Annotated in this window: 56 protein-coding genes and 1 pseudogene (2 of these 57 running past the window's edge); 38 read left to right on the forward strand and 19 right to left on the reverse strand. The window is 36.4% G+C overall.

Features of this window, described 5'->3' with window-relative positions; translation table 11 throughout:
• Positions 1–373: the beginning of an alpha/beta hydrolase gene (locus MKX29_RS14765; protein WP_224938819.1), read on the reverse strand. The gene continues 404 nt to the left of window position 1, outside the view; 373 of the gene's 777 nt are visible here — the first part of the coding sequence; it begins with the start codon at positions 371–373; its stop codon lies beyond the left edge, outside the window.
• Positions 374–478: 105 nt separating this feature from the next.
• On the opposite strand from MKX29_RS14765, the gene MKX29_RS14770 reads away from it, so the two are divergent.
• The 5 genes and pseudogenes from MKX29_RS14770 (at position 479) to MKX29_RS14790 (ending at position 3,050) form a co-directional block, all read left to right on the forward strand.
• A complete protein-coding gene (locus MKX29_RS14770; RefSeq protein WP_224938818.1) occupies positions 479–916 on the forward strand; it encodes a hypothetical protein in 438 nt (145 codons plus the stop codon).
• Positions 917–1,003: 87 nt separating this feature from the next.
• Positions 1,004–1,708: pseudogene (locus MKX29_RS14775) on the forward strand (ABC transporter ATP-binding protein).
• An 11-nt stretch (positions 1,709–1,719) separates the two neighbouring features.
• Positions 1,720–2,076 (forward strand): ABC transporter permease, encoded by a 357-nt coding sequence (locus MKX29_RS14780; RefSeq protein ID WP_341106282.1) that lies wholly within the window; start codon positions 1,720–1,722, stop codon positions 2,074–2,076.
• Positions 2,034–2,303, forward strand: a complete 270-nt coding sequence (locus MKX29_RS14785) for a multidrug ABC transporter permease (RefSeq protein ID WP_341108279.1) — start codon at positions 2,034–2,036, stop codon at positions 2,301–2,303. Before MKX29_RS14780 ends, MKX29_RS14785 begins: the two co-directional genes overlap by 43 nt.
• Before the next feature lie 9 nt (positions 2,304–2,312).
• The gene (locus tag MKX29_RS14790) at positions 2,313–3,050 is read left to right on the forward strand and encodes a MerR family transcriptional regulator (protein ID WP_224938815.1); all 738 of its coding nucleotides are present in this window, start codon (positions 2,313–2,315) and stop codon (positions 3,048–3,050) included.
• Here the strand turns inward: MKX29_RS14790 and MKX29_RS14795 are convergent.
• Positions 3,047–3,403, reverse strand: a complete 357-nt coding sequence (locus tag MKX29_RS14795; protein ID WP_341106284.1) for a hypothetical protein — start codon at positions 3,401–3,403, stop codon at positions 3,047–3,049. The two genes, MKX29_RS14790 and MKX29_RS14795, sit on opposite strands and share 4 nt — an antisense overlap.
• 88 nt (positions 3,404–3,491) lie before the next feature.
• Here MKX29_RS14795 and MKX29_RS14800 point away from each other — a divergent pair, with 88 nt between their 5' ends.
• Positions 3,492–3,674 (forward strand): sporulation protein Cse60, encoded by a 183-nt coding sequence (locus MKX29_RS14800; RefSeq protein ID WP_095372184.1) that lies wholly within the window; start codon positions 3,492–3,494, stop codon positions 3,672–3,674.
• Between the two features lie 13 nt (positions 3,675–3,687).
• On the opposite strand, the gene MKX29_RS14805 is transcribed toward MKX29_RS14800, so the two are convergent.
• On the reverse strand, positions 3,688–4,968 hold the full coding sequence (locus MKX29_RS14805; RefSeq protein WP_341108281.1) for a BaiN/RdsA family NAD(P)/FAD-dependent oxidoreductase: 1,281 nt from the start codon (positions 4,966–4,968) through the stop codon (positions 3,688–3,690).
• Between the two features lie 242 nt (positions 4,969–5,210).
• On the opposite strand from MKX29_RS14805, the gene MKX29_RS14810 reads away from it, so the two are divergent.
• Positions 5,211–6,827 carry a putative polysaccharide biosynthesis protein gene (locus MKX29_RS14810; protein ID WP_224938813.1) on the forward strand — a complete coding sequence of 539 codons (1,617 nt, stop codon included), beginning with the start codon at positions 5,211–5,213 and terminating at the stop codon, positions 6,825–6,827.
• A gap of 176 nt (positions 6,828–7,003) precedes the next feature.
• Here the strand turns inward: MKX29_RS14810 and MKX29_RS14815 are convergent, their stop codons facing one another.
• Genes MKX29_RS14815 through MKX29_RS14830 form a run of 4 tightly spaced genes read right to left on the reverse strand, consistent with a single transcriptional unit; the run spans position 7,004 to position 10,581 of the window.
• Complete coding sequence (locus MKX29_RS14815; protein ID WP_224938812.1) at positions 7,004–7,279, reverse strand: hypothetical protein; 276 nt, start codon at positions 7,277–7,279, stop codon at positions 7,004–7,006.
• A gap of 17 nt (positions 7,280–7,296) precedes the next feature.
• The gene (locus tag MKX29_RS14820; RefSeq protein WP_341106287.1) at positions 7,297–8,655 is read right to left on the reverse strand and encodes a CitMHS family transporter; all 1,359 of its coding nucleotides are present in this window, start codon (positions 8,653–8,655) and stop codon (positions 7,297–7,299) included.
• 47 nt (positions 8,656–8,702) lie between these two features.
• Positions 8,703–9,902 (reverse strand): CaiB/BaiF CoA transferase family protein, encoded by a 1,200-nt coding sequence (locus MKX29_RS14825; RefSeq protein WP_224938811.1) that lies wholly within the window; start codon positions 9,900–9,902, stop codon positions 8,703–8,705.
• Between the two features lie 34 nt (positions 9,903–9,936).
• A complete protein-coding gene (locus MKX29_RS14830; protein WP_095372189.1) occupies positions 9,937–10,581 on the reverse strand; it encodes a GntR family transcriptional regulator in 645 nt (214 codons plus the stop codon).
• Positions 10,582–10,810: 229 nt separating this feature from the next.
• Here MKX29_RS14830 and MKX29_RS14835 point away from each other — a divergent pair, with 229 nt between their 5' ends.
• Positions 10,811–12,601 carry a cation:proton antiporter gene (locus MKX29_RS14835; RefSeq protein WP_341108283.1) on the forward strand — a complete coding sequence of 597 codons (1,791 nt, stop codon included), beginning with the start codon at positions 10,811–10,813 and terminating at the stop codon, positions 12,599–12,601.
• A 386-nt stretch (positions 12,602–12,987) separates the two neighbouring features.
• Here the strand turns inward: MKX29_RS14835 and MKX29_RS14840 are convergent, their stop codons facing one another.
• Complete coding sequence (locus MKX29_RS14840; RefSeq protein ID WP_224938810.1) at positions 12,988–13,185, reverse strand: hypothetical protein; 198 nt, start codon at positions 13,183–13,185, stop codon at positions 12,988–12,990.
• A gap of 96 nt (positions 13,186–13,281) precedes the next feature.
• Between MKX29_RS14840 and MKX29_RS14845 the strand changes: the two genes are divergently transcribed.
• Entirely contained in the window at positions 13,282–14,010 is a 729-nt protein-coding gene (locus tag MKX29_RS14845) for a pseudouridine synthase (RefSeq protein WP_341106290.1), read from the forward strand.
• A 69-nt stretch (positions 14,011–14,079) separates the two neighbouring features.
• Here MKX29_RS14845 and MKX29_RS14850 read toward each other — a convergent pair whose 3' ends face one another.
• Positions 14,080–14,301 (reverse strand): DeoR family transcriptional regulator, encoded by a 222-nt coding sequence (locus MKX29_RS14850; protein WP_095372193.1) that lies wholly within the window; start codon positions 14,299–14,301, stop codon positions 14,080–14,082.
• 406 nt (positions 14,302–14,707) lie between these two features.
• Between MKX29_RS14850 and MKX29_RS14855 the strand changes: the two genes are divergently transcribed.
• From MKX29_RS14855 to ytvI, 5 genes are all read left to right on the forward strand, one after another.
• Entirely contained in the window at positions 14,708–15,664 is a 957-nt protein-coding gene (locus MKX29_RS14855; RefSeq protein WP_341106292.1) for an ABC transporter ATP-binding protein, read from the forward strand.
• Positions 15,657–17,171 (forward strand): osmoprotectant update ABC transporter permease/substrate-binding subunit OpuFB, encoded by a 1,515-nt coding sequence (gene opuFB, locus MKX29_RS14860; protein WP_341106296.1) that lies wholly within the window; start codon positions 15,657–15,659, stop codon positions 17,169–17,171. The genes MKX29_RS14855 and opuFB overlap by 8 nt, the downstream gene beginning before the upstream one ends.
• A gap of 230 nt (positions 17,172–17,401) precedes the next feature.
• Entirely contained in the window at positions 17,402–18,817 is a 1,416-nt protein-coding gene (gene pepV, locus MKX29_RS14865; protein WP_341106298.1) for a dipeptidase PepV, read from the forward strand.
• Positions 18,818–18,908: 91 nt separating this feature from the next.
• Entirely contained in the window at positions 18,909–19,775 is an 867-nt protein-coding gene (dat, locus tag MKX29_RS14870) for a D-amino-acid transaminase (protein WP_251162527.1), read from the forward strand.
• A gap of 433 nt (positions 19,776–20,208) precedes the next feature.
• The gene (gene ytvI / locus MKX29_RS14875) at positions 20,209–21,339 is read left to right on the forward strand and encodes a sporulation integral membrane protein YtvI (RefSeq protein WP_224938804.1); all 1,131 of its coding nucleotides are present in this window, start codon (positions 20,209–20,211) and stop codon (positions 21,337–21,339) included.
• Between the two features lie 42 nt (positions 21,340–21,381).
• On the opposite strand, the gene MKX29_RS14880 is transcribed toward ytvI, so the two are convergent.
• Genes MKX29_RS14880 through MKX29_RS14890 form a run of 3 tightly spaced genes read right to left on the reverse strand, consistent with a single transcriptional unit; the run spans position 21,382 to position 22,859 of the window.
• Positions 21,382–21,855, reverse strand: a complete 474-nt coding sequence (locus tag MKX29_RS14880) for a GNAT family N-acetyltransferase (protein ID WP_341108285.1) — start codon at positions 21,853–21,855, stop codon at positions 21,382–21,384.
• Positions 21,836–22,327 (reverse strand): DinB family protein, encoded by a 492-nt coding sequence (locus tag MKX29_RS14885; protein WP_341106300.1) that lies wholly within the window; start codon positions 22,325–22,327, stop codon positions 21,836–21,838. Before MKX29_RS14885 ends, MKX29_RS14880 begins: the two co-directional genes overlap by 20 nt.
• Before the next feature lie 22 nt (positions 22,328–22,349).
• The gene (locus tag MKX29_RS14890; protein WP_341106302.1) at positions 22,350–22,859 is read right to left on the reverse strand and encodes a GNAT family N-acetyltransferase; all 510 of its coding nucleotides are present in this window, start codon (positions 22,857–22,859) and stop codon (positions 22,350–22,352) included.
• 247 nt (positions 22,860–23,106) lie between these two features.
• Here MKX29_RS14890 and MKX29_RS14895 point away from each other — a divergent pair, with 247 nt between their 5' ends.
• The 4 genes from MKX29_RS14895 (at position 23,107) to MKX29_RS14910 (ending at position 29,257) form a co-directional block, all read left to right on the forward strand.
• Entirely contained in the window at positions 23,107–25,044 is a 1,938-nt protein-coding gene (locus MKX29_RS14895) for an FUSC family protein (RefSeq protein WP_341106304.1), read from the forward strand.
• 209 nt (positions 25,045–25,253) lie between these two features.
• Positions 25,254–27,296: a catalase gene (locus tag MKX29_RS14900; RefSeq protein ID WP_224938800.1), complete on the forward strand. Its 2,043-nt coding sequence runs from the start codon at positions 25,254–25,256 to the stop codon at positions 27,294–27,296.
• Positions 27,297–27,742: 446 nt separating this feature from the next.
• Positions 27,743–27,976 carry a hypothetical protein gene (locus tag MKX29_RS14905; protein WP_224938799.1) on the forward strand — a complete coding sequence of 78 codons (234 nt, stop codon included), beginning with the start codon at positions 27,743–27,745 and terminating at the stop codon, positions 27,974–27,976.
• Positions 27,977–28,000: 24 nt separating this feature from the next.
• Positions 28,001–29,257, forward strand: coding sequence for an MFS transporter (locus MKX29_RS14910; protein WP_341106307.1), 1,257 nt, complete (start codon positions 28,001–28,003; stop codon positions 29,255–29,257).
• Positions 29,258–29,335: 78 nt separating this feature from the next.
• Here MKX29_RS14910 and MKX29_RS14915 read toward each other — a convergent pair whose 3' ends face one another.
• Positions 29,336–30,208, reverse strand: a complete 873-nt coding sequence (locus tag MKX29_RS14915; protein WP_095372205.1) for a TetR/AcrR family transcriptional regulator — start codon at positions 30,206–30,208, stop codon at positions 29,336–29,338.
• Between the two features lie 154 nt (positions 30,209–30,362).
• Between MKX29_RS14915 and MKX29_RS14920 the strand changes: the two genes are divergently transcribed.
• Entirely contained in the window at positions 30,363–31,883 is a 1,521-nt protein-coding gene (locus MKX29_RS14920; RefSeq protein WP_341106311.1) for an MDR family MFS transporter, read from the forward strand.
• 385 nt (positions 31,884–32,268) lie between these two features.
• On the opposite strand, the gene cysK is transcribed toward MKX29_RS14920, so the two are convergent.
• Positions 32,269–33,198 (reverse strand): cysteine synthase A, encoded by a 930-nt coding sequence (cysK, locus tag MKX29_RS14925; protein ID WP_224938796.1) that lies wholly within the window; start codon positions 33,196–33,198, stop codon positions 32,269–32,271.
• A gap of 184 nt (positions 33,199–33,382) precedes the next feature.
• On the opposite strand from cysK, the gene thpR reads away from it, so the two are divergent.
• The 5 genes from thpR (at position 33,383) to MKX29_RS14950 (ending at position 38,646) form a co-directional block, all read left to right on the forward strand.
• Positions 33,383–33,940 (forward strand): RNA 2',3'-cyclic phosphodiesterase, encoded by a 558-nt coding sequence (gene thpR / locus MKX29_RS14930; RefSeq protein ID WP_341106314.1) that lies wholly within the window; start codon positions 33,383–33,385, stop codon positions 33,938–33,940.
• A gap of 12 nt (positions 33,941–33,952) precedes the next feature.
• Entirely contained in the window at positions 33,953–34,900 is a 948-nt protein-coding gene (locus tag MKX29_RS14935) for an NERD domain-containing protein (RefSeq protein ID WP_341106316.1), read from the forward strand.
• Between the two features lie 234 nt (positions 34,901–35,134).
• Complete coding sequence (locus MKX29_RS14940) at positions 35,135–35,266, forward strand: hypothetical protein (protein ID WP_285852073.1); 132 nt, start codon at positions 35,135–35,137, stop codon at positions 35,264–35,266.
• 315 nt (positions 35,267–35,581) lie between these two features.
• Positions 35,582–37,708: a type I pullulanase gene (gene pulA / locus MKX29_RS14945; protein ID WP_341106321.1), complete on the forward strand. Its 2,127-nt coding sequence runs from the start codon at positions 35,582–35,584 to the stop codon at positions 37,706–37,708.
• 146 nt (positions 37,709–37,854) lie between these two features.
• Positions 37,855–38,646: a phosphotransferase family protein gene (locus tag MKX29_RS14950; RefSeq protein ID WP_095372211.1), complete on the forward strand. Its 792-nt coding sequence runs from the start codon at positions 37,855–37,857 to the stop codon at positions 38,644–38,646.
• Here the strand turns inward: MKX29_RS14950 and MKX29_RS14955 are convergent.
• Positions 38,634–38,912: a YtzH-like family protein gene (locus MKX29_RS14955; RefSeq protein WP_224938792.1), complete on the reverse strand. Its 279-nt coding sequence runs from the start codon at positions 38,910–38,912 to the stop codon at positions 38,634–38,636. The genes MKX29_RS14950 and MKX29_RS14955 overlap by 13 nt on opposite strands.
• Before the next feature lie 217 nt (positions 38,913–39,129).
• Between MKX29_RS14955 and trmB the strand changes: the two genes are divergently transcribed.
• Positions 39,130–39,768, forward strand: coding sequence for a tRNA (guanosine(46)-N7)-methyltransferase TrmB (gene trmB, locus MKX29_RS14960; protein WP_341106324.1), 639 nt, complete (start codon positions 39,130–39,132; stop codon positions 39,766–39,768).
• A 418-nt stretch (positions 39,769–40,186) separates the two neighbouring features.
• Positions 40,187–41,029 carry a YtnP family quorum-quenching lactonase gene (locus MKX29_RS14965; RefSeq protein WP_224938790.1) on the forward strand — a complete coding sequence of 281 codons (843 nt, stop codon included), beginning with the start codon at positions 40,187–40,189 and terminating at the stop codon, positions 41,027–41,029.
• Positions 41,030–41,095: 66 nt separating this feature from the next.
• Here the strand turns inward: MKX29_RS14965 and MKX29_RS14970 are convergent, their stop codons facing one another.
• Positions 41,096–41,407, reverse strand: coding sequence for a PepSY domain-containing protein (locus tag MKX29_RS14970; RefSeq protein WP_224938789.1), 312 nt, complete (start codon positions 41,405–41,407; stop codon positions 41,096–41,098).
• Between the two features lie 201 nt (positions 41,408–41,608).
• On the opposite strand from MKX29_RS14970, the gene MKX29_RS14975 reads away from it, so the two are divergent.
• Positions 41,609–42,682: a M42 family metallopeptidase gene (locus MKX29_RS14975; protein ID WP_341106326.1), complete on the forward strand. Its 1,074-nt coding sequence runs from the start codon at positions 41,609–41,611 to the stop codon at positions 42,680–42,682.
• Positions 42,683–42,794: 112 nt separating this feature from the next.
• Positions 42,795–43,307 (forward strand): DUF84 family protein, encoded by a 513-nt coding sequence (locus tag MKX29_RS14980; protein ID WP_341106328.1) that lies wholly within the window; start codon positions 42,795–42,797, stop codon positions 43,305–43,307.
• Between the two features lie 139 nt (positions 43,308–43,446).
• Here MKX29_RS14980 and MKX29_RS14985 read toward each other — a convergent pair whose 3' ends face one another.
• Positions 43,447–43,893: a YtoQ family protein gene (locus MKX29_RS14985; protein WP_224938786.1), complete on the reverse strand. Its 447-nt coding sequence runs from the start codon at positions 43,891–43,893 to the stop codon at positions 43,447–43,449.
• Between the two features lie 477 nt (positions 43,894–44,370).
• Here MKX29_RS14985 and MKX29_RS14990 point away from each other — a divergent pair, with 477 nt between their 5' ends.
• From MKX29_RS14990 to MKX29_RS15020, 7 genes are all read left to right on the forward strand, one after another.
• Complete coding sequence (locus MKX29_RS14990; protein WP_251162536.1) at positions 44,371–45,402, forward strand: PTS transporter subunit IIC; 1,032 nt, start codon at positions 44,371–44,373, stop codon at positions 45,400–45,402.
• On the forward strand, positions 45,402–45,713 hold the full coding sequence (locus MKX29_RS14995; RefSeq protein WP_341106331.1) for a thioredoxin family protein: 312 nt from the start codon (positions 45,402–45,404) through the stop codon (positions 45,711–45,713). Before MKX29_RS14990 ends, MKX29_RS14995 begins: the two co-directional genes overlap by 1 nt.
• Before the next feature lie 352 nt (positions 45,714–46,065).
• Positions 46,066–46,875: a DUF1444 domain-containing protein gene (locus MKX29_RS15000; RefSeq protein WP_224938783.1), complete on the forward strand. Its 810-nt coding sequence runs from the start codon at positions 46,066–46,068 to the stop codon at positions 46,873–46,875.
• A 163-nt stretch (positions 46,876–47,038) separates the two neighbouring features.
• On the forward strand, positions 47,039–49,618 hold the full coding sequence (locus tag MKX29_RS15005; protein WP_341106332.1) for a DNA translocase FtsK: 2,580 nt from the start codon (positions 47,039–47,041) through the stop codon (positions 49,616–49,618).
• A gap of 29 nt (positions 49,619–49,647) precedes the next feature.
• Positions 49,648–50,322, forward strand: coding sequence for a hypothetical protein (locus tag MKX29_RS15010; protein ID WP_341106334.1), 675 nt, complete (start codon positions 49,648–49,650; stop codon positions 50,320–50,322).
• Between the two features lie 277 nt (positions 50,323–50,599).
• Positions 50,600–51,895 (forward strand): UDP-N-acetylmuramate--L-alanine ligase, encoded by a 1,296-nt coding sequence (gene murC / locus MKX29_RS15015; protein WP_224938780.1) that lies wholly within the window; start codon positions 50,600–50,602, stop codon positions 51,893–51,895.
• 366 nt (positions 51,896–52,261) lie between these two features.
• Positions 52,262–52,675, forward strand: coding sequence for an acyl-CoA thioesterase (locus tag MKX29_RS15020; RefSeq protein WP_224938779.1), 414 nt, complete (start codon positions 52,262–52,264; stop codon positions 52,673–52,675).
• A gap of 146 nt (positions 52,676–52,821) precedes the next feature.
• Here MKX29_RS15020 and MKX29_RS15025 read toward each other — a convergent pair whose 3' ends face one another.
• Entirely contained in the window at positions 52,822–53,937 is a 1,116-nt protein-coding gene (locus MKX29_RS15025) for an aminopeptidase (RefSeq protein ID WP_095372225.1), read from the reverse strand.
• A 317-nt stretch (positions 53,938–54,254) separates the two neighbouring features.
• Between MKX29_RS15025 and MKX29_RS15030 the strand changes: the two genes are divergently transcribed.
• From MKX29_RS15030 to ytxJ, 3 genes are all read left to right on the forward strand, one after another.
• A complete protein-coding gene (locus MKX29_RS15030; protein WP_224938777.1) occupies positions 54,255–54,740 on the forward strand; it encodes a DUF948 domain-containing protein in 486 nt (161 codons plus the stop codon).
• 23 nt (positions 54,741–54,763) lie between these two features.
• Positions 54,764–55,246, forward strand: a complete 483-nt coding sequence (locus MKX29_RS15035) for a YtxH domain-containing protein (RefSeq protein ID WP_224938776.1) — start codon at positions 54,764–54,766, stop codon at positions 55,244–55,246.
• A 129-nt stretch (positions 55,247–55,375) separates the two neighbouring features.
• The gene (ytxJ, locus tag MKX29_RS15040; RefSeq protein WP_341106341.1) at positions 55,376–55,702 is read left to right on the forward strand and encodes a bacillithiol system redox-active protein YtxJ; all 327 of its coding nucleotides are present in this window, start codon (positions 55,376–55,378) and stop codon (positions 55,700–55,702) included.
• A 31-nt stretch (positions 55,703–55,733) separates the two neighbouring features.
• Here the strand turns inward: ytxJ and MKX29_RS15045 are convergent, their stop codons facing one another.
• Positions 55,734–57,671, reverse strand: partial view of a cell division protein FtsA gene (locus tag MKX29_RS15045; RefSeq protein WP_341106343.1) — the 3' portion only. It continues 297 nt past the right edge of the window; 1,938 of the gene's 2,235 nt are visible here — the last part of the coding sequence; its start codon lies beyond the right edge, outside the window — the gene reads right to left on this strand; it ends in the stop codon at positions 55,734–55,736.

Consider the following 57,671-nt stretch of genomic DNA (forward strand, 5'->3'; position numbering starts at 1 on the left):
TGATGGGAAGCTGAATGTATTCGCTGGGCCTTTCATTTATTGGATAGTAACCACCATCTAATAAGGTAAGACTTAATACTTCCTTTGGATATGTACCGTAATATTTTTGAATAATCCATGCACCAATAGAGTTCCCGATAAAATGGGCTTCACTTATTTCCAGTTGATTTAATACATGATGAATGCCTTTTAGATAATTAGTAAGAGACATATCAACTTCACCGTTGTGTCCAGGCAAATCAAATGAAATGATACGATGGCCACTTAACACACTGCCAAGAGAGGAGAAAATTTCCTTTCTTTCACCAAGAGGTGGAAGAGCGATTATCGCTTCCTTGCTTACGCTTGCGCCACCATAAATTGCATATTGCATATTTACACCACCTGTTAACAATTTACTCTATTATAGGTATAATATTATAAAAATTCAATTTATTTACTTCAGACGATTGTTCAAATAGATGCGAAAGGAGAAAGAATGAGTAAAAAAATCATCCCTTTTTTATCGGTAATTGTCCTATTATTTTTGTCCATGGGTGTATATCAATTTTATCTTTCTCAAGAAAAGCTGGGTTTTAATGAGGTCGTACTGGTATCGGAGGAAAACCTACATTCCATCATTATAGCTACTAGTGAAACAACAGAAACTGTATCTTTAAATAAGGACGATCATGATAAGCAACTAAAAGAAATTCGCTCACTTTTGGCAGATATTGAATTAAAAAGGTATCATCGCACAGCATCTAAAGAACTGTATAGAATTGGTTTTGTAACGAAAACAGCTGGAAAAAGTGTTAGCGTATATGATGAAGTAATCGCCATTCACTACAAAAACAAAAAACCTACTTTTTATAGAGTTCTAAATAAAGAACCACTCACACAAATCATCGATATCCTATTATCAGAAAATAAATAAAAGAGTTTTATAAACCCTCCAATATACCACCACCCTTCATTTCTTTTGCTATGATGTGAATCTATTCTTAGAAAAGGGTGTGAGTTGATGGTTCTGAAGGTAAAAGAATTGTCCGTTAGTTATGGAGAGAAAACGGTAGTTGATAAGATTAGTTTCTCCCTTCAAAAAGGGGAGGTACTGGGAATACTAGGAGAAAATGGCGCAGGAAAGACATCGTTGGTAGAAGCTGTGCTAGGAATTAGGCCTGCTGTTTATAAGGAAGTCGCTATATTAGGACAATCTCCAATTCATAATAGAAAGCAAGTATTTGAGAAAGTGGGTGTGCAATTTCAGGAATCGCATTTTCCAGATAAAATGACCGTTTCTGAAGCATGTCAGCAATGGAGTGTGTTATACAAGGCAACCGCGCCATCTTAATTTTTATTGACCAAATTTGGCCTACAAGATAAGGAGAAATCATTAGTTAAATCATTGTCAGGCGGTGAAAAGCAAAGATTAGCGGTGTTATTAGCATTGTTACCCAACCCAGAATTAGTCTTTCTAGACGAATTGACTACGGGTTTAGATACGAAAGCAAGAAAAAAATTGTGGCAAACGCTAAGAAATTATAAGCGCGAGGGATTATCTATTGTCCTTACCTCTCACTATATGGATGAAGTAGAAGCACTCTGCGACCGCGTTATGATTTTAAAGGGCGGACATATCATATGCGAAGGAACGATAGCAGAAGTGATCAATTATTCAGGACAAGCTTCGTTGGAAGCTGCCTATTTAACTTTAACAGATGAATAGGGGGAAGGATGATGACATTCTATACTTTAACAAAAATAGAAGCGAAACTCGTTTGGAGAGGTTTAGATATACTGATCTTCGGTATCATTTTTCCAATCATTGTTGCCTTATTATTTGGTTATATTATGAATAATGAACTGTTTACCCAAGGAAATACAATGTTCCTCCATTCTTATCCAGCGGTTGTAACTATTAGTATATTAGCTACAGGTGTAATGGGACTGCCCCTTACCATTGCTGATTACCGTCATCGCCATATTTTAAAAAGGTTTCAGGTGACCCCAGCTTCGCCTTTAACTTTGCTTTTTGCTTACTCATTGGGAGTATTGTTCCAGATCAAAAAGCAGCGAATCTATGGGGGTCGTTAGCCTATTTCGGCATGCTTCTTTTTTCAGGTGCTACTATACCTTTTGAGATTTTCCCGCAAATTTTACAGAATGTCTTTGCATTCCTTCCTTTATCACAAGGTATTCAGTTGCTTAAGGAAGTAAGTTTAGGCGGAGTTCTAAGCGACATGATTTTTCCCATAGTCACAATGATGGCTTGTGTATTCATTAGTGGATTCCTTTCGATTAAATATTTTAGATGGAAGTAGTGAGATATCTTGGTTTATTCAACTAAAGAAATCGCTGATAGTATGGGCGTTCATCCTAATACGGTGAGAGTTTACGAGGAATGGGGATATCTTTCCCCTGCTCCTCGTGCTGATAATGGATACAGACAATATGATGACATACATCTTTTTCAATTGAAAATAGCGAGGTTCGCTTTTCGTTGTGAAATCATTCAAGGCAGTATTCGTAAAAGTGCAAGAGAGATTGTGCTCCTTAGCGGTCAGAAGCAATTTCTCAAAGCTTACGAGCAGGCTGAAGAACATTTACTGCATTTAAACAAGGAATATGAAAGAGCGGTTGAAGCAGCTGATATTGCAGAGAGTTGGTTATATTCAACTAAGGAAATTCAAAGTGAAGGATTGTCAAGACAACAAGTAGCTGAAAAAATTCAACTTCATCCAGAGCTAATAAGAAATTGGGAAAGAAACGGATTAATTACTATTCCTCGTAATGAAAAGGGGTATCGTGTTTTTACAGAAAAGGAAATAAATATGCTAAAGGTGATTCGAGTATTAAGGATGGCTCATTATTCTTATGCATCTATTTTACGCCTAGTCCAACAAGCAAAAATGGCTCATCCAATTCATATCAAAGAGGTATTGAACCTACCAGAAAATCAGGAGGATATTGTATATGTTACGGATCGCTTATTAATGTCTTTAAAAGAAGCAATCGCAGATACAAAAACCATCCTTACCATGTTAAGAGAAAAAAATGACGGAGATTAATCAATCTTTTCTACGTCTACGATATTTATTCTTCCAGGATAAGACTCTAAAATGCTTGTATACCAAATGCGAACTTGATCGCCTGAATCGAATGAATGGTAATCAAGCAAAAATGTCGGTCCGTTCGGTATATAGTCAGGTTGATAGGTCGTGTTAGATGATGCCTCTTCATTTATCTGGACAGTGGGCCGTTTTTCTTCGTCGATAAAGTAAATCCTGCCTCTTTCTTTTATCAAAATGGCGTCGATAAAACCAGCCCCATTGTTTTTAGTAATTGAATTACTGATATCTCCAATTACCCACAAGCCATAAAGACAAATGGTAGTTAAAAGTATTCGTTTAACGGCGCTCATTTCATCACCACCTACCTATGTATATATTATGAATTTTCTGTTAATAATAAATAAAAATACTCATTCCCATGAAGGGAGTTTTCATCAAATGATCAAGGTAAAGTTATTTGACCAAGAGCATGAAAAAGATTTAGAGGTTGCGATGAACCGTTTTTTAGAAAAGGTGGAAGAACAAAAGCTTGTTGATATTAAGTATAATATTGCTGCAATGCAAGAAGAAGATGAGGAGCAAATTTATTGTTTTTCGGCGATGGTCATTTATAGAGCGTAACTACTTTTACTTATCAAGTAGTTACGCTTTTACATATAGCCGCATTACTGCCAGCTAAACGTCCAGTTACAAGGGCTGAGGTAATATTGTAGCCACCGGTATAGCCATGAATATCAAGAATTTCTCCGCAAAAATATAACCCAGCCATTTTTTTTGACGCCATTGTTTGTGGTTCAATTTCTTTAACAGAAACGCCGCCACCAGTTACAAAGGCCTTCTCTAATGGTAATGTCCCATCGATTTCAACACGGAAATCATGTAGACGGCTAACGAATAAACGTAGCAGTTCATTCGTGATACTCACTGCTTGTGCCGTTGGATCAATACCTACTTCTTCTAAATGAAAGAGAAGATATCTCTCAGGAACGATCCCTTTTAGCAAGTTTTTGATACTCTTTTTTGGCTCTGATTTTTTTAGTGATATGATCTCTTGGAAGGTTTTCTCGCCATTTTGCCCAGGTAAGGCATTGATGCGTACGCTTACCTTTTTTAGCTTCCATTTTTTCATGGCTTTGACAACGAATTGACTACATCTTAAAATCGCTGGACCACTCAGCCCGAAATGGGTGAATATCATATCCATTTGATGTGTAATCAACGGCTTGTCTTTAGGGTTCAATACACTTACTTCTACATCGCGTAAAGAGAGTCCTTGTAACGCTTTGTTCTTAATAAATAATTCACTTGACGTTAAGGGGACTTCTGTCGGGAATAAGTCTGTAATCGTATGTCCAGCTTTCTCTGCCCAACCGTAGCCATCTCCTGTAGATCCTGTATGAGGAACAGATTTGCCTCCCACTGCTAGCACAACTGCTTTTGCATGAAACTGTTCACCGGAATGTAATTTGACTGTATGGCTTTTCTCCGGTTGGAATTGAATATCAGCAACAGGGCTATTTGTTTTTATCGTTACTTTCAATTCGTCTAGTCGTATAAGTAGTGCATCGACAACGGATTGTGCTTTATTACTTACTGGGAACATTCTACCGTGGTCTTCCTCTTTTAAGGCGATACCAAGCTTCTCAAAAAAAAGGATAATATCTTCATTACTAAAAATGGAGAAGGCGCTATGAAGAAAGCGACCGTTACCAGGAATATGTTTAATGATTTCATCGATTGGGAGCCGATTAGTCACGTTACAACGACCACCACCTGAAATCGCCAGTTTTCTACCTAATTTATTTCCTTTATCAATAAGTAAAACTTTTGCTTTATTCTCTGCAGCACCAATGGCAGCCATTAGTCCAGACGGTCCACCGCCAATGACAATGACATCATATTGTGTTTGTTTCATTTTCTTCACCAACTTTTTCTCTTTCATTGAAAATAGCATACCTTTGCTATTATAAAGCAAAAGATAAAACATCTAAACATCTTCTTAAAAAATCATCAAGAATGAAAAGGGTCTTCTGAGATAAAAATATGTCTATTATTGTCGTAACATATGGTAGAATGAGAAGTTGTATAGTTTAATTTTGCGAATGATAGAAAACACCACGCTTTTGGTAGCGCTTGGACAATAGAGGAAGGGATTATATGTCGTCTAAGCTTTTACGAGGAACATTTATTTTAACTCTTGGTACATTCATATCTAAGTTTCTTGGATTATTTTATGTGATTCCATTTTATCAAATCGTTGGAAACGAAGGAACAATCCTTTATAACTATTCTTATGTACCGTACACAATCTTTATTAGTGTGGCGACTGCGGGTGTACCGCTTGCCGTCTCAAAGTTTATTTCAAAGTATAACGCATTAGAGGAGTATGCTGTAGGTAGGAAGCTATTCAAATCCGGTTTAATTATTATGCTTTGTAGCGGAATTGTCTGTTTCTTAATCATGTATATGGGAGCGCCTACTCTAGCAAAGATTTTTGTGGACCCAGAAGATGTAGCAATGCTACAAGATATTGTCTCCGTTATTCGAGCGGTCAGCTTTGCCTTAATCATTATCCCGTTTATGAGCTTAATTCGCGGATTCTTCCAAGGTCATCAATCCATGGGACCTTCTGCCGTATCTCAGGTCGTTGAACAAATTGTACGAATTGCCTTTCTACTTGCTGGGGCATTTGTCGTCCTTTATGTAATGGATGGCGATTTAGTTACAGCAGTTAGTGTAGCTACTTTTGCAGCCTTCATAGGTGGTATCGGTAGTTTAGCTGTTTTGTTTATTTATTGGTACAAAAGAAAGCCTTATTTAGATCAACTATTGGCTAAAGATAAAGGTACAATGGATATCTCTCTTACAGATATGTATAAGGAAATCATTCTTTATTCGATTCCGTTTGTCCTTGTCGCATTGGTTAATCCGTTATTCCAAATGATTGATTTATCAACGTTTAATAAAGCGATGCAATCGATAGGATACTCTGGTAAAGAAGCAGGAGAAGCCCTTTCCGTATTGAACTATCAAACGCATAAATTAGTGATGATTCCTGTCACTTTAGCAACGGCGTTTTCATTAACACTGGTACCAACCATTACGAATTCCTTTATGAAAAATGATCGTTTGACGATGAATCGTCAATTGAATCAAACGTTTCAAGTGATCTTGTTTTTAATATTACCGGCGGTTGTTGGCCTTGCATTATTAGCCGAACCAGTATACACATTGTTCTATGAGCATAGTGAGTTAGGCACTGCTGTACTTCGGGCCTATGCCCCAGTAGCAATGTTATTTGCCCTTTATGCAGTTACAGCTGCGATTCTCCAAGGGATCAATGAGCAGCGCTTTACCATTCTTAGTTTATTAGTAGGAATTTTAGTAAAGCTTGCATTAAATATACCCCTAATTAAGTGGTTAGAAACAGAGGGAGCAGTTCTAGCAACAGCACTTGGTTATGCTGTGGCAATTTTAATCAACTTGATTGTCATTAAAATATTCTCAGGCTACCAATTTAGATTTGTATTCAGGCGCAGTTTATTGATTATTATCCTTACATTGGTTATGACTGTCATTACGTGGGTCCTTTATCAAATATTGATGATTTTCTTAAATCCAGCTTCTGGATGGCATGCAATTATCATTGTGTTTGTTTGTGGAGGAGTAGGTGCAAGTGTGTACTTCTATCTTGCAAATAAGGTTCGACTATTACCACTATTGTTCGGAGATAGAATCGATCGGATATTAATTAAACTGAAGCTGAAGAAATAGTATCTATCTTTTAGGCACCCAGCCATCTATACTGGGTGCCATTAAGTTTTTACTGCTACCTCTTATGCAATGTTTTCCTCCAGATAAATGTTAATGCCCAATTGGGAAATATTTGTTGCAGTCCTAAAAGGACAGTTCATAAATATTACCTTGGCCATTTTCTTTAATCGTTTCCGTTAACAGATGGTTACTTCACTTGTAATGATTTTACCGCTTTGGTGGTTCATATGTTCAACCCCGCTTTCACAATTCTCTGGATTCTCCCATTTGATTATATATTTATTTCCTTTCTGTTCAATTGAAACGATAGTTACATTCCCAATTGTTCTTGTGTTCTTTTCAATAACGATGGACTTGGCTTGTTGTTCGGAAATTTTAGGTTCTGGTGCTGTCGAACAGCTACTTAAGAAAAGTAGTAATAGAAATAGCAGTAGACGAGACGTTTTTTTCATCAAGTTCATTCCCCTTTTTATGAGTAGACGGAATGATGGGGTGGAAGTTTCATAGGAGTTGGGAAATACTGAAAATTTTCACTAAAAGGAATGGCACCCGTAAGTACGGCAATAATCGTCATCACAATCGTGGTCCCAAACGCCCACTTAAATAGGAACTTCTGATGCTCCCCAAAGTCTACACCAGATAGCCCGATGAGAATAAAGGTCGCAGGAACTAAAGGAGACAGAGGGAAGCCTGTTGTTGAATGACCGAGTAATGCTGCTCTACCTATTTCCACTGGGTCGATGCCAAAGTTGGCTGCTGTTTCACTTATAATTGGTAAAATGCCAAAGTAATAAGCATCAGGTGGGAAAACAAACACTAACGGTAAACTGGTTATCGCAACAAGGACAGGAAGGTAAGGACCAAGGCCTTCAGGTATGATAGAAACAATGGAAACAGCCATCGCGTCCATCATTTGCGTTCCATTTAGGACACCTAAGAATATCCCTGCAGCAAAGATTAATGTACTGATTAATACAAAGTTATTTGCATGACTTAAAATTTGTTCTTGTTGCGCTTTTGGATCCCGGAAGTTGACAAAAAGTGCGATAGAAAAAGCAATGGCAAATAAAATTTGTAATGGCAATACGTCCATAATAAGCATGATCATTAATGCGATTGTCAAAAGTAAATTAAACCAGAATAATGTGGGGGACGTTTTTTTCTGTTCGATTGTACTCGATTGTTCTGTGAAACTCTCAGTGTATATTTGAATGACACCGATTCTTTCTCTTTCCTTCTTACCTAGAATATAAGCAGAGAAAAATGTCCAGACTAGTCCGCCGATCATCGCTGGGATGAGAGGGATAAATAAATCACTCATTTCCACATTTAAACTAGCAGCGGCTCTAACTAAAGGACCTCCCCAAGGTATCATATTCATTACCCCTGCAGCTAAGGCAACAACACATGATAAAATAAGGCGGTTCATGCCTAACTTCTTATAAAGAGGTAGCATCGCTGATATGGTAATCATGAAAGTGGATGAGCCGTCCCCGTCTAAACCAACAATCATTGTAATAAGAGCTGTAGCTATCACTATTTTTAATGGATCCCCTTTGACATACTTTAAAATACGTGAAATCATTGGGTCAAATAGCCCTACATCAATCATTAACCCAAAATATAGGATCGCAAAAACAATCATTATCGCTGTAGGGGTTACTTGGATAATCCCATCCATCATCAGTTGGCCCATTTCGTTGCTGAATCCTCCGATAATGGCAAAAGCAACTGCAACAAAGACAAAAGCAACAACAGGTGAAAGTTTTTTAGTCAGAACTAAAAGAAGAAAAGATATCATCATGCAGAAGCCTAATAGAGATAGCAAGTTTACATTCACTCCTTTTAATATATAAATAGATGTGTTTTTTTCTTCTATATAATCCCTTTTTCTCTTAATTTTGCGATTTGCTCTTTTGTGAGTGATAATTCTGACATTAAAACATCTTCTGTATGCGACCCTAAGTTTGGACCGGCCCACTTTATCTCACCAGGTGTTTTACTCAATTTCGGTACGATTCCTGGCATTTTCAAAGTTCCGATTCCATCAATAGGTACTTCTTGTATCATATTTCTGTTTTGATAATGTGGATCATTTACAATATCTTCGATTGAATAAATCGACCCAGCTGGTACACCAGCCTCATCTAAGAGCTCTTTGACTACAAGTAGTGGGTGCTGACTCGTCCAAGCTTCAATCAGCTGATCTAAATACTTTGCATGTTTAGAGCGACCGATATTATTTTCAAAGCGAGAATCTCTTGAAAGCTCTTCTCTGCCAATGGTTTTCATTAACCTTTTGAAAATCGTATCTCCATTCGCACCAATGACGATATATTTGCCATCCGAACAAAGGTATGTATTGGAAGGAGTGATACCTGGTAGTGTGCTACCCGTACGCTCTCTGATTACCCCATTTCTTCCGTATTCAGGTAGGATGCTTTCCATTAAACTAAACACCGATTCATAAAGGGCGACATCAATGACTTGTCCTTCTTCTGAATGATTTACGTCACGGTGATAAACCGCTATTAGTGCACCAATTACTGCATATAGAGCAGATAGGGAATCACCTATACTTATGCCTACCCTCACTGGGGGGAGGTCGGGATAGCCCGTTATAAAGCGAAGTCCACCCATTGCTTCTCCAATTGATCCAAACCCAGGTTTATCTTTGTATGGTCCATCTTGTCCGTAACCAGACACTCGTACCATAACCAATCGTGGATTAATTTTTTTTAATTCCTCATATCCAATACCCCATTTCTCAAGGGTACCTGGACGAAAGTTCTCAATTAAAATATCAATTTCCTTCACTAATGCGCGGAGAACTTTTTGACCTTCTTCTTTTTTTAAATCCAGTGTAATTGATTTCTTATTCCTAGATTGCACATACCACCAAAGGCTAGTCTCATCTTCTATTACTCTCCAAGTTCTAAGAGGGTCTCCTTTTGTAGGAGGTTCAATTTTAATGACATCTGCACCGAATTCAGCTAATAATTTCGATGCGAAGGGTCCAGCGATTAGCTGTCCCAGTTCAAGAACCTTTAAACCAGATAACGCTTTATTGGACATTTTTTTCACCTCAATGAATGATTAATAAATAAATTTACTTATAGATTGCTTGTAAAGAGAGTAAATCTTGTTCAATATGATTGTACATTTCATTGGCTGCTTTTAAGCTATCTCGTTCTTTAAGTGCGGCTAGAATTTGAGCGTGTTCCTCGATACAACTCTCGTCTCGTATGCCGATTTTAATCCCACTATTTCTGAAATAGGTTACTTTATCACGAATGGTATTAGTTAATGAAACTAAATGATCATTTCCAGATGAGCTTAAGATGATTTCATGAAACTGTATACTAAGTCTTACGACATCCTCTTTCGCCTGCGATAACCATGCTTGTTTCGTTTGATCAATAATGCTTTCTAAAAGTTCTAAGTCAGAATTTTCGATGTTTTTAGCGGACAACTTTGCTGCGAACGACTCCAATTGCTGTCTAATTTGATAAATTTGTATCATATCTGTTAGGGAAGGACTAAATACTTTAAGGGTGTTTCCGTTTTGTACAACTAATTCTTCTTGGATGAGCATTTTTAATGCTTCACGTACTGGCCCTCGGCTAACGTTAAATTCTTCAGCGATTTTTACTTCTATTAATCTTTCTCCTCCAGGATAATATCCGTCTAATAATCTCTTTTTTAAATGCTGATACACTTGTACTGTTAATGTTTCTCTCATAATGGAAATCAAGCAAACCAATCCTTTCAACAAAAAAATGTAAGCGCATTCAATATGTAATTATCATAAGAATATAAATGTATACTGTCAACAGTAAATTTTCAGTATATTTAATATTTTCTAACTAAAGCATTCTTCCTACTTTTTATTGATAATGTGAATGAAAAACAAAATGAAATGTAATTACTAAAAAGGGAGAGAAGTGGATCCTTCGCGTATTTCGTTGAAAGAAGTGAATAAAATGGAGTCATTTGGATTATTAGGAATTATTCTCGTTATTGCTTTAGGGGTCTTTTCGCAGTGGTTATCATGGAAAATTCAATGGCCTTCCATTGTGATTATGTCGATTGCTGGATTAGTAATCGGTCCAGCATTCGGACTATTGAACCCAGAACAAGATCTAGGAAGTCTTTATAGCCCTGTTATTTCTTTAGCTGTAGCTGTCATATTATTTGAAGGTAGTACAACACTTGATATTCGTGAAGTTCGTAGTATTTCCAAATCTGTTTTTCGGGTAGTTACTGTTGGGGCGTTTCTTGCTTGGATACTTGGATCTTTGGCAGCTCACTATATCGCAGGCTTGAGTTTAGAGGTGGCTTTTATCATCGGTGGATTATTTATCGTTACAGGGCCAACTGTTATAATCCCTTTATTAAGGCAGTCCAAACTTAAACCACGAGTGGGTGCTTTATTAAAATGGGAAGGTATTATTGTCGACCCAGCAGGACCACTACTAGCCTTATTTGCTTATGAGGTTATTAAAGTATTAGTAAGTGATACGTTAGGCATGATGGAGCTCGGAAAATTCTTGTTAGCTTCATTATTAGCGATTGTGATCGGTTACATATTTGCAAAGGTTTTGAGCTGGATGGCTAACAAAGGGTTGTTTCCAGAATACTTGAAATCCCCTATTACTTTATCACTTGTGTTCATTTGTTTTGGCATAAGTGAAGTGATTATGCATGAAACAGGCATGCTTGCTGTGACAGTGATGGGACTCGTGCTAGCTAGAGAGAAGAAAAGGGTATCTGCCCTTGGGAATATTAGTCACTTCATTGAAAATGTCTCTGTAATCTTAACATCTACAATATTTATTCTATTAACAGCTTCTTTAACAAGAGAGACAATTGCAGAAGTGTTTAGTATCCAAATCATTGGCTTTGTAATCGTGATGTTATTTGTTGTTCGTCCACTATCAATTTGGATATCAACAATAGGGACAGAGCTAACCAATCGAGAGAAAACTTTAATTGGATGGATTGCCCCAAGAGGAATCGTGGCATTAACGGTTTCTGGTTATTTCGCAACGACATTAATGGATGATGGTTATCGAGAAGCGGGATTACTTACAACATTAACTTTTGCTCTCGTTTTTATTACGGTTTGTGCTCATGGTTTTACATTAGCACCGCTGGCAAAGAAATTAAAATTAGCATCTGAATCAGAGCCAGGTGTACTGATCGTTGGAGCAAGTAGTTTTTCAATTGCTTTAGCATACAAGTTAAAAGAGTTGGGTAATCCTGTACTAATTAGTGACACATCAAGTGGCAAGTTAAAGCTTATCCGAAAAAAGGGGATTGAAACTTACTCGGGACAAATACTAGATGAGCATAGTCAATTCGAAATCGATTTAACACCTTACGAATTCATCCTGGTAATGTCTGATGATCCTAATTACAATGCACTGGTTACACAGTCATTTCTTCCGGAGTTTGGCTATAATAAAACGTTTACCATTGCGACTGAGCGGATGGATGAGGAAAAGGATGGAAGGTTACCCACAACTGTGAAAGCTCATATGCTTTTTGACGAAGAGCATGTGTTCACAGAGTTAAATAAGAAGATAAATACAACTTATTCGATAGAAAGTAAACAAGCAAACGACAATTATGAAAAAATAGAGGAAGCACAAGTGGGCGGTTATCCTTTATGTGTTCGTAAAAAGGATGGATCGATCGCTTTTAAGACCTTAAAGGATTCACCTTCTGTTGATAAAGAAGACATTATCATTTATTTGGAGGAAGTAAAATAAGCACAAGATTGCATGATGAAATCATGCAGTCTTGTTTCAGTTTCTATTGTGTATTAATCACTTATTAAAGGACTTACATAGAATATTTAATAAAACTGAATGAAGAGGTGAGGAAAATGTTAGTTAACAGGAAAAAACACACGTCTCATCACTATGGGCAACAGAAATTAGGTTCCCTTTGTCATTTAAATGAAAACAGACAAAAGCATGGAGATAACAAAGAAATAAAGAAACGTCCTCTCACAAATAGTAAGAGTGTATGATCAGGATGTATGTGTAAGTTACATTATGTTAGGTAGATGATATACTAGGGTTAACTAGGAGTAACTGACATAAAGAGGATATGTAGAAAGAGGAAAAACTTCCTCTTGATCTTTCCTCCTTCCTCAATAAGGGCGAGGAGAGGGTGGCGGATTACTAATACCAATGCGCCGTTCCACTCTTTCTAATCTTCTTTCTAAACGATCGAATTGTTGCTCTAAGCGTTGTACTTGATTTTCTAAACGCTCTATTCTACGGTTGGTATTGCTCGGCGGGAAGCCTGGAATAGGGAAAAACGTTGGTTGTTGACGATAGTAATACATGTTTCTTGCACTCCTTTATCGATAAACTATGATGTTAGTCTATGTTGATAAAGGCAATATGTGCGTAGGAACGATGATATAAAAGGAGTAAGTAAGATGAGAATAGATAAAATGTTAGCAAACTTAGGTTATGGAAGTAGAAAAGAAGTAAAGCAATTATTAAAGCAAGGAGCAGTAAAGGTAAATGGGGCGCAGATTAAAGATGCTAAACAACATATTGATCCAAAACAGGACGAAGTGGGTATTCATGGGGAGATAATTGAGTATAAAGAATACATATATTTAATGATGAATAAGCCTAACGGGGTAATTTCTGCCACAGAAGATACGATGCATCAAACAGTCATTGATCTATTAGAGATGGAAGATATCGTTTATTCTCCATTTCCTGTAGGTAGACTGGATAAGGATACAGAGGGACTATTACTAATAACGAATGATGGTAAGCTTAGTCATCAGTTATTGTCACCAAAAAAACATGTGCCAAAAACATATTATGCCATTATTAATGATAGAGTAACAGAGGCAGATATTCATACCTTTTCTAAAGGTGTGAAGCTTGATGATGGTTATGAAACGAAGCCAGCAAAACTAGAAATATTAAAAAGTGAGACAAACTCTGAAATTCATTTAACGATTACAGAAGGGAAATTTCATCAAGTCAAACGCATGTTTGAGGCAGTAAATAAAAAGGTGATTTATTTAAAAAGGCTTACAATGGGTCCGCTTCAACTTGATGATTCTCTTGCGTTAGGAGAATATCGAGAATTAACGGATGAAGAATTAGAAGAATTATTATCTTATAATCCAAGTAATGAAATGTAAGTACTAAATATACTTTGTAACAAAAAAAGAAGCCTGAATAAGAGCTTCTTTTTTTCGCTTGTCATTTTCTTATGATGACATCTTCACTTTCTTTTGTGTAATAGTCCATTTTCCTCGGCTTGGACTTTTCACCAAGTCATTATAAGCTAAAACATTTAAATCTCGCTGTATCGTACGAGGAGTGATACCGAATTCCTCTACAAGCTCCTGAGTTGTTACAGTTCCGTTTTTCCGAATAAACATATAAACGGATTTGATACGGTTTAACATCCGGTTAGTCGAAGGTTTCAAAAAACCACTCCCTATCCAATTTATAAACCCATGGCAAGTGCCTGCAACCGACAGTTTCAGTTAAGAAACATGTCCTTTCAGTTATATGTAGTCTTCTTTTTCCCGAGACAACTCCTTTTTTGGTTTAACAGAAGAAATAATCAAGATGTCATACTAATTATTAATATTGTAAACCTATTTTCAGATAATTTCTAGTCACTTGCATGATTTTACATTATTTTTCTCTTTTTCCTTCTAAATATACAAAAGCATCCTCCATTCTTTTTAACATCATATATATGGCTAAAGAAGCCTGTTTTATGTTCTAAATATTCAAAAAAATAAAGGAAAAACTTTTTTATTGGTTTAAAGAATGAAATGTTAGGGAAGTTATTATAGATTGAAATTATCTAGTTGGAGGAAACTCATGATTACATTTGCTGGTGTGTCTAAGGCTTTTGGAGAAAAAGAAGTCGTCACTTCTTTGGATTTCTCCATAGAAAAAGGAGAACTATTTGTATTAATAGGTCCAAGCGGCTGTGGTAAAACAACAACACTAAAGATGATTAACCGCTTAGAAGAAACGAGTGGTGGATCAATTACAATAAATGAAAGGAATATTAGTGATTATGCTCTTCATGATTTACGTTATGACATCGGCTATGTGTTGCAACAGATAGCTCTCTTTCCGCATATGACAGTAGAAGAGAATATAGCCATTGTACCAGAATTAAAAAAATGGAATAAAAGTAAAATTCATCAACGTGTGACAGAATTATTAGACTTAGTGGGATTGGATGCAGGTACGTATCGTAACCGAAAGCCAGCTGAGCTATCTGGTGGTCAGCAACAAAGAGTAGGTGTCGCCCGTGCTTTAGCTGCCAATCCTGAAGTGATATTAATGGACGAACCATTTAGTGCGCTTGATCCGATTACGAGAGTGAAGCTACAAGATGATTTATTGTTAATGAAGAGAAATATAAATAAAACAATTGTCTTTGTGACACATGATATGAAAGAAGCGCTAAAGCTAGGTGATCGCATTGCTATTATGAATGAAGGAAAAATGGTCCAAATTGGTACACCCGAAGAGCTGAGGTATCAACCTGAAAGTCAATTTGTTGAAGAGTTCATCACTTCAACTGACCAAACAGTTGATCGATTTGCCATTAATCATGTGATGATTCCTTTTGATACGAGCGATGTATTAATCACTGAAACAGTAACGACAAACATAAGTAAAGAGCAAGTGCTAGATCAACTGGTCACACATGAAAAAATAGCAGTGGAAGAAGATGGTGTTATCGTTGGGATGATTACAAGGGAGAGTGTCATTCAGTTTTTAGCCACTCAAGCGAAAGATGTGGGTGGAGAGTATGAATGAACTTATTAACGTTTTATCAGAGAGACAAGACCAATTGCTCAATGCATTAATTGAGCATATGCAAATTTCATTTATTAGTTTATTATTTGCCGTGATTATTGCAATCCCACTAGGGGTTATCTTAACGAGGAATGAAAAGGTAGCAGAACCCATTCTTGGCATTGCGGCAGTTATTCAAACAATCCCTTCATTAGCTTTACTTGGCTTATTAATTCCCTTATTAGGTATTGGTAAAATCCCAGCTATTATTGCTTTAGTTGCCTATGCTCTTTTACCAATCTTACGAAATACATATACAGGAATTAAAGAAGTTGATCCAGCCTTAAAAGAGGCGGCCAGTGCGATGGGAATGAAATCTGCACAACGGTTGATGAAAGTTGAACTCCCTCTAGCGATACCTGTCATTATGGCTGGAATCCGTACAGGTATGGTTCTAATTATAGGAACGGCAACTCTAGCAGCACTTATAGGTGCAGGAGGCCTAGGAGATATTATTTTACTAGGGATTGACCGCAATGATTCTACACTAATTGTGATTGGCGCTATTCCAGCGGCCCTTTTAGCTATTTTATTTGATTTTATTTTAAGAAGGTTCCAGAAATTATCATTTAAGAAAGCGCTGGTAGGTGTCAGTATTGGAGCTATAATTGCCTTGTTTGTAACGGTGTCTCCTTATATCTTTCAACAAGAGAAAGACTTGAAGATTGCCGGAAAACTTGGATCAGAACCTGAGATTCTTATCAATATGTATAAATTATTGATTGAAGAAGAAACAGACTTAACGGTTGAGCTCCAGCCAGGACTGGGTAAGACTTCTTTTGTATTTAAAGCTTTAACTTCCGGTAGTATTGATATTTATCCTGAATTCACTGGTACAGTGATTGCTGAGTTTTTAAAGGAAGAAGCAGTAAGCACAGACCAAACAGCCGTCTATGAACAAGCGAAAGAAGGAATTCAAGAGGAATTCGATTTAGTTCTATTAGAACCAATGGAATATAATAATACCTATGCATTAGCTGTGCTTAATGAATTTGCCGATGAACATGAACTTCAAACAATATCCGACTTAAAAGCAATTGAAAGCATGATGAAACCAGGATTTACACTCGAATTCTCTGATCGTGAAGATGGTTACATCGGTATTCAGGAGTTGTATGGCTTAAGTTTTTCTGAAGTGGTGACAATGGAGCCTAAATTAAGGTATACCGCTTTGGAAAATGGTGAAATCAATCTTGTTGATGCCTACTCAACTGATTCTGAGTTAGAAGAGTATGGACTAACTGTTCTAGAAGATGATCAATCACTATTTCCTCCTTATCAAGGTGCACCGTTATTGAGACAAGAAACAATTGAGAAATATCCGGAAATTGTTGATCCTCTCAATCAGTTGGCAGGGAAGATAACAGACGATGAGATGCGAAAAATGAACTATGCAGTGAATGTTGATGGGAAAAGTGCCAAAGAAGTAGCAGAAGAATATTTAAAAGAGAAAGGTCTTATCCAGTAGTGAACAAGAAAGATAAGAAAGTCCGAACAATGTGATGGGTTGTTCGGACTTTTAACGTTTATTAAAGAAATGATCAATAATGAATATAAGATGTAGACTTTGAAATAGAAACATACCGTACATATCGTTATATTTTTAAGGGTAGTGTTATAATAACCATGAAAGCACTTACTTTATTAATCCTTTTAAAAGAGAAGGATGTTGATTACATATAGCAGGAGGTTTTTACATTGGGTGATATTAATTGGCAAGAAGAAGTTATGAAAAGAAAGGACGACTTAATTAAAGATACACAAAAGTTATTGCAAATTAAAAGTGTGCTAGATGAGGAAAATGCCACATCTGATGCACCGCTCGGTAAAGAGGTAAAAGAAGCGTTAACCTATCTATTGAATTTAGGTGAAACCGATGGTTTTATAGCAAAAAATGTTGAGAATCTTGCTGGTCACCTAGAGTTTGGACAAGGTGAAGAGTTACTCGGCATACTTTGTCATGTCGATGTTGTTCCTGAGGGAGATGGCTGGTCCAGTGATCCTTATGCTGCCGAAATAAGAGATGGTAAAATCTTTGCTCGTGGAGCGATTGATGATAAAGGACCAACAATGGCTGCGTATTACGCAATGAAAATTGTCAAAGAGTTAGGCCTGGATATGAACAAACGTGTAAGGATGATTATTGGTACGGATGAAGAGAGTGATTGGCGTTGTGTGGACCGATACTTTGAAGTAGAAGAAATGCCAACTTTAGGTTTTGCCCCAGATGCAGATTTTCCTATTATTTATGCAGAAAAGGGCATTGCTGACTTTGACCTTGTGCAAAAAGAAATTATTCGCGGTGTCGCTTCCTCACAAGTAAAAGTGCTCTCACTCCAGTCAGGTAAAAGATACAATATGGTTCCTGATTTTGCTAAAGCATCACTTATGGTTCAATATGAGCCAACTGAAGTTGTACAAATGTATGTTGACTTCTTAAAGGAAAAAGAACTTCAAGGTAAATATTATATGGACAATGGTGAACTTATTCTTGAGCTTGAAGGTGTATCTGCACATGGGATGGAGCCGAATTTGGGTAAAAACGCCGGACTATTATTAGCAGATTTTCTCTCAAGTTTAAAGCTAGATCAACAAGCAGACCAATTTATCGGTTTCATAGCGAAGCATTTTGCTAATGATTCTAGAGGTAATCAGTTAGGTATTGCCTTCTCGGACGATATCACGGGAGACTTGACAATCAATGTAGGTAAAATCTATTACAAGCAACAAACTGGAGGTAGATTGGGTTTAAATATGAGATATCCAGTTACTACTGATATTGAATCTACATTGAAGAAAATTGAACAAAAAGCTCAAACATTGGGGATGCTATTTGAAAACCTAGATGATTCAAGACCACATCACGTAGATGGTGACTCTTTCCTCATTCAAACATTAAAAAAAGTGTATACAGAACAGACTGGGGAAGAAGCTGAATTACTTTCGATAGGTGGAGGAACCTATGCGCGTTCATTAAAAGCTGGAGTAGCTTTTGGTGCGTTATTCCCTGGGAGAGAAGATGTAGCCCATCAAAAAGATGAATATATGTATATTGAAGATTTATTGAAAGCAACGGCCATCTATGCAGAAGCAATATACGAATTAACAAAATAATCTATTGATAAATGCTGTTTTCCTTGGTAAGATAGCGTTGAAGTTTAGCACTTTAAAGGAAAAATGAAATCGTTGAAGGAGATGCTCTATCATGAATTATGTCATTTTTAATGGCAATATCATTGAAAGATCGGAAGCAAATGTTGATATTGAAGACCGTGGCTACCAATTTGGTGACGGAGTGTATGAAGTCATTCGCGTCTATAATAGCAAAATGTTTACAGCGACAGAACATTTGGAGCGAATTATTTTAAGCGCAAAAAAAATTGGCATGGAGTTAACTTATACTGTTAATGAAATGAAAGAGCTGTTAACACAATTAATAACAAAAAATTCATTAGAGCATGGAACGATTTATATGCAATTCTCAAGAGGAGTAGCTCCACGTAATCATCCATACCCTACTTCTGATGTAGCTCATTCATTTGTGGCTTATACGAAGGAAGTAGCACGTCCGCTTGCGAATTTAGAAAATGGTGTCAAAGCCATATTAAAAGAAGATATTCGCTGGTTACTTTGCGATATTAAAAGCTTAAATTTACTTGGTAATGTCATGGCTAAACAAGAGGCTGTGTCAAAAGGATGTTATGAAGCGATTCAACATCGTGGCGAAGTTGTAACAGAAGGTAGCTCATCTAACATTTCTATTATTAAAGATGGAACACTTTACACACATCCTGCGTCCAATCTGATTTTAAATGGCATCACTCGTCGTAAAATGATTGAGGTTTGTGAAAAAGATGGTATTCCGGTAGTGGAAGAGCCGTTCTCGTTAAATGATTTAAATACAGCGGATGAAGTATTTTTATCTAGCACAACTTCAGAAATTACACCTATTATTCAAATAAATGAAAAACTAGTAGGTGAAGGTGTACCTGGCGTTTTAACGAAGAGAATTCAAGGATTATTTGATGCAGCGATTGAAAGCGAATGCGGAAGATTAACAACGACAGTGTAATGATTATCAATATAAAGGGAAGATAGAATTCTTTCTAACCATAAGTAATATCAAAAACTGCACCCCACTTGTTAGACGGTATCTAACAAGTGGAGGTGCTCTTTTATTACTAGCAGGCCTTTTCATGAATAAAGTCAGCTATATTTAATACCTTTCTTGATTGCACACAAATCATTAATCGTCTTCATGAGTATGAAAAAAACCGGGCGTGGAGCTGCTTCTTTAGCTGCATAGGATGCTCAAGCAAATTTCCACTTTCAAGGACATTATCGTAAAATTACCAACTTTAATATCTCTAAATATCCAGCACTTTTCAAAAAATCGTACCAAATTTTTCATGATTTTCGAGTGTAGACTTTTTGTTCTTTCAGAGGACTAGTATATAATTATGACATGAAATAAACAGAAGAATTGAATGAAAAGAGGATGTTTTATGAAAAGAAGTCATGCTTGGATGATTGTACGAGCTGGCGTGCTTATACTCACTTTGGTGTTGGTCGGCTGGTTCGTCATAAAAACATTCACCCTTACCTATCCTTTCTGGTTGGCTGCCTTATTTGCCTGGTTTTTACAGCCCCTTGTTCGGTTATTACAAAGTAAATTACGCTTTTCTTCAGGATGGGCAAGCTTCGTTGGCTTGTTAGGCGGTGTTCTTGTTATATGCGGTATGATTACTGGCCTATTGTTCTTACTAATCGCCAATTTTAAAACCTTTTTCTTGCAAATCCCTAACTGGATAGAGGGCGCTTCTATTAATGTGCAACACTTTTTTAATACGGTTATTTTACCTTTTTGGCAAGATGCGTCAGGGTTATTTAACTCAATTGGTTCGGGTAATAATCAGGCAATGAAGCAAGGAATAATGGAACTTGGTTCACAGGTTGGTTCTATTTTAGGAGATATTGGTCAAGGAGTTGTTGATTGGTTATCTCAGTTGCTACTCAGCTTGCCTACTTTTTTTGTTGCCTTTATTTTTTTCTTATTAAGCATTTACTTTATGGGAAAAGATTGGGGACAATATAGAAGTTTTTTTAGGAGAATTCTCCCTTTTCGTATGAGAGTGAAGGCAAAAGAGTTTAACTTTGCCATAAGAAACCGACTGTTTGGTTTTATACGAGCGCAGTTTATTCTAATGATCGCAACAGGAATTATTGTCTTCATTGGTCTTGCTATTTTGCGAGTAGAAAATATATTTACACTAGCGGTTATTATAGGTATCGCAGAACTTCTACCTTATTTAGGCACAGGGACAATCCTCATTCCTTGGAGTGTTTATCTTCTCATTACAGGAGATGTCAGACTTGGGGTTGGCATTGCCATTGTTTATGGCGTGACATTAGTCGTAAGACAATTGTTAGAGCCCAAAGTTTTATCGAGCAGCATGGATTTAAATCCGGTTGCTGTGTTAATCTCTCTTTTTGTTGGTCTCCAATTATTCGGAGCATTTGGCTTATTTATTGGTCCAGTCACACTTGTTTTGCTTATCATTCTTCACGATATAAAGATTACACATAGTATTTATTACTTTATAAGAGATGGGTTTAAGAATGAAAAAGATGGTTAGTTTGGTGAAATAGAAAAAACGAACAATTTGTTCGTTTTTCATTTACAGTGATTTTATGTACCAACGATCCATAGCTGAATGTTCTGACCCTTTTAGTGGCTCATGAAGTAATTCAAACCCATATGATTGATATAGGCGATCCGCAATTGTTAGTGTATTGTGTGTTTCTAAATAACAATACTGATAATGTTGTTTTGCAAATGTGAGAGCAGTATCCATTAACTTTTTGGATAAGCCCAGTCCTTTAGCTTTAGGTGAAACATATAGTTTTTGTAATTCACATATTCCTTCGTCTAAGTCAAAAGGAGCAATGCCGATACCTCCAATGATTTCTTTTTCCATCTCAACAATCCAATAGGCTGAGCCTGGGGTTTCGTCATAGTATTGATGGAGCGAATCTAATTGAGGATCGTAATAAGCCGTTCCTGGAATAGCTAAATTGGCTGACTCTAATGCTTCTTTTATAATTGCTGCAATCTGTAAGTTATCTTTCTGCTTAATTTTTCGAATATTGATCATAGGAACCTTCCTTAATTAAACGGTTAATCATATTGATTGTTTGCATGTGGATTCCCTCGTGAAAGATGGTTCTGATGAGGACATCCTCAATGGTGCACATACCCATATCAATAGGTTGATATTCGCGATTTAAGATATCACCATAATGATGTTCAATAACTGTCGGTTGGTCACGAAGTAATCCGATAAGATCTTCATAAGAAGGTGTGCATTCATTGAAATCAGTTGGTGTTGTACCGAAACCAAAGAATGAATGATAGGCTGATAAGTCTATGATGACCTCCCTTGTTAACGATTGTATCCATAAGTACTGATCAAGGTAAATATGCCCCATATGCCATCTGATGTTATTGCGGAAACCGAAAGGAATGATTTCTGCTTGTTCTGCAGATACATCCTTGAGGATTGATAGCACTTCCTCACGATACGTGTGTAATTGATTCATAAGAACAGTATGACGTCTGATCAACGGAATCACCTCGTAATATTTGTTAAACCATCTTGTACATTAAAACATCGTCAACATATACATCATGACTAAGCTTAATATCTTTTATTTTTCGTCCTTCTTCCAAAAAGCCCATTTTTTCATAAAGATGGATAGCGGGGTAATTAGTAGAAAACACTCCTAAGCATAATTTTTCAATGAAAGGATGTCCCTCAGCCCATTTAATCAGTGTTTGCAATAATTGCATGCCAATGCCCTTTTTACGATAGCTTGAGTCAACATATAAACTAAAACTACCATGATGAGCTAGTCGGGATATGGATGATGAGCGAAATATTATACATCCAACGACTCTTTGATCAGACTTAGCGACAAAGACAACCGCGTGTTTTTTGCTATGTGTGATGATTGCAGATAATTTCTTTCTTTCTTCAGCTATATTTGCTAAAAATTCATCGTTTGTAGTAATGAAAAAACGATTTTCTTCAACGATCCCTTTCTGCAAAGTAAGAATATCATCTACATCAGCTAACAACGCTTGGTATACTTTCAACAGCAACCACACTCCTTACTTTTGCTACAATCAATAAAATTATACGAAATATTCATACAAATAGTAAAGTGAAAATGTACCATGAGGGTTGCCACATAAGTATTTTGGCAATATGATATACTAATAAATAGGTGAGAAAATTACCTTTTATAGGAATTTATTTACGTTCTATATAGAACATGGGCATCTAGTGTGAATAGATGCTCTTTATTGTTTTAATTTTAAGGTTGTAAGTGAGGTTATATAAATGAGTGGATATACAGAAAAAGGAAATTTTTCGCTTCTTCAACAAGCTCTAAAGGTGAACAAAAAACCTTTTCCATGGGTAAAGGCTTTTCTAGCTGGATTAGCTGCAGGTCTTCCGGTTATTATTGGTATCCTGTTTGGAGAGCTAGAGTATGGTTTATTAACAGGTATGGGGGGGTTTACCTATCTTTATGTATTTAATATCCCTTATGCCCAAAGAGCAAAAAAACTATTTTTCGTTGTCATAGGTATTACTTTATCCTCCTTCTTAGGGACAATTGCTGCACCGTTTCCACTTGCTGTTGCAATCATTATGGGTATAATTGCTGCAATGGCCACGTTTGTCTTTGGAGCGTTACGGTTTACTGGGCCAAGTGCGATCTTTTTTGTATTAGTGTTCGCGATGACTTCTGGAATGCCTACAGAGCCTGAGCTAGCGTTTCAGCGTGCTGGGTTTGTGTTTTTAGGTGGTGCACTTTCATGGGTGATTGCGATGGCAGGATGGTTTGTGAATCCTTTTGGACCTGAAACAGATGTTGTTAAGAGAGCTTATAATGAATTAATCATTTTGATAAAAAGTATTGGTACAGAGCAGTTTGGTGAACAGAGGTATAAAGTGATGTCCTCCTTAAATGAAGTCGAGGATATCTTAATTGCTGGCTACTTACCTCTTAGAAGGCAGAAGAGATATGATCGTTTATATGTGTTAAATGATCATTTGAATCGCATTTTTCTAGAGGTGATTAAAAACTTTTTAAACGAGAAAACAGCGCCACCACAAAAATTAATAGAACAGCTTCAAGTTTTATCGAATTCAGTTGATAAAAGCAGATTGGATATAATTGAAATCGAAGAAGATGAAGTAAGAGGCTGGCACGCCAAGTATAAACAATTATATGCAATTATTAAACGCCTCGATTGGGATACAGAAGATATATCTTCTCATGTGAAAGAAGAAATAGAAATTTCTAAACCCACTGTTAGAAAAGCTTTACTTCATTCATTTGATAAGAACTCGATTGTATTACTGTCTGCTATGAGAATTGGAATTATGACGATCATTGCAGGAATTATCGCTTACCAATTTCATTTTGAACGTTCATTTTGGGTTCCTCTTTCTTGTGTAGCTGTCATGTCTGGAGCAACAGTCGTTGCCACTTATCATCGTGCAATTCAACGTGGAATTGGAACAATAGTGGGGATCTTAATCGCTAGCTTTATACTTAGTTTTCACCCTACAGGACTTGTCATAGCCATATTAATCTTTTTACTTACCTTTATTACAGAATTATTTATTGTGAAAAACTATGGATTAGCAGCAATCTTTTTTACACCTAATGCGTTGATGATGGCAGAAACAGTAACCCCAGGTGATTTTGCTTTTACTTATTTCGCACAAGCAAGAATAATTGATGTTTTTATAGGTAGCATCATTGGTTTATTAGGTGTTTTAATTATTGGGAGGAGCTCAGCCTCTAGTAGGCTACCCCACCTCATTTCAAAAACAATTCGTAGTCAAGCTCAGCTCATGTTTACAATGTTTTCAAACCATACAAAAGATGGTCATGTATCAGAAAGAGAACTATCTAAATTGAAAACAAATATTCAAGGCTTAAAGACTGTATATAATACAGCAGCTGGTGAAATCCCAATCGATCGCAGCGCATTAACCTATTATTGGCCAGTTGTTTTTTGGTTAGAGCAAATCACCTATTTTCTTGAAAAAACAGCAGAAGAGAAAGAGCAGCAGGTGAAATTATCTGATGAGGCTTTAGCGCAACTCTTGTATTCTTATGAATCTTTAGCTAATGCAGCGTACAGAGAGCACGCTCCAGCAAATTTGTCCTTTCCTAAAATGCAAGGTTTATCTAACTTGAAAAATGACATGATTCATCTTCAAAGATCATTACAAATGCACGAAGAAAAGCATCCATCATAGGGTGCTTTTTTTTAATGATAAAACGCTAGTATGTCATAAAAGAAACCTGTATATAGGCGTTGGCATTAAAATGATCAATGTGTTGATTCCCTCTTTTTTATAATTATTATTTAAAAAAAATGATTATTTTTGTTTTAGAAAGAATAGGGAGGGTAAATAGAAACAACTATTCCTTAAAAATAATTACATAATAAAAGGAGAGAATCACTATGTCTAAAAATGATAAAGACAAACAACTTGAAAATTTTAGAAGTAATGACAATAAGGATAAAGACTTAACAACAAACGGTGGAGTAAAACTTTCAGAAGATGATCATTCTTTAAAAGCTGGTACAAGAGGTCCAACATTACTAGAGGATTTCCATTTACGTGAGAAGTTAACACATTTTGACCATGAAAGAATTCCTGAACGTGTTGTTCATGCAAGGGGGTTTGGCGCTCACGGTGAGTTTCAAGTTTATGATGATTCAATGAAGGCTTTCACGAAAGCGAAATTTTTAACTAATCCTCATACGACAACGCCTGTTTTTGTCAGATTTTCAACAGTTGTTGGTTCGCGTGGTTCACTTGATACGCCGAGAGATGCGAGGGGATTTGCAACGAAATTTTATACAGAAGAAGGAAATTATGATTTAGTAGGTAATAATATTCCTGTGTTTTTCATCCAAGATGGTATTAAATTTCCTGATTTAATTCACGCAGTGAAACCTGAACCGCATAATGAAATGCCACAAGCTGCTTCTGCACATGATACTTTTTGGGATTGGGTTTCGCAAAATCAGGAATCTGCCCATATGGTGATGTGGGTGATGAGTGACCGTGGTATTCCGCGAAGTTATCGTACAATGGAAGGATTCGGTGTTCATACATTTAGATTGGTTAATGATAAAGGCGAAGGTCACTTTGTTAAGTTTCACTGGAAACCAGTATTAGGCACACATTCCCTTGTTTGGGACGAGGCACAAAAGTTAGGAGGAAAAGACCCTGATTTCAATCGCCGTGATTTATGGGAGTCTATCGAAGCAGGCGACTATGCTGAATACGAACTTGGTGTGCAAATTTTAGAAGAGAAGGATGAATTTTCGTTTGATTTTGATATTCTGGATCCAACGAAGATTTGGCCAGAAGAAGAAATTCCGGTTCGTAAAATTGGTAAAATGACACTGAATCGCAATGTAGACAATGTGTTTGCTGAAACAGAACAAGTAGCCTTCCAGGTTGGGAATGTAGTACCTGGTATTGATTTTACGAATGATCCATTATTACAAGCAAGATTGTTTTCCTATACAGATACCCAACTCATTCGTTTAGGTGGTCCAAATTTCCATGAGCTACCTATTAATAGACCCGTTTGCCCTTTCCACAATAATCAAAGAGATGGTTATGGTCGCCAAACGATTAATACAGGACAAGCTGCTTATCATAATAATACCCTAGCAAATGGTTCGCCGAATACGGTTGAAGAATCTGAAGGTGGTTATGCTCACTATCAAGAAAAAGTAGAAGGTAGGAAAATTAGAGAACGAAGTGATAGTTTTGAAGATCACTTTAGTCAAGCTACACTGTACTGGAATAGCTTGAGCGATATAGAAAAAGAACATACGATTAGTGCTTTTCAATTCGAATTGAGTAAAGTGGAAAGCCATGCTGTAAAAGAGCGTGTAGTCGAAATGTTTAGTCACGTAAATAGTGATCTTGCTAATCGCATTGCTGAAAAAGTGGGTGTTGATGCAGTTGAAAATAATAATGAGACAACTACAGCGAAATCATCACCTGCACTAAGTCAACAAAACACAATCTTTTCAGCAGCTACACGTAAACTAGCAATCATTGTTACGGATGGATTTGAAGGTGAAAAAGCAAAGTCAATCATCAATGATTTGCAAGAAGCCGGTGTGAACCCATGTATTGTAAGTGACCGTCTTGGCACAATTAGAGGGAGTGGAGGAGTAGAGTTACAAGCAAAACATACATTTGCTAGTGACAGTTCAGTGGTATTTGATGGTGTGTATCTTATTGGTAGTGATGAAGTTGATGCAACCTTTAAGCATGATGCATTGCTGTTTATAGATGAAGCATACCAACACTTCAAACCAATCGCTGCTACTGGTGATGCCATCTATTGGATTAAAGATTTAGATTATCCTAGTGAAGAAGGCATTTTACTAGAAGAACAATCAGGTAATGATTTTGCGAAACAAATAATTGATGCTTTGTCCGCTCACAGATTTTGGAATCGGTCGCAAGTATAATGACTAAGTAGGAAAGCAGAGACGTCATCTAATGGTGTCTCTGTTTTTTGCGTTCAATAGTAAATTTAACTACATGTATCATGCTTTCTATCATACGTAGTTGTTTTATAGAGAATTTCTTCAATGATTATGATGTATTGTTTTTGAAATAGTTGTACTCTCAATTTCATTAATCAAATCATCATTATCTTCTCTTATCTGTTAGATACAGTATAGACGATTAGTGCCATCCAAACGCCGGTAATAGGTCTATTTTAAAAACTCCTTTATAAAATCAACCCCTCTCTTGTATTACTTATTATGCCTGATGATTAATAAATAGTTGAATACCTTAAGGTGTTATGAAAGCTTATACTAGTTGAATGATAATCAAATCATTGCTCACATGTGCCAGAAATAGAGTAAACTAGTCAATAACGGTTGTAACCAAAGGGGATGGAGTAAAATTGAGTGAACATCAAGTGTCTATCATTGATTTTGCGAGGAGGGGACAATCTATTTATATTGTCCTACAAGGGTACGATGCACGATCCGATAAACCATTTGCAGGAGAAGTGAGAATTCTAGGGAATAACATATATGGTGATATGATTCATCCGAATAAGTCACTTTTATCTGAAAGCTGCCGTCAGTTTATTAAGGATACAATACGAAGAAAACTTCAAAATCAAGAAATATAAGATTGAACAAAGTGAGGGGAAGAAATGGGAGAACCGATTCAATCGAGTTATAGTGAGAGTGAAAGAGAGAGATTATATAAAAGAACTTTAACGGTTGTAAGTATTTCTCAGTTGTTTGGTGGAGCAGGTTTGGCTGCAGGCATTACGGTAGGAGCGTTATTAGCAGAGGATATATTAGGAACGCCTTCATATGCAGGCTTGCCAACAGCTTTATTCACGATTGGATCAGCAGTTACTGCTTTTATAGTAGGGAAAACTTCTCAACATTATGGCAGAAGAATTGGACTTACTATAGGTTTTATTGTTGGTGGACTAGGAGCATTAGGGGTTGTTTTGGCAGCTATATTACAGAATATTTTTCTATTATTCTTTTTCTTATTCCTTTATGGAGCAGGTACGGCAACCAATTTACAAGCGAGATATGCCGGCAGTGATTTGGCTAATGAGAATCAAAGAGGAAAAGCAGTTAGTTTAACAATGGTTATGACCACATTTGGAGCAGTATTAGGGCCCAATCTAGTTAATATTATGGGGGAGGTGGCAGGCCGATTAACCATTCCTCCTTTAGCTGGCCCGTTTTTATTATCTGCCCTTGCATACATAGCTGCTGGGATTGTATTGTTTATTTTATTACGCCCAGATCCATTTATCTTAGCGAAGCAATGGGTAGCTGAAGAAGAAAAACAAATGAGTAATTCCGTTATTGCTACCAAAAATGTAAATAAATATCATATCGTTGTTGGGGCAACAGTTATGATTTTAACACAGTTAATTATGGTAGCGATTATGACGATGACCCCTGTTCATATGCTTCATCATGGTCATACACTACAAGCAATCGGAGTGGTAATTGGCGTTCATATTGGTGCGATGTATTTACCATCTCTATTTACAGGTGTTCTAGTTGATCGATTAGGTAGATATTTTATTGCTATTGCTGCAGGTGTTACATTATTGTTATCTGGAATTACCGCTGCCAGTGTGCCTGAAGATTCTTTATTTGGATTAATCTTAGCTTTAGCTTTATTAGGGTTAGGCTGGAACTTCGGTTTAATCAGTGGAACGACATTAATTGTTGATGGAACAACCAATGAAAACAGAGCTCATATTCAGGGAAAAGTCGATGTGTTTATTGCCCTATCTGGTGCGACCGGTGGGTTGCTTTCGGGCATGGTTGTTGCTCATTCTAGTTATGCTACTTTAAGTATAGTTGGTGGATTGATTTCATTCATTTTAGTACCAATTGTCTTCTGGCCAAAGTTAGCAAAAGCAAATAGCTAATGGGAAATGAATAACCACGAACCAAATTCATTTGGCTCGTGGTTATTTTAGATAAAAGCAAAACTGTCCAAGCTGTTTTTATTTTGTTTGTAAATAGTACCAAATCAAATTTGTAAACGTATGAGCTTGTAGTTCGATCTCTGTCTTGTCTAGTGAGGTTTGGAAAGGTTTGAGTAAAGGTAACAGAACAGGTTTACGAATTCGATCTGCTTTTAATTCTGTTAATATCGCATCAAATAAATCTTGTTGATCTTCATCAAATTGGTGCTGTTCTTGCAATTGCTGAGCAAACTCAAAAATTTCTTCAATTTTGATAATCCGTTTATTTATATGAGTTCTTAGCTGATTAATAGCTGAATAATTGAGAAGAGAAACGCCACTAGATTTCATCGTTTGTAAAATCATCTCTAAATAAGATAGTGTCACATCAATAAGTTGTTTTAAATCATAAACATTGTTCGTAATTCTTTTCACAAATAGAAGGTGTTGGAGCATTCCAGTAAATAAGACAACTCCTTCAAACGCGTAATCTCTAGTGTCTTCTCCAAATACCTCAATAACTCTAAAAGTTAACCATTCCATATCGTACACTCTATGTTGTAAAACGAGTTTTTTTAAATCCTTTTCATTTGAATGCAATATCGCTTCAAACAATCGATGAAGATTACTGGCTTCTTGCAGTGTGTATAAAAGGGAGATTTGATCAATAAAGACGTCTCTATCTTTTGTATCTTTCCCCACTTGTAGTGCAATTCTTCTTTGACTTGCTTCATAGCGCAAATCCTCTAATATCTCAGCGATACAATCATTTTTTGTGGCGAAATAATTGTAGAATGTCCCTTTGGAAATATTTGCTGAATCAATAATATCTTGTACAGATGTTTGTTGAATCCCCTTTTCTTGAAACAGTTTCAATGCTGCATCTGCCACTTTCTTCTTCTTGTTATTCATCGTGTATTCCCCACCCTTATGGCTTTCATTATAGATTCTTAAGAAGAGAAATACAATGCAATTGAACTTTTAGTATAAATATGTTGACCAATTTATACTTTGGGTTTAAAATGGTTCAGTACTCGAAATAAAAAAATAAAAAGGATGAGAAAGTATGGATTCAAGTTTACAACCTCAAAAACCTCCGTATTTAATGCTTGCGATATTATTTGTCGGTGCGTTTGTGTCTTTCTTAAATAATTCATTATTAAATGTGGCATTGCCTAGTATTATGGTCGATTTAAATGTAGAAAATTATTCTACAGTTCAGTGGCTGGCAACTGGGTATATGCTAGTTAGTGGCGTGCTTGTTCCTGCTTCAGCATTCTTACTAACACGTTTTAAAAATCGTAGCTTATATATTTTCTGTATGTCTGTATTTACAATTGGTACAGCGATGGCTGCATTTGCACCAAACTTTGGTATGTTATTAGCAGGTCGCATGGTTCAGGCTGCAGGTGCATCCGTTATGGGGCCTTTATTAATGAACGTCATGCTTGTTAGTTTTCCTCGTGAAAAACGCGGTACGGCAATGGGTGTGTTTGGGTTAGTTATGATTACTGCACCAGCCATTGGTCCGACTTTGTCTGGGTATATTGTTCAATATCACGATTGGCGTGTTCTTTTTGAGATGATTTTGCCATTAGCAATCATCAGCTTATTACTATCTATTTGGAAATTAGAGAACGTTATGCCTCAAAATAAAAATGTGCAACTTGATTATTTTTCAGTCGTGCTATCTTGTCTAGGTTTCGGCGGCTTGCTGTATGGATTTAGTTCTGCAAGTGCTGATGGTTGGACAGATACATGGGTACTAACGACTTTAATTGTTGGTGGCATTTCACTTATTCTCTTTATTATTCGTCAAATGACAATGGAAAAACCACTATTAGATTTACGTGTATATAAATATCCGATGTTTGCACTGGGATCAGTGATTGCAATTGTTAATGCGGTCGCAATGTTTTCAGGTATGATCTTAACTCCAGCATATGTCCAGAGTGTTCGTGGAATATCGCCGCTCGATTCTGGTCTGTTAATGCTTCCAGGAGCAATTGTGATGGGAATTATGTCACCGATCACTGGTAAGTTATTTGATAAATTTGGACCGCGTATGTTAGCTGCTGTTGGTTTAATAGTGACAGCTATTTCAACTTATATGTTAGCTAATTTACAAATCGATACATCCTATAGTCATATTGTGATTATCTATGCGTTGAGAATGTTTGGTATGTCAATGGTAATGATGCCAATTATGACAAATGGTATGAACCAAATTCCAAATCGCTTAAATCCACATGGAACAGCAATAAATAACACAGCTCAACAAGTTTCGGGTTCAATCGGTACAGCTATATTAGTAACGATTATGAATAGTGTCACACAATCTGAAGCAGAAAGCTTAATGACAGGTGTAGACCCTACAACAATGACAGAAGCAACAACTGCTGCAGTTACTCAACAAGCGTTACTAGCAGGTATACAATATGCCTTCTATGTATCACTTGCCATTAATATTGTTGCACTTATACTCGTATTATTTATAAAACGAGTGGATACAAGTGAGGAAGCAGTACGTAAGTTAGAAGAAGAGGAAGAGAATAGGCATTCAAAACAAGTGAGTGCAGAAGTATAAGAGAATGGCCATTCGATAAATCGAGTGGCCTTTTTTTTGGTGTTCTAAACATAACGCATATGAGCGGGGAACACGCGAAAGAAATATTGGAGGGTTTCTTTAGGGCACATTGGAAGCACAAGGTACATATTAAATGTGTGGTTTGCATATTACTCAGAAGCGAGAATGGGAATGAAAGCCGAGCAATGCGAACTTGCAAGTCATTTAGCAGGAAAGACACAAATGAAAACTAAAATAGGAAATTAGGGAATCAAATTGGATACACACGAGGTGTGAAAGCTTGGTAAACTTGGTTAACGGGGGATCGGTTTTTAATTTAGGAGTGTAATAATAAAAAAGCCGGACAAATCTACGATAGCATTCGTCCGGCTTTCTAGCTCTATATTCAAATTTTAAATAAATCACTTGATAAATATCGTTCACCTGTGTCACAAACAATGAATACAACGACATCATCTGGTGTGAAATCTTTAGCGACCTGTATCGCTGCGAAACAAGCAGCTCCAGATGATGGCCCGACAAGGATGCCCTCTTTTCGTGCGAGGTCTCTTGTTGTTTGATAGGCGTCTTCGTCTGTGATTTGATGTATTTCATCATAGACATTTGTGTTTAAGATATCTGGTATAAAGCCAGGACTCGTCCCTACTAATTTATGTTTTCCTGGTTCTCCACCGGAAAGCACAGGAGAACCTTTTGGTTCTACAACATGGACTTGGAGTCCCTTATAATAATCTTTCAATACTTCCCCGGTTCCTGTAATGGTTCCCCCTGTCCCTGCAGTAGCAACGAATGCAGACAAATCCTTACCTATTTGTTTCATCCCATCAATAATTTCAATAGCAGTTGAATGCCTATGGGCATCTGGGTTAGCATTATTTTCAAATTGCATAGGGATAAAGCTATTAGGAATTTGTTTAGCTAATTCTTTTGCTTTTCTAATTGAACCAGGCATTTTTTCATCTCCTGGTGTGAGAACAACTTCTGCACCGTACGCTTTTAATAAATTAATTCTTTCTTTCGTCATCGTATCGGGCATAACGAGTATACTTTTATATCCTCTAGCGGCAGCATTCATAGCCAGACCTATGCCTGTATTTCCGCTTGTAGGTTCAATAATTGTCGCCCCTGGTTTTAATAACCCTGCTTGCTCTGCTTTTAGAATCATATTATATGCAGCTCGATCCTTTACGCTTTTGCTAGGATTAAAAAACTCTAGTTTCCCATAAATAGTAGCCCCATTTTTAGGTCCAATTTTATTTAATTTCAATAGAGGGGTGTCTCCTATTAGTTGCGCTAAGTTTTCAACAACCTTCATTCAAGTCGCATCCTTTCTTCAATGCTTTACTCTTTATTATAGTTATATCATATTTAACTTATCAGTTATAAAGGAATTGCTTAAAGGCAAACATGACATCTTACCTATGGAAAAATACTGAAATTCTTATCTGTTCTGATAAAATAGATATAGATAATCAAAAGGAATTGGGAGGATAAAGATGATGGAAAAGAGAAATCCTCATTACTTTTATGCGATTAGTATTCCAAGAAATATACAATTAATCATAAAGCAAAAATGTCTGGCAGTAGAGGCTGATTATCCATTTAAAGATTGGGTCCATGAATGTGATTATCACATTACTCTTGCTTTCTTAGGGGGTGCTTCATTAGAAGTATTGGACGAAATGAACCGAGTGATAGTTAATGATTTAAAAAATATTTCCTCATTTACGCTGTATCTTGAAGGTGTTCAAACTTTTGGGCTTAAGGAACGCCCTCGTATTCTATGGTGTGATATACATAAAGAAAAGCAATTACATGAGATTCAATCAATTGTAAATCAAGTCTGTGAAAAGTATGGTTTCTCACGTGATAGAAGAAATTTCACACCACATATTACATTAGCTAAAAAGTGGCAAGGTGAAAATCAGTTCACACATTTTCCGCCTATTATGGAAACACCATTATCATTTGAAGCTACTGAAGTGGGTCTTTATGAAGTAAATACAGAGAGTAAGCCGAAATATAAAAGAATAGCAACATTTTCATTAAAAAGTTAAGGGGGTAGTAGGGTGGGGCAGTTAATAAAAATTGTCGATTGTATTTCACGATATGAGCAGAATATTTATTTATATCCATCTAGATTTGTAAAATTAAAAAAACAACAATGGGAACTGTTGTTGACCCGTTTTGAAGAAGAAGGAAAAGAGTACCAACTCATAGAGAAAGAACCAGCTCAATATCATAAACCACGCTTGAAGGATAAGTTGCTCAATATTGTAAAAAGAAACAAAGAGACAATGATTGAAGAGGTGGCTGAAGAGGAAACGAATCATAATGAAGAGTCATTTTCATTTACCGCGGACTATCATGTGAGACCTACCTCAACAAAGGAACTTAAGCAAATGTACCTCGATCAATTATTTCGTACACAATTAAAATGGGCAAGCTCAACCTTGTTTTCTGAATCGTCTCTACCAAGAAGTTACTATTATAATGAACAGTTAAAATACTTGTTACAAAGGTTTCCAGATACATTCCTTGTCCTTTTTCAGCCGATACTAAAGCTAGGTCAAGCACCGGTTTCTCTTGATACAATTATTCTCACACCGACAGAAGTAATCTGTCTCCATTTTTTAGACGGTGCTGAATTAACGGCTTATACCGGAAGTGCTGGCCGATTTTGGTTAGCTAAAAAAGAAAATGAACAGAAAATTTTAAACCCATTGATCTCATTGAACAGAACAGTCACAGTAGTCAAGAAAATTTTGGACAAACATGATGTCACTTTACCTGTTCAAAAGGTCGTTCTTTGCCGAGAAGGATATATTGATTATCCATCAGTTCCCTTTGATGTTACTTTAATTGATCGGAAAGAGTATCCGTCTTGGTTCATAAATCAAAGACAAACAATAGCACCGTTAAAAAGTCAGCAGTTATTAGCAGCACAAGCCTTGTTGACTTATGCGGAAAGGATATCATTTGAAAGATCTGAATGGAGTGACATAGGGGAAGGATGATGAATAGGCGATTATTGTCTATCCATACGTAAAAAATGAAATTAAATGAGTGTTTCACTCGTTCAGTCACATGTAAGACAGTCAAGCCAAATACTGTTGTCAGGTAACAGGGTCCGAATAAAAGAGTGTTATTGGTTTGTAAGGCAGTGTTTGTACCATTCATGAACTACATAATGGATGGTATAAGAGCTCGGCTGTTAAACTGGCCTTTTTCCATATAGAGCGGGTAATAATTTGGCAAGAGGTATTTTGAAAGTCTATTCAGCTAAACAAGCACTTAAATCGCTGGTGAATAATATAGATAATGAAGAAGAGTTTGATATAGGGAGAATTTGCGGATTAAATAACTCTACTCGCTATTTGTAAAAATAACGGGCTGTGTTTAATGCTCAAGTTCCCTATAAAGTGAATCGTTTTATAAACCGACAGCAATAGAACCTGAGACTTTTTGTTGGCGTTACATATGATTTCCGCAAATGTCGTTAGTAACTGTGGCGAGTACAGGGGTGGACATTATCATAATTGATTAATATTCTCACATTGCAAAGGAAAGTAGGGAAGTATAAAGAAGTGATGTCACATCTTGGACTTTCTATCTCCATGCGGCTTCCCGTTAAACCTAAGAGATATTTCCAATCTAGCAAAGAGTAAAATAATTAAATGAAGGGATGGGGGAGTAATATGAATGATAGTAAGAAAGCATTTTATGCGTATATAGATCGATTAGATTTAATCACATTATTACTTCCTTATGATTATCACCAGGGCCATTCAAAGTATTTTACTTATATCCATCGTGATGAAAGTTACGAGCTTGTAATAGAAGGAATGGAAGAAATTAATGATTTTCGCAAATACTATTGCTCTTTTCCTCATCCTTTTCCATTTGGGGCGATAGGTTATATAGAAAGTGAACACGGAGATGTGATTGAGGTCGATATTGGGTCGGTGACAAGAACACCTGAATTTGATGAGCTCTTCAAATATGAAGGGCCTCTTGGATATGAATATCAACCGCATGCAACGACTTTTAAAGTATGGGCACCAACAGCAACTGCCCTACGATTAGAGTTACAGCATGGCGATGATTCAGAATTGATTGAACTGAGTAGGAAGCAAAAAGGCGTTTGGCAGGTTACTGTATCAATGGATGTACATGAATGGTGTTATTGCTACCACATATGTGTGAATGGGGTTTGGAGAGAAGCTGTAGACCCATATGTAAAAGCAATTACTCCGAATGGGCAATTAGGTGTCATTATTGATGAGAATCGATTTAAACATCCAAAAACAGCACGTCCATCCTTCTCAATGATGACAGATGCCATTATTTACGAAACGCATATTCGGGATTTGACCATTCACCCAAATAGCGGTGTCCGCCACAAAGGCTTATATAAGGGAATAGCTGAAGAGAACACTACTAACGTAAAAGGAGATTCTACAGGACTCAATTATATGAAAGAATTAGGTATAACACATATCGAATTTTTACCATTGAATCATTTTGCTGGAGTTGACGAGACAAGACCAGACGATTGTTATAATTGGGGATATAATCCTCTTCATTTTAATGTGCCACAAGGAAGCTATGCTTCTAATGCTGCCACTCCTTATACAAGAATAAATGAATTAATCGAACTCATTGATGTCATTCATCAAAATGGTATAAGGGTCATTTTAGATGTTGTCTATAATCATGTGTATGAAAGAGAAACTTCCTCTTTTGAAAAAATTGTTCCAGGCTATTATTTTAGACATGATCTAAATGGTACTCCATCAAATGGTACAGGTGTCGGAAATGATATCGCATCTGAAAGGCATATGGTAAGAAATTTTATTGTTGATTCGATTACTTATTGGACCAACACTTTTAAGGTGGATGGTTTTCGATTTGACTTAATGGGTATTTTAGATGTGACAACGATGAAACTTATCCGGAAAACGTTAGATAGTATTGATTCGACAATCCTTGTTATCGGTGAAGGTTGGGACTTAAATACACCTCTCGCTAAAGAAGAGAAAGCGAATATTCATAATCAAGATAGGCTTGGTGCCATTGCACAATTCAATGATCAGTTTAGAGATGGAATAAAAGGGAATACATTTAATCTATACGATTGTGGATATGCACTTGGTAATCACTATTATTATCAAACAGCTAAAACGGTATTGAAGGGGAGCATTGGTCAACAAGGGATATTTAATGAACCATTTCAGACGGTTAATTATGTAGAAGTACATGATAATCATACTTTGTGGGATAAAATCCATATATGTTTTCCTGAAGACACAGATGAAAGTAAAAGACTAAGACATCGATTAGCAACAGCGATGGTTCTTCTTGCCCAAGGGATTCCTTTCTTGCACAGTGGTCAAGAGTTCTTTCGGACAAAAAACGGTGAAGGGAATAGTTATCGTTCACCTGATTGTGTGAATCAATTGGATTGGATGGCTAGGAGTAAGTATAAAGAGAATGTTGAATATGTAAAAGGATTAATTGCTTTCAGAAAAAAGTATGCGATTTTACGTTTATACAGTACGAAGCAAATTAATGAAGCGGTAAATTTTCTAGATATTGAAAAACCACTACTGGCGTATTTACTTTCACATCATAAGTTTAATGAGGATGTATTATGTTATTTTAATCCAACTGAAAAGGAATATGAAATTTCCTTACCATATGGGCAATGGCAATTATTTGTCACCCAAAATCAAGCCTCTCTTCATTCGTTAGGTAACTATTCTAATATTACTTTGCCTCCATTTTCCTGCTATTGTTTTGTTCAGGAAAAAGTAACTTGCTAAAAACTCTTGAAAGAGATAAAATTTATAAAGATAGCTATTGTTGAATTTGTATCAATAGCTATTTTTATTTTCAGATGAAACTTTAAGTGTGAAATTGTTTAATACAGCTATTCATAAATGGCGTAGTAAATTGCAGGTGAACTATTTTGGAAAATTTATTCGGGGATGACTGGCGGATTATCCCGGCTGGTGGTGCAACTGGAGAAGCCTATTATGCACAACATGATGAACAGCGATTATTTTTAAAAAGGAATTCTTCTCCTTTTCTAGCCGTGCTTTCTGCTGAAGGAATTGTCCCGAAGCTTGTTTGGACGAAAAGGATGGAGAATGGAGATGTATTTACTGCTCAGCAATGGATGAGTGGTAGTGAGCTTAGGCAATCGCAAATGAATAGCGAGCGAGTAGCCAAGCTGCTAAAGAAGATTCACTCATCAAAACCATTGCTTGCCATGTTAACTAGGTTAGGGAAATCGGCCATACATCCAGAGACAGTATTACAATCACTATTAACGGAATTGGATCAAGACTTATTGGAAATTCCATTAGTAGCTGAGTCACTAACATTTTTAAAAGACACAGTGAATGCGATTGAAACGGATGTAACGACTGTGTGTCATTGTGATGTAAATCATAATAATTGGCTATTATCCGAGGATAATCAGTTGTTTTTAATAGATTGGGATGGAGCAATGATCGGTGACCCGGCTATAGATATAGGCACATTATTATATGCCTATATTCCATATGAACAATGGAGTGAGTGGCTTCAGTTATATGGCATGGTGTTGACGGAAGATTTGCGATTGCGCATGAAGTGGTATGCATTGTTCCAAGCCTTGGATAGTATTCAATGGCATAAAAGTAAATTCCGTTTTCAGGAAATGAATAATCTAATCCAAGGGTTGGAAAGAAGGCTTCATTTAGATTATATTAGTTGATTCATTGTGTCGACCCATTGAGAGAGATCCTCTTTGCTAGAAGAAATATGCTCGTTTAGGTCAGATGATACTATACCGTTTTTACTATATTGATCAACATCATTTAATAAAGGAAGTAAATCTTGATGAATAGTTTCTTGGTTTTGTAGGGATTGTACAAGCCTAGCAATTTGTTCACATTCTGATTTGGAGCCACAGGCATCTGTGTGATGGTTCCTTAATAGATCCTGCAGCAATGTTAATTGGTCTTTTTGACTAATTGGCATTTTACTCACCCTTTTTCTTTTTATGGAATCACAACTAGATTGTGATTCCTTTCGTTTTTTATACATACAAAAAAACCGTAATGACAAAAGAGGTTTCACCATGGGAAGTAGTGAGTATCTCAAAAACTGCATAGTAAGATACCCTTATAAAGGAGCTTGCACACTTTTACATTGCATGTTATCTTTTGAAAGATGAATTGAATATAGAGGTGTAATTATGCGACAAAGAAATAAACCGTGGGCGAGAGAAAAACTTGCCAATTATCCACAATACATTATCCAAGAGCCAAAAGAACAAAAAGGAAAGTGGCAAGCGTGCTTTGGTAATAATCGTCCACTTCATATCGAAATTGGTACGGGAAAAGGTCGTTTTATTACTGGAATGGCAAAACAGAATCCTGAGGTTAATTATATTGGTATTGAATTAGCGGAGAGCGTCATTGTAAGTGCGCTTGATCATATTATTGAAGAAGAATTACCGAATGTAAAATTGATGAATATCGATGCAGCAGAGTTACGGGAGGTATTTGAGAAAGGGGAAGTTGATCGGATTTATTTAAACTTCTCAGATCCGTGGCCTAAAAAACGACATGCAAAAAGAAGACTAACTTATCAAACATTCCTATCTCTTTATGAAGATATTCTTCCTCCTCAAGGAGAGATTCATTTTAAAACAGATAACCAAGGTCTTTTCGAATATTCTTTAATGAGTTTTTCTCAATACGGTATGATATTGAAATATGTCAGCTTAGACCTTCACCAAAGTGATAATGAAGGAAATATAATGACAGAGTACGAAGAAAAGTTCTCGAATAAAGGTAGTCGTATTTTCCGCTGTGAAGTGCAATATCGATAAGGTGAAAATGCCACTTCACTAAGAAAGGCTCAGAAAATAGTAATAGGTCTTTATCGTCACGTTGTGTTGGTGATAAAGGCCTTTTTCGCTTCTCTAATCATGTTTCATTGCGTCGACTGGATAACAAGAGTATGTGTTCAAAAAAAGCGAAGAGAATACGAGTTCTGTACAAAGTCGAATAAAGGTGAAAAATGATAAATTGTAAGATATCGAGCCTGTAACGGAAGTCACGGAAAGAGAGCTTCTTTGTGAACGATGAATCGCTATTTCTCTTCCTTACTTCACAGTTTTTTAGTGACTATACCCAGCGGCTCAACTGAACTTGTTTTTTCTTTTTTAAATGGAAGACTGTTTAATATTAGATTTCTTAATATTGCGTAAATATGATAGACTAATGGTGTGAAAGGGAGGGAAAAGAATGGAGACTTTACAAATAGACGATATAAAATTAACTTGGCTTCGTGGTGGTGTCAATCATCTAGATGGGGGAGCGATGTTCGGTGTCGTTCCGAAGCCATTATGGTCCAAAAAGTATCCTAGTAATGAAAATAACCAAATTGAGCTACGAACAGATCCAATCCTCATACAATGGAATGATCAATTGCTATTAGTTGAAAGCGGTTTAGGGATTGGAAAGTTTACAGATAAACAAAAGCGGAATTACGGTGCATGGGAAGAATCTTTTATTGAGGAAGACTTAAGGCAACTAGGTTTTACAACATCGGATATTGATTATGTTCTTATGACCCATATGCATTTTGATCATGCTTGTGGTTTGACTAAATTAGAAGGAGAATCCTATCATTCTGTATTTCCGAACGCGAAGATTATTTGTTCACAAATCGAATGGGATGAAATGAGAAATCCGAATATTCGCTCACGTAATACATATTGGAAGGAAAATTGGCAGAGTATACAAGAACAAGTAATAACATTTGATAAAGAATGGAGTATGGGACCTGTTCAAATGATTCACACAGGCGGCCATAGTGATGGACATAGCATCATTATCATTGAGGGAAAAGAAGAGTTGCTTATACATATGGCCGATATTATGCCAACACATGCGCATCAAAATGTGCTATGGGTATTGGCGTTTGATGATTATCCGATGGATTCTATCTCTGCAAAACAAAAGTGGATGAAAATTGGATTAGAAAAAGAAGCTTGGTTTAGTTTTTATCATGATGCTTTTTATCGAGCGGTTAAATGGGATCAAGAGGGGAAAGAAATCATCGCAGAAATTAAAAGAGCCAAATAAATAATGAATGCCTGTGCCCATCAACGCATCTGCGTCGATGAGGCTCAGCGCTCATTTAGGAATAAATTAAATAGGATAAGCGTCAATAATGACACCTGTTTTTGCATCGGCAACAAATTCATATTGTTTTACATCTTCACCAGTATATCTGGATATGCCGCCTTTATACACTTCATAATTTAACTCTTCCTTTTGATAAGGTTCTTTTTCCATATGAATCCATGAACCACTTATTTCCCCATTCTCCTTAAAGGCATCTTTCGCATTTTGTAATGCCTTCTCAGGTGACGCTGCTATTTTCTCTGTCATTACTTCGCGCGTAATATATCCTCCAACAAGACCGACCCCTACACCTAAAACAAATGATTTCCAACTCATAATTAAACCTCCATTATTAAAAAGTACCTACATAATCTTTTAGATGTTTTGCTAGTGCTAATTGCTTCACTTTTATCTTAGCAAAGATTTGAATATTTAAAAACTAATTAACTTTCCTAATGGTGGCACCCGTCATAAAAGTTATGTAGAATGGTAATATACATAGGATTCAATATAGTCAAATAATAGGAGTGGGAAATAATGAATGAGAAGACCTTAGAACTATTTAAAACATTAACAGAACTTCCCGGAGCAGCTGGTAACGAACACTTAGTTAGAAATTTTATGAGAGAAGAGCTTAGTAAATATTCAGATGAAATTGTTCAAGATCATTTAGGAAGTATTTTTGGTGTGAAAAAAGGTGCTAAAACAGATCCTACGATTATGGTTGCAGGTCATATGGATGAAGTAGGTTTTATGGTAACTGCTATCACAGATAATGGCATGATCAGATTTCAAACATTAGGTGGCTGGTGGAGCCAGGTATTATTAGCACAAAGGGTGCAGATTATGACTGCTAACGGTCCGGTAATTGGGGTAATTGGTTCTATTCCTCCTCATTTATTAGATGATACGGCAAAAAATAAGCCGATGGATATAAAGAATATGTTGATTGATATCGGGGCTGACAATAAAGAAGATGCAAGAGAAATCGGTATCAAACCAGGACAACAAATTGTTCCTATTTGTCCATTTACACCAATGGCGAATCCGAAGAAGATTTTGGCGAAGGCTTGGGATAATCGCTATGGGTGTGGTCTTGCTATCGAATTGCTTGAGGAGATAAAAGATGAGAAACTACCTATTAATTTATGGTCTGGTGCGACTGTACAAGAAGAAGTAGGCTTAAGAGGTGCAAAAACAGCTGCTAATATGATTAACCCGGATCTTTTCTTTGCGCTTGATGCGAGTCCTGCCAATGATATGACTGGTAAAAAGGACGAGTTCGGACAGTTAGGGAAAGGTACATTATTAAGAATACTTGATCGCTCAATGGTTACACATCGCGGTTTGAGAGAATTTATTCTAGATACGGCTGAAAGTCATCAGATTCCATATCAATACTTTGTTTCTCCTGGCGGAACGGATGCAGGTAGTGTTCACTTAACAAATAATGGTGTCCCAAGTGCAGTTGTTGGTATTTGTTCAAGATACATTCATACGCACGGTTCAATTATCCATATAGATGATTATGCTGCTGCGAAAGAACTACTTGTCACATTGATAAAATCACTTGATCGCACAACAGTTGAAACCATTCGTCAAAACAGTTAGAATTTCAAATAAGTAACATGGGACTTCTTTACAAGAGGTCCTTTTTAAGTTTTGCACTGGCAATGAGTATATCAGGATGATTTTTAATATATTTATTTTAGGAGGGGCTATCATGAAGATCTATATTGGATCGAAAAACCCTACAAAAGTACAGGCCGTTAAAAATATTTTTATTGAAAATAGTGATGTTATTGCTGTTGATGTTGCATCTAATGTAGCTAAACAACCAATGACTGATCAAGAAACGATTCAAGGAGCAATTAACAGGGCGAAGGGAGCCTTATATGAAGGCGATGGAGTCATTGGCATTGGCCTAGAAGGTGGTGTACAGCAAACAGATTATGGTCTATTCTTATGCAATTGGGGTGCACTTGCAGTGGAAGGGCATACGCCAATTGTTGCAGGTGGAGCAAGAATTCTTTTACCAGATTCTATAGCGCAGCGTCTGATTGAAGGTGAGGAACTGGGACCAGTCATGGATGATTTTACGAATAAAAATAATATCCGTAGCCAAGAAGGAGCAATAGGGGTATTTACAGGAAATCAAATCAACCGCGAAGAAATGTTTACCCATCTTGTTAAGCTATTGTATGGTCAATGGCAATATCGCGATACTGGTGAATAAAGCCTTACGCAATAAATTAACCGGCCCATTTTATTTTGGGGCTGGTTTTTTTTATGGGATACATATGGTGTGTTTTATGCAAAAGTCTTTATCAAAAATATACCTACCACATGAATGGTGGCAGGTAGGGAGTAGTCTACTATTTTTCCTCAAAAATATAAGAAAGTACTTTAATGGCCTGATTAACCGTTTCCACTGTAACATTTGCTTTACTTGATAATTCTTTCAGAGGGTGGTGGAGTTCTTCTGGCCGAATGAGGATAAGCGGTTTGTTTTGGTTGATAGCTGCACTTGCATCCATAGCAGTATTCCATTGCTTATACTTTTCGCCAAATAAGGCAATCACTAAATCAGATTTTTTCAATAAAAGCTCAGTGCGTAAATTATTGATATTTGAAGCTGCTTCGTCTTTGAAAATAGCATTAGGCTGCTTACCAAGGATCTCCTCTCCAATGAAGTCACTGCGATCGTGATTCTCCATAGGTCCGAAAAAATGAACCGGTAGCTGTAGTGATTTGACTTTATCCTTCAGTTCTTCACGCCAGTTAGAATGAATTTCCCCAGCTAAATATACATTCAGTTCCATTGTCTTCCTCCTCTACACTTTTACTTATTCTAACATCAAATGGATTGATAGTGAAAATATGTGCACTGCTTATTTTGTTTGATACTGTTAGTGCTAAATGGCCATTTTCTGTTCCCATGCTTCATCCTTTCTAATAATAATCGTTACCCTTTACAATCGCGTATGTAGATAGTCTATTTCATTTCATTATCAGCAGGCTTGTATGACGGCTATTTCTAATGGTATTAACTATTTCATCAACTGAAGTATGAATATGAGAAGAAGAAGAAAGAATGTGGACAAGTATCTACTGAATGTTTTGGAAGAAAAACAAATGGTCATACCATTCATTGGATTTTTGAATGGTATAAAACTTTAAGGTTGTTTACTCCCTCTATTAACATCTTAATGAAATAAAAAAATAGATATTACATATGTCTTTACATGTGATAAGATAATAGGGTGTTAAATGAACATAATGATGGAGGATTTATACTTATGAACGCTTTTCTTAATAAGAAGGGAGTAAAACTGTCTCTAAAAGTATATTTTATAGACGCTATGGGGAGTATGGCTTTAGGATTGTTCTCCACTTTAATTATAGGGTTGATTATTAAGACGATTGGTGAACAATTACAACTAGGCATGATTTCTAATGTAATGATTGAAATGGGTACAATGGCGATGGGGTTAATGGGTCCTGCGATTGGGGTTGCTATTGCGTATAGTTTAAAAGCGCCTCCTCTCGTCTTGTTTGCTTCTTTATTAAGTGGGGCTGCTGGTGCGGTATTAGGTGGACCAGCAGGTAGCTTTGTTGCAGCAATCATCTCTACTGAACTAGGCAAACTAATTAGTAAGGAAACAAAGCTTGATATTATTGTGACACCTTTTGTTGTTGTGTTTTCCGGATATAGTGTAGCGACTTTAATTGGTCCTTTTATAGATCTTGGAATAAAAAATCTTGGTGCATTGATTATGTGGGGGACAGAGCAGCAACCGCTAGTGATGGGAATGATTGTAGCTGTACTAATGGGTCTCGCTTTAACAGCCCCTATATCAGCAGCAGCTATTGCGATGATGCTTGATTTAAATGGTATAGCTGCAGGAGCGGCAACAATTGGTTGTGCTGCTCAAATGGTTGGATTTGCTGTCTCGAGTTATAGGGAGAATAAATTTGGTGGCCTTGTTGCACAAGGGCTAGGAACTTCTATGTTGCAGGTGCCAAATATTATGAGAAATCCATTCATACTCATCCCACCCACAATTGCAGGGCTTTTACTTGCGCCAATTGGCATCATCTTTTTTAATATGGAAAGTATTGCTGCTGGTGCGGGGATGGGTACGAGTGGCTTAGTCGGCCAAATAATGACTTTTACAACAATGGGATTTAATCTTACTGTACTATTAAAAGTGATTTTAATACATTTTATTGGACCTGCAATCATTAGCTTGATAATATCAGAATATATGAGAAAAAAAGGCTGGATTAAATTCGGCGATATGAAGCTTGATATGGGAGATGAAAAATAATGAGAAAATTAGCGTCAATGGAAGAATATGAGCAATTAAAGGAAAACGGAAAATATATTTTAATGTTTTCAGCACAGTGGTGCGGGGATTGCCGGTTTATTGAACCGTTTATGCCTGAAGTAGCTGATAAGTATAAAGAGTTTACATTTATTTATGTAGATCGCGATGAGTTCATCGATCTTTGTGTGGAACTTGATATTTTCGGTATTCCGAGCTTTGTAGCTATCGAAAATGGTAAAGAGCTTGGTCGTTTTGTCAGTAAGGATCGTAAAACACAGGATGAAATTGAGCAATTTATTGCAGCGCTTTAAAAATAGATTTGCACGGCTCCTTATAAGGGGCCGTTTTTTATTCTTACAATATGAATTTGGAGATAATCGGTGTTATTTCTTGTTCACACCACGAATTGTATCAATGACAATCTTGTTTGAATGGGCAAATGAATCCAACCTGTAATCAGATAAATGGTATTTTGTTCATTCCTTTATATCTTTTTTCGCTTTTCCCACGAAATAGGCTGGTTGTTTTGATAGGATAGATGATGAAGATATTTGTTCTACATGGATAATAGCCATATCATCCGTTATGAAGCGGGACACTTTTGTTTCTGTGCATTTTAGTGTAAACTAAGTACCGAAATCTTCCCTGTAAGGAGGGATAAGAATGAAGAATAAAATGACAAGTAAGCGTATGAAAGAGGAATTAGAAAAGCGTCTTCATAAAGAGGATCGCCTAATGACTTTCGATAGAGAAAAAGATCAATTACGTATAGAAAATAAACATACTGGCAAAGGGATAACGATAGAATTGCCTGGCATTGTTGCGAGATATCAAGAGCAAAAGGAAAAAGCGATTGATGAGGTTGTTTATTATGTAGAAGAAGGCTTAGAAGCCATGACAGGAGAACAACGTTTTTCCGGTAAAGAAAAAAACATTTTTCCCGTTATTCGCTCAACTTCCTTTCCACTAGAAACAGGTGATGAAGTACCCTTTGTATATGATGAGCATACCGCAGAAACACGAATTTTTTATGCGCTTGACTTAGGGAGCACTTACCGATTAATTGATGAAAAATTGCTTCAAAAAGAAGGCTGGGAAAAAGAGCGAATAAAAGAAGTTGCTCAGTTTAATGTTCGGTCGCTTTCAACAGAAATGAAAATAGATCAAGTAGCTGGCAACGATTTTTATTTCCTCAATAAAAAAGATGGGTATGATGCTAGTCGTATCTTAAACGAGTCTTTTCTCAAAAATATGGCAACAAAGGTCAAAGGAAATATGGCTGTAGCTGTTCCTCATCAAGATGTATTAATTATTGCTGATATTATGAATGAAACAGGATACGATATCTTGGCGCAAATGACAATGAGCTTTTTTGCAAGTGGTCATGTACCAATTACAGCTCTGTCTTTCTTATATGAAGATGGGGAGTTAGAACCAATATTTATTCTAGGCAAGAATAAAAAGAAACAATAACCATGGAAATGGGTCGCTATAGGCGGTCCATTTTTCATTTGTGTGTCATCTTTTTCAATGATATCAAAAACTTATCAAAGATAACTCAGATTATATAATTGCTATCATTCTTAGTAGGTTTACTGATAGAATGTAAGTTAGAACAGAAAAGGAAGTTGATAGAATGAATTGGTTTAAAAGAATAAAAGCCTACTTTAATGGCTATGATGCCGATGAGTTCAAGGAATATAATCCAACGAATACAACTCAAGAAGAGAAACCTACAAATAACACTAATAAAATTCAAGCTAAAGAACCATATGATACACATAGAGAGATAGAAGCAAAAGTAATTTATCAATATCCAAAAGGTGAATTTCGTTTTCCTCTCATCCCAGATGAGACACGGGGAAGAAGAAAGCCAAGAGAACGTGTAAATAAATTAGCAGACGAAAAGCCAAAAGATAGCAAAAATCTTCAAACAAGACAAAGAAGAAATCATTCAACAAAAGAAAATATTGAAAATCAGCAAGAAAATCATCGTCCAATAGAAAAGAAACAAGTAAAAAAAACAGAAATTAAGCTGAATGCTGGGCCATTTAAACCATCAGAAATTCCCTCTCCTATATATGGTTTTGGTCAAAGGAAAAGTCAAATAAAAGAGGAAACGAAACTTGAACAGTATGAAAGAATAGAACCTACTGAATATGATCTTGGTATTGCTCGTGGAAGAAAAGAATCTGCTTCACTTGAAGAACAATACAATCAATTGTCTCTTTACGATGAGCCGGAACAAGTGAATGTGAGGGTGGAAGAAGACCTGATAGTGGCGACTAACAATGAGCCGGAACAAGTGGATGTGAGGGTGGAAGAAGACCCGATAGTGGCGACTAACAATGAGCCGGAACAAGTGAGTGTGAGGGTGGAAGAAGACCCGATAGTGACGACTAACAATGAGCCGGAACAAATGATAACATCCTTTCAGGTCGAAGATGAGCTAACAGTTTCACAAGATCAAACTGCTGTCGCACTTGAAAAATCCATTCCTTATTCGAATCAGTATGAAGAAGTTGAAGAAAAACGGATGTATGAAGATGAGGCACAGGATGAAGGACAAGCAAACATACATAGCATGGAAGAAGCTCACGCCAATGTGGAAGAAGAGATAGAAACTGGAACATCGTCTCATCAATCACAGAAGCGGAGTCATCTGCCCTTTAATGTAATGATGTTGCAATCGGATAAGAAAAAGTTAAATGTCAATGAGACGGCAGCATTTGATCCATCGTCACAAGTAAAAAAAAATGACTTTTATAGAGATGAGGAAATAGAAGAAAATTTGCCTAATTATGTCTTCCCATCTATGAGGTTGTTAGATCCTCCAGTTAATATGGACACAGATGAAGAATGGTTATTAGAACAAGAGGAATTATTAAATGCCACCCTACATCACTTCAATGTCCGAGCTCATGTGATACAAGTAACGAAAGGTCCTGCCGTTACTCGTTTTGAAGTGCAACCAGAGCCGGGAGTGAAAGTAAATAAAATTACAAACCTAGCTGATGATATCAAACTCAGTCTTGCTGCAAGGGATATTAGAATAGAAGCACCTATCCCTGGAAAACATGCGATAGGCATAGAAGTGCCTAACCAAAAGAGTAGACCTGTACAAATTAGCGAAATCATTCATAGTGAAGAGTTTATGCAATCAGAATCACCATTAACTGCTGTATTAGGTCTAGATATTGCTGGTGATCCAATTGTCACAGATTTACGCAAAATGCCCCATGGTTTAATTGCAGGTGCAACAGGATCTGGTAAAAGTGTTTGTATAAATTCTATTCTTATTAGTCTTTTATACAAAGCTGATCCTGAGGAGTTAAAGCTCTTGCTCATTGATCCTAAAATGGTAGAATTAGCACCATACAATCAAATACCACATCTTGTTAGTCCGGTCATAACCGATGTAAAGGCGGCAACAGCCTCACTGAAGTGGGCAGTAGAAGAAATGGAAAGAAGATATGAATTATTTGCTCATTCGGGCGTACGAGATATTAATCGTTTCAATGATTATGCAGAGGCAAATAAGCAATACCATCAAAAACTGCCGTATATTGTCATTGTCATAGATGAATTAGCCGATTTAATGATGATGGCCCCAGCGGATGTTGAGGAAGCCATCTGTCGTATCGCTCAAAAGGCAAGGGCCTGCGGGATTCACTTAATTATTGCGACTCAACGACCGTCAGTTGATGTTATCACGGGTCTCATTAAGGCAAATGTACCAACAAGAATTGCCTTTTCTGTCTCTTCACAAGTGGATTCGCGGACAATAATAGATATTAGTGGTGCTGAAAAGCTTTTGGGTAGAGGAGATATGCTCTTTTTAGAAAACGGTTCATCAAAGCCAGTTCGCTTGCAAGGAACTTTTGTTTCTGATCAAGAAATTGATGATGTCGTAGCACATGTTAGGAAAGAGCAGAAACCACAATATTTATTTGAACAAGATGAGTTATTAAAGAAAGCGAAAGTAACTGAAGAAACAGATGAATTATTCTTTGAAGCATGTTATTTTGTGATTGATCATCAGGCGGCATCCGCTTCTATGTTACAAAGAAGGTTTAAAATTGGTTATAACAGAGCAGCACGCTTAATAGATATGATGGAGGAACAAGGCTTCGTATCTGAAAATCGGGGCAGTAAACCAAGAGATGTCCTCATTACTGAAATGGAACTAAATGAAATTGAACAAAATAGTGAATGATGTTAGAAGAAAGGTAAGGAAGGGTCATGATGGTTGAAAATGATACACCCATCGTTCATTTGCACAAGTTTCGTGATAAAAAGCAACTGCAAGGTGAGGTAGCTAGTTTTCAGTTAATTGAAAAGGTTAAAAGGTACAGTGAACGCCACTTAAATATTCGTGAGATGGTCCGTGCAAAGCATATTTTTAAACTACACCTCCAATTAAAGGAGGAGGATGAAATTCCATCAAGCATGTACCATCTATTTACAGATTGGTTAATTTTTGACTACCAAACCATTCATGGGGTTAGCGTGTTTCAGCTATTTTTACAGAGACAAAGAAATCAGATGCGTGAATATGAAATGATTCAAGCTGCCCTATGTATGGCTGCTGTTATGGAACCATTGTTAATTACAAACTATGATGGAAAGACTATAGTTGGATATGATTTAAATGAGGAAGAACAAGTTGTATCTTTAAATAACGTAGAGCATTCTTCTTTAACTATCGTAAGAGGAACGGTTGTTTTTTTAAGGAGAATTCCTGGTATAAAGAATAATTTCGCTTTTCCCCCTCTCCTACTATGTCAAGATGTTCATCCTTTTAGTGAATTACGTACAAACTATCAAAGAATGGGCAAAAAAGATACATTGAGGTCTTTTTTAAAGCACAGAGCATTGGACATTTTACCAGAAAGCCAATATTGGGAAGTGTTGAGCTGATAGTCCTATTCCTTATTACCTAAAAATAAACAACCTTTTTAAGTAGAAAAGGCTGATATACTGTGCTGTAGGTAAGGAAAATTCTCATGCACTATAAGTTGCAAAAAATTATGATGATCGGGACAAGTGATACATAGTTTTTCAAAGGGAATAATGATATAATGTTTAAATGTGAATTAAAAAGAACTATGGAAACTTGAAATAAACGATTATGAGCAAAAATAGATATATGTCATATACTGTTTTACAGATATACGATGGTTGGAGGTTTCTTTATATGACTATTTACCATTTCGTCGGTATTAAAGGGTCAGGGATGAGTGCACTTGCACAAATTCTACATGATATGAATTATAATGTTCAAGGATCAGACGTTGAAAAGCACTTCTTCACACAAGTGGCACTTGAGGAAGCTGGAATAAAAATTTTGCCATTTAATAAAAATAATATACAACCTGGCTTAACAATCATTGCCGGTAATGCATTCCCTGATACACATGAGGAAATAGAAGAAGCGACAAGACTTGGTTTACCAATCATTCGCTATCACAAGTTCCTCGGTGATTTCATGAAGAATTTTACAAGTATCGCTGTTACAGGAGCACATGGTAAAACTTCTACGACTGGGTTGCTTGCACATGTACTTACAGGTGCGAATCCTACTGCTTATCTGATTGGTGATGGTACTGGGAGAGGAAATAAACTGGCCGAATATTTTGCTTTTGAAGCATGTGAATATCGCCGCCACTTCTTGTCATACCATCCGGATTATTGCATCATGACAAATATTGATTTTGATCATCCAGATTATTTTGCAAGTCTTGATGATGTTTTTTCTGCGTTTCAAGAAATGTCATTACAAGTGAAAAAAGGGATTTTCGCTTGTGGTGATGATGAACAATTACAAAAAGTGCAAGCAAAAGTACCTGTTGTTTTTTACGGTTTTGGTGAAGAAAATGACTTTCAAGCAAGAAATGTCATCAAGTCAACAAGCGGTACAACCTTTGATGTATTTGTAAGGAATACCTTCTATAATACGTTCACGATCAAATCATACGGAGATCATAACATCTTAAATGCTTTAAGCGTGATTGCCGTGTGTCATTACGAAGATATTGATGCTTCGATTGTTCAAGAGCAGCTCCTCACATTCGGAGGAGTAAAGAGACGATTTACAGAGAAACAAATTGGTGATCAAGTCATTATCGATGATTACGCTCACCATCCGACTGAAATAAAAGCAACAATTGAAGCAGCGCGTCAAAAATACCCTGATAAAGAAATCATCGGTGTTTTCCAACCGCATACCTTCACAAGGACACAAACATTCTTAGATGATTTTGCTTCAAGTTTAAACTTGGCAGACCAAGTGTATCTATGTGAAATCTTTGGATCCGCTAGGGAAATTCATGGAAAGCTTTCTATTGAAGATTTACAAGCAAAAGTGGATGGTTCTGTTATTTTAAACGAAGACGATACGAATATCTTAAAAGATCACCACGATGGTGTCTTAATCTTTATGGGTGCAGGCGACATTCAAAAATTCCAGAAAGCATACGAAATGCAACTATAAGCGAGTAGTTCCTCATGAGAGTGGGGGACTACTTTTTGTTTTATCAATTCAATTTGTGGTTTAAGTCCATTAGAGAAAAAGGAATTTGCTCGTGCAACTGAAGTGAAATAAGCAAAGATAGCAGATCAAAAGGGATTTGCTCGTGCATCAGAAGTAAAATCGGAAAAGATAGCTGCGCATTTAATGGGCTACACTCACATCAGGCCATCAACACGGCATAGCAATCATTTTTTCTTTACATATTCCCCTTAATCAATTACTTGGAACTAAATAAATTTGAATGATGAAAGTTGATGTATTCATTTTCTTACTATTTTGATAAAATATAATATAAAAAAATGACGGATAAATTACGGGGGAATGAAGATGCGAAAAAATATATTAAAGGTATGTGTTCAACAAGATGATATTGATCATTTAGGTCACATGAATTATATGAAGTATCTTGTCTATTTAGAGAAGGGTGTATCTAACTGGTATAGAGAAATTGGCATTGGAAAAGAGCAATTAGATCAACAGCATTTAGGAACAGTAATGGTTAACTTTGATGTTACCTATAAAAAAGAGGCACGAGTGAATGAAGAACTCACAATTTTCACAGAATTACGTAATGTAGGTAATAAAAGCTTTTATATTTATCAAGAAATATATAATGAGGATCAAGAGCTATTGACAACATGTAAGAAGACTTTTGTCATGTTTAATACCATTACAAGACAGGGTGTACCTGTTGTTAAGGAAATTACTGAATTAGTACAGAAGGAAAATTACAACAATTAAATCTGAAGAAAAGACGGTTAAGATGATTGTTGGCTTCTGCTATATGCATGAATGATTGTGGCAGTCATTTTTTATGTGGGAATACATAAATAACCACGAACAAAAATTTGTTCGTGGTTCACATGGGAAAATTCCCATTTGTTAGCTTATTTTAAGTTTTCTGGATTGAGTGCTTCTAATTCTGCAATTACAAATTTGCCGTCTTTGCGGATTAATTGATCATCGAAGTAGATTTCTCCACCACCATAATCAGGACGTTGGATATTGACTAAGTCCCAATGGATATTTGATTTGTTCCCATTATATGCTTCGTCATAGCATTGTCCTGGTGTGAAGTGAAAGCTACCGTCAATTTTTTCATCAAAAAGGATATCTTGCATTGGGTGTAGAATATAAGGGTTAACACCAATAGCAAATTCTCCAACAAAGCGAGCACCCTCATCTGTATCGAATATTTTGTTAATACGCTCAGTATCATTAGCAGTGGCCTCAATGATTTTACCATTCTCGAAAGTTAGTTTTACATTTTCGAACGTAAAACCGTTATATGGAGATGGTGTGTTATAAGAAATAACTCCATTCACTGAATCACGCACTGGAGCGGTATAAACTTCACCATCTGGTATATTCATTTGTCCAGAACATTTAATAGCTGGGATATCTTTAATTGAAAAACTTAAATCAGTCCCAGGTCCTGTTAAGCGAACTTTATCTGTTTTATTCATCAATGAAACGAGATTGTCCATGGCTGCATCCATTTTACTGTAGTCTAAGTTACATACATCAAAGTAAAAGTCTTCGAATGCTTCCACGCTCATTTTAGCTAATTGAGCCATTGAAGCGTTTGGATAGCGGAGTACGACCCATTTTGTTTTTGGCACGCGAATTTCTCTATGTACCTTTTGACCGATTGTTGATCCGTGAATACGCATTTTTTCATCTGGTACATCTGCTTGTTCGTTAATGTTATTTCCAGAACGTAAACCAATATAAGCATCCATTTGACTCATGACATTTGCTTCAAATGAAGCCATCATATTATATTGTTCTTCATTTGCGCCGAATAAAAGTGCGCGGTCAACTGTATTATCTTTTATCGTGACAAAAGGGTGACCACCAGCGGCGTAGGCTTCTTTTACAAGAGCAGTTACAAGTTCTTTTTGTAAACCGAAGTTCTCAATGAGAACTTTTTCTCCTTTTTGTAAACCAATTGAATAATTAATTAAGTTCTTAGCTAATTGTTCAATACGAGGATCTTTCATTACATATCCCTCCGAATAAAAAATTGATTACTACCTTCTTATTGTAACCTAAAGTGGGAGGTTTGTTCGAAAATAACTAGAGAAAAAGACAGAATAAATGATTTTCTTAGGATAAAATAGATAAGTAAGGTTCCCGTTAGGTCTAATCGCTTCATTTAAGTAATTGTTTATATTATGATAATATTTACAGATAAAATAAAAAGGATTATTTGGAAAGAGCGTTTATTCTCTCATAATTGGGGAAAAGCAATAATAAATTAAATACTTTGCTCTTTTCTTTGAATCATTCTTATTTTGAAAATACGGAGGTGTGCCTAATGGAAATTATCTTGTATTTGAGTGTAGCGGTTATTGCCATTGCTTTTTTAGTTTTAGTCATCTACCTTGCTAAAACACTCTCATCGCTACAAGTAACGTTAACGAGTGTATCTAAGACATTAGACGGGTTAGAAAAACAGCTTGATGGAGTGACCAAGGAAACGACAGTACTCTTACATAAAACGAATGCATTAGCAGAAGATATTCAAAAGAAATCTGAAAGCTTGAATAATGTTGTTGGTGCCGTAAAAGAAGTAGGGGACTCAGTAAGAACCTTTAATGGTTCTATTCAAAATATATCATCTTCAGTCAGTCAGCAGCTAGAGTCGAATAAAGAAAAAGTTGCACAAGCTATTAGCTGGGGTAATGTCATCTTAGAATTAAGAGAGAAATATAAACAACGTAAGCAAGCACCAGCGCAAACGTATACAGCTGAGGATCCTATCCCAGTTCCTAGCAAGAAAAGAGAAAGAGCAAGGTCATAAATTCAATTTGGAGGATGATAATGATGAGTAACCAAGATCGTCAAGAAAATGAATCAACACAAGTGGCCAAAAATGAAGATAGCATTAATACAAAGGATTTCGTCATCGGAGCACTAATTGGTGGTATTGTAGGTGCTGGTACAGCATTATTACTTGCCCCTAAATCAGGTAAGGAACTAATAAGTGATATTAATACACAAGCTTCTCATTTAAAGGAAAAATCTAGCCATATCGCTGATACTGCTAAAGTAAAAGGTACTGAATGGGTTCAGGTTGCTAAAGAAAAAAGCAATGAAATCGTTCAATCAGCAAAAGAAAAATCTAATGACTTACAACAAACAGTCTCAAAGCAGTCTGCAGATATGAAAGATAAAATTAAGCAAATGACTGCAAAAGATGACGGAGTGGCTGAAGAAAATGCTCCAACATCGGAAGCAGAAGCACAAAAGAGATTAGAAGAAACGAAAGTAGCTTTTGACCAAACAGAGGAAAAAGTAAATCAATAGTATTCAATAAAGCGGTAAAGAGCCCTCTATTCTTTACCGCTTTATTATGATCTCGATTTGTCATAGGTGACTCTTTTTTAGTAAAATAATGTGAGGTATACCATAATTATAATAAGAGAGGTAATTCAAATGGAAAGATTAAATACAAAAGAAGCATTTAACCAAGCATTGCAAGAGAATGAGAAGATGTTATTACTTAAGCACAGTAACACTTGCCCAATCAGCGCAGATGCTTACGAGCAATATGAAAAATACACAAATGAAAATAGTAGTGATGTGAAAGCTTATTACTTAGTTGTTCAAGAAGATCGCCCATTGTCAAACGAGATAGCAGAAATATTTGAAGTAAAACACGAATCTCCACAAGCTTTTCTTTTTGTTAATAAAGAAGTGTCTTGGCATACATCCCACCGTAAAATTACATATGATAACCTAAATGAGGCTGTACAAGCTTAAGGAAGTTATCTATCCCGAACGATTTATTTGTCTAATATGGACGTGAGTCGTTCGGAACATTATTTAAATTGGTTGAAGGAGTTATGTGTTTTTTCCGCACGAGTGTGTAATTTTTAGTTGACCAGTGAATTTTTAAACTGTCCCCCTCTTGTATTTCCTCCAATAGAGAGGACTTCTTGCCGTTTTTAAATAATGTACATTGAAGTTTACCATGATAAGGAATTTGAACTTGAGCAAATTTAATCACATCATGAAAATAAAACCTTGCTTGTTCTTCTTCCTTTATTATTTCTAGTACATCTCCTGAATGTATAAGTGATTCCTCAACTAATTTCTCTTTTTCTCTGATTATGTGCAAAAGTTGTTTATAAAGTGTAACTTCTTTATTATTAACACTAATCGTCATACTGACCTTGTACTGTAAAGATTTATATTTGATGAATTCTAACAGTGTTAATGGGCGTTGTTCAATGATCTCTAAACGATCTAAATGGTTCACATGACTAGTTAAAGATATCGAATTTCCATTGCAAATGACTTTTCCGTTATGAGGTGGAACGATTGTCTGCTTCCCATTGATGATCAGTTGAAATGGCTTTACGTGCTCTAAAAGATGTGTCAAATCTAATGAATGAAAGATTTCTGTAATTGTCGATGGGATCATATATTCAATATGATCACCGTCCTCGAGTAGCTGTTGAGTGGATGCTGTTACTTGATTCACTTTTATTAAGGGCATAATGGTGTATTTTGCATCATGAATATAAATACTTTTATTCTCGGTTTCTCCGACACAATCAGATACTCTAATAGTCGCTGGCTCTCCACTCATTCCTCTTACGACACTTATTTCATCATGGGCGTGGATGACATCTTTTAATTTTGCTTTTTTACCGTTCAAATAAATATATGGCGGTTTTCCGTGACTTCCTGGAATGGTCATTTGTTGTTTGTTAACGGTAATTACTTTTGGAGAGCCAATTTTTCCATACCAATTCCTTGTGAGATATTTTGCAGTTAATAAGACATCCTTTACTGTGAGAGTCATGATTTTTAGCAATCGTTCTGTCTCACCATTGATTGTAATAGGAACAAATCTGAGCGGAGTTTCGTTGGCTGCAATTGCGATTGCAAAAGGTGTAACATACATCGGGTGAGAAGCTAGCTCTTCTGGAAATGATAGATGTTTTAAGCTATTTAAAGTTTTAAGCATGACTTGATGTGGTGGCAAATCTAATTGGTCTCTAAGTAATTCTTGAATGCCAGGTGTTAAGCTTCCACCGCCAATTATTAGGAGAGCAAGAGGTGACTTTTTATTATTTAGCTGTTGTATTTTTTTTGAAAGTGAATGAGCAAGTTGTTCGATAAAGGGAAAAAGTCTATTCATTAAGTCTTTTGAGTAGATATGTTGTTGTGTGTTATTTAATGTTTCAAATGTGAAGGATTCATGGTCGACTAAATGCCGTTTGATACGCTCTGCTTCATGGAAATCGGTTAGTGTCAATTGCTGAATGAACTCTGTCACTTCATCACCTGCCTGTGGCACCATCCCATAAGCAGTAATTGTTCCTTCATTAGTAATGGCAATATCAGATGTACCCGCTCCGATATCTAATACAGCTATATTCAAGTGTCGTAAGGGTGGAGGAATTAAGGTTTGTACACAAGCAATAGGCTCGAGTGTGAGCCCATCAATCGTTAACCCTGCTCTTTGTACTGTTGCTTCTAGAGAGGTAATAACAAGCTTAGGTAAGAAGGTGGCAATAATTTCTACACTCGCTTGAGCACCTTGTTGGTGTAATAAACTTCCAATAGGCTGTCGGTCAATAAAATAATACAGTGGTGTATAGCCTACAAAGGTATAATCTGTTTGGATTTCTGTTTGATGAGTTTTATTTGTAATAGTAGATTGTGCTTTATGAAGAGCTTGCCATTCTAAGTATTGAATATTATCAGCAGTTAAAGGCGG

It is taken from the genome of Cytobacillus sp. FSL R7-0696, assembly GCF_038006865.1.
Classification (GTDB): Bacteria; Bacillota; Bacilli; order Bacillales; family Cytobacillaceae; genus Cytobacillus; species Cytobacillus kochii.

Coding starts and splice junctions, on each gene's coding strand:
- murC (WP_224938780.1), top strand. CDS start 50,600: ATGACTATTTACCATTTCGTCGGTATTAAAGGGTCAGGGATGAGTGCA.
- opuFB (WP_341106296.1), top strand. CDS start 15,657: ATGAATGAACTTATTAACGTTTTATCAGAGAGACAAGACCAATTGCTC.
- MKX29_RS15030 (WP_224938777.1), top strand. CDS start 54,255: ATGGAAATTATCTTGTATTTGAGTGTAGCGGTTATTGCCATTGCTTTT.
- pulA (WP_341106321.1), top strand. CDS start 35,582: ATGAATGATAGTAAGAAAGCATTTTATGCGTATATAGATCGATTAGAT.
- MKX29_RS15025 (WP_095372225.1), bottom strand. CDS start 53,937: ATGAAAGATCCTCGTATTGAACAATTAGCTAAGAACTTAATTAATTAT.
- MKX29_RS14840 (WP_224938810.1), bottom strand. CDS start 13,185: ATGTATTACTATCGTCAACAACCAACGTTTTTCCCTATTCCAGGCTTC.
- MKX29_RS14910 (WP_341106307.1), top strand. CDS start 28,001: ATGGGAGAACCGATTCAATCGAGTTATAGTGAGAGTGAAAGAGAGAGA.
- MKX29_RS14995 (WP_341106331.1), top strand. CDS start 45,402: ATGAGAAAATTAGCGTCAATGGAAGAATATGAGCAATTAAAGGAAAAC.
- MKX29_RS14975 (WP_341106326.1), top strand. CDS start 41,609: ATGAATGAGAAGACCTTAGAACTATTTAAAACATTAACAGAACTTCCC.
- MKX29_RS14815 (WP_224938812.1), bottom strand. CDS start 7,279: ATGAAAAAAACGTCTCGTCTACTGCTATTTCTATTACTACTTTTCTTA.
- ytvI (WP_224938804.1), top strand. CDS start 20,209: ATGAAAAGAAGTCATGCTTGGATGATTGTACGAGCTGGCGTGCTTATA.
- MKX29_RS14965 (WP_224938790.1), top strand. CDS start 40,187: ATGGAGACTTTACAAATAGACGATATAAAATTAACTTGGCTTCGTGGT.
- MKX29_RS14795 (WP_341106284.1), bottom strand. CDS start 3,403: ATGAGCGCCGTTAAACGAATACTTTTAACTACCATTTGTCTTTATGGC.
- MKX29_RS14805 (WP_341108281.1), bottom strand. CDS start 4,968: ATGAAACAAACACAATATGATGTCATTGTCATTGGCGGTGGACCGTCT.
- MKX29_RS14895 (WP_341106304.1), top strand. CDS start 23,107: ATGAGTGGATATACAGAAAAAGGAAATTTTTCGCTTCTTCAACAAGCT.
- MKX29_RS14985 (WP_224938786.1), bottom strand. CDS start 43,893: ATGGAACTGAATGTATATTTAGCTGGGGAAATTCATTCTAACTGGCGT.
- MKX29_RS14955 (WP_224938792.1), bottom strand. CDS start 38,912: ATGCCAATTAGTCAAAAAGACCAATTAACATTGCTGCAGGATCTATTA.
- MKX29_RS15005 (WP_341106332.1), top strand. CDS start 47,039: ATGAATTGGTTTAAAAGAATAAAAGCCTACTTTAATGGCTATGATGCC.
- MKX29_RS14970 (WP_224938789.1), bottom strand. CDS start 41,407: ATGAGTTGGAAATCATTTGTTTTAGGTGTAGGGGTCGGTCTTGTTGGA.
- MKX29_RS15010 (WP_341106334.1), top strand. CDS start 49,648: ATGGTTGAAAATGATACACCCATCGTTCATTTGCACAAGTTTCGTGAT.
- MKX29_RS14770 (WP_224938818.1), top strand. CDS start 479: ATGAGTAAAAAAATCATCCCTTTTTTATCGGTAATTGTCCTATTATTT.
- ytxJ (WP_341106341.1), top strand. CDS start 55,376: ATGGAAAGATTAAATACAAAAGAAGCATTTAACCAAGCATTGCAAGAG.
- MKX29_RS14800 (WP_095372184.1), top strand. CDS start 3,492: ATGATCAAGGTAAAGTTATTTGACCAAGAGCATGAAAAAGATTTAGAG.
- MKX29_RS15020 (WP_224938779.1), top strand. CDS start 52,262: ATGCGAAAAAATATATTAAAGGTATGTGTTCAACAAGATGATATTGAT.
- MKX29_RS14855 (WP_341106292.1), top strand. CDS start 14,708: ATGATTACATTTGCTGGTGTGTCTAAGGCTTTTGGAGAAAAAGAAGTC.
- dat (WP_251162527.1), top strand. CDS start 18,909: ATGAATTATGTCATTTTTAATGGCAATATCATTGAAAGATCGGAAGCA.
- cysK (WP_224938796.1), bottom strand. CDS start 33,198: ATGAAGGTTGTTGAAAACTTAGCGCAACTAATAGGAGACACCCCTCTA.
- MKX29_RS14835 (WP_341108283.1), top strand. CDS start 10,811: ATGGAGTCATTTGGATTATTAGGAATTATTCTCGTTATTGCTTTAGGG.
- MKX29_RS14825 (WP_224938811.1), bottom strand. CDS start 9,902: ATGTCCAATAAAGCGTTATCTGGTTTAAAGGTTCTTGAACTGGGACAG.
- MKX29_RS14990 (WP_251162536.1), top strand. CDS start 44,371: ATGAACGCTTTTCTTAATAAGAAGGGAGTAAAACTGTCTCTAAAAGTA.
- trmB (WP_341106324.1), top strand. CDS start 39,130: ATGCGACAAAGAAATAAACCGTGGGCGAGAGAAAAACTTGCCAATTAT.
- MKX29_RS15035 (WP_224938776.1), top strand. CDS start 54,764: ATGAGTAACCAAGATCGTCAAGAAAATGAATCAACACAAGTGGCCAAA.
- MKX29_RS15000 (WP_224938783.1), top strand. CDS start 46,066: ATGAAGAATAAAATGACAAGTAAGCGTATGAAAGAGGAATTAGAAAAG.
- MKX29_RS14780 (WP_341106282.1), top strand. CDS start 1,720: ATGACATTCTATACTTTAACAAAAATAGAAGCGAAACTCGTTTGGAGA.
- MKX29_RS14980 (WP_341106328.1), top strand. CDS start 42,795: ATGAAGATCTATATTGGATCGAAAAACCCTACAAAAGTACAGGCCGTT.
- MKX29_RS14810 (WP_224938813.1), top strand. CDS start 5,211: ATGTCGTCTAAGCTTTTACGAGGAACATTTATTTTAACTCTTGGTACA.
- MKX29_RS14900 (WP_224938800.1), top strand. CDS start 25,254: ATGTCTAAAAATGATAAAGACAAACAACTTGAAAATTTTAGAAGTAAT.
- MKX29_RS14920 (WP_341106311.1), top strand. CDS start 30,363: ATGGATTCAAGTTTACAACCTCAAAAACCTCCGTATTTAATGCTTGCG.
- MKX29_RS14915 (WP_095372205.1), bottom strand. CDS start 30,208: ATGAATAACAAGAAGAAGAAAGTGGCAGATGCAGCATTGAAACTGTTT.
- MKX29_RS14845 (WP_341106290.1), top strand. CDS start 13,282: ATGAGAATAGATAAAATGTTAGCAAACTTAGGTTATGGAAGTAGAAAA.
- thpR (WP_341106314.1), top strand. CDS start 33,383: ATGGAAAAGAGAAATCCTCATTACTTTTATGCGATTAGTATTCCAAGA.